The organism is Pyramidobacter porci (genome assembly GCF_009695745.1).
Lineage (GTDB): Bacteria > Synergistota > Synergistia > Synergistales > Dethiosulfovibrionaceae > Pyramidobacter > Pyramidobacter porci.
The window spans coordinates 1-56,890 of sequence record NZ_VUNH01000010.1; the positions used below are offsets into that span (position 1 = coordinate 1).

The 56,890-nt window shown below is 63.1% G+C and carries 52 protein-coding genes (1 of these 52 cut by a window edge); 26 read left to right on the plus strand and 26 right to left on the minus strand.

Annotated features, from left to right (window positions below):
* Positions 1 to 436: 436 nt before the first annotated feature.
* The 6 genes from FYJ74_RS09175 to FYJ74_RS09200 all read left to right on the plus strand — a co-directional run bounded on the left by FYJ74_RS09175 (position 437) and on the right by FYJ74_RS09200 (position 7,018).
* Positions 437 to 1,777 (plus strand): MATE family efflux transporter, encoded by a 1,341-nt coding sequence (locus tag FYJ74_RS09175; protein ID WP_154529282.1) that lies wholly within the window; start codon positions 437 to 439, stop codon positions 1,775 to 1,777.
* Positions 1,778 to 2,050: 273 nt separating this feature from the next.
* Complete coding sequence (locus tag FYJ74_RS09180; RefSeq protein WP_154529283.1) at positions 2,051 to 3,205, plus strand: ABC transporter substrate-binding protein; 1,155 nt, start codon at positions 2,051 to 2,053, stop codon at positions 3,203 to 3,205.
* Positions 3,206 to 3,430: 225 nt separating this feature from the next.
* Positions 3,431 to 4,351, plus strand: a complete 921-nt coding sequence (locus tag FYJ74_RS09185) for a branched-chain amino acid ABC transporter permease (RefSeq protein WP_154529284.1) — start codon at positions 3,431 to 3,433, stop codon at positions 4,349 to 4,351.
* Positions 4,352 to 4,360: 9 nt separating this feature from the next.
* Complete coding sequence (locus FYJ74_RS09190; RefSeq protein WP_154529285.1) at positions 4,361 to 5,470, plus strand: branched-chain amino acid ABC transporter permease; 1,110 nt, start codon at positions 4,361 to 4,363, stop codon at positions 5,468 to 5,470.
* Positions 5,463 to 6,311 carry an ABC transporter ATP-binding protein gene (locus tag FYJ74_RS09195; RefSeq protein ID WP_326830919.1) on the plus strand — a complete coding sequence of 283 codons (849 nt, stop codon included), beginning with the start codon at positions 5,463 to 5,465 and terminating at the stop codon, positions 6,309 to 6,311. The genes FYJ74_RS09190 and FYJ74_RS09195 overlap by 8 nt, the downstream gene beginning before the upstream one ends.
* A complete protein-coding gene (locus FYJ74_RS09200) occupies positions 6,308 to 7,018 on the plus strand; it encodes an ABC transporter ATP-binding protein (RefSeq protein WP_229769444.1) in 711 nt (236 codons plus the stop codon). Before FYJ74_RS09195 ends, FYJ74_RS09200 begins: the two co-directional genes overlap by 4 nt.
* Positions 7,019 to 7,440: 422 nt before the next feature.
* Here the strand turns inward: FYJ74_RS09200 and grdA are convergent, their stop codons facing one another.
* Entirely contained in the window at positions 7,441 to 7,917 is a 477-nt protein-coding gene (gene grdA / locus FYJ74_RS09205) for a glycine/sarcosine/betaine reductase complex selenoprotein A (protein ID WP_083798303.1), read from the minus strand.
* 346 nt (positions 7,918 to 8,263) lie between these two features.
* Here grdA and FYJ74_RS09210 point away from each other — a divergent pair, with 346 nt between their 5' ends.
* Complete coding sequence (locus FYJ74_RS09210) at positions 8,264 to 8,689, plus strand: protein-export chaperone SecB (protein ID WP_154529286.1); 426 nt, start codon at positions 8,264 to 8,266, stop codon at positions 8,687 to 8,689.
* A 293-nt stretch (positions 8,690 to 8,982) separates the two neighbouring features.
* On the opposite strand, the gene FYJ74_RS09215 is transcribed toward FYJ74_RS09210, so the two are convergent.
* The 10 genes from FYJ74_RS09215 to FYJ74_RS09260 form a co-directional block, all read right to left on the minus strand.
* Entirely contained in the window at positions 8,983 to 9,600 is a 618-nt protein-coding gene (locus FYJ74_RS09215; RefSeq protein WP_154529287.1) for a hypothetical protein, read from the minus strand.
* Between the two features lie 62 nt (positions 9,601 to 9,662).
* Entirely contained in the window at positions 9,663 to 11,147 is a 1,485-nt protein-coding gene (locus tag FYJ74_RS09220; protein WP_154529288.1) for an ankyrin repeat domain-containing protein, read from the minus strand.
* 320 nt (positions 11,148 to 11,467) lie between these two features.
* Entirely contained in the window at positions 11,468 to 12,613 is a 1,146-nt protein-coding gene (locus tag FYJ74_RS09225) for a M20 metallopeptidase family protein (RefSeq protein ID WP_154529289.1), read from the minus strand.
* A gap of 273 nt (positions 12,614 to 12,886) precedes the next feature.
* Positions 12,887 to 14,131, minus strand: a complete 1,245-nt coding sequence (locus tag FYJ74_RS09230) for an aspartate kinase (protein WP_154529290.1) — start codon at positions 14,129 to 14,131, stop codon at positions 12,887 to 12,889.
* Between the two features lie 3 nt (positions 14,132 to 14,134).
* Positions 14,135 to 14,833 carry a 2,3,4,5-tetrahydropyridine-2,6-dicarboxylate N-acetyltransferase gene (dapD, locus tag FYJ74_RS09235; RefSeq protein WP_154529291.1) on the minus strand — a complete coding sequence of 233 codons (699 nt, stop codon included), beginning with the start codon at positions 14,831 to 14,833 and terminating at the stop codon, positions 14,135 to 14,137.
* Positions 14,834 to 14,860: 27 nt separating this feature from the next.
* Positions 14,861 to 15,508 carry a 4-hydroxy-tetrahydrodipicolinate reductase gene (locus FYJ74_RS09240; RefSeq protein ID WP_154529292.1) on the minus strand — a complete coding sequence of 216 codons (648 nt, stop codon included), beginning with the start codon at positions 15,506 to 15,508 and terminating at the stop codon, positions 14,861 to 14,863.
* Complete coding sequence (gene dapA, locus FYJ74_RS09245) at positions 15,508 to 16,398, minus strand: 4-hydroxy-tetrahydrodipicolinate synthase (RefSeq protein WP_154529293.1); 891 nt, start codon at positions 16,396 to 16,398, stop codon at positions 15,508 to 15,510. The genes FYJ74_RS09240 and dapA overlap by 1 nt, the downstream gene beginning before the upstream one ends.
* Positions 16,399 to 16,645: 247 nt before the next feature.
* Complete coding sequence (locus tag FYJ74_RS09250) at positions 16,646 to 17,632, minus strand: aspartate-semialdehyde dehydrogenase (RefSeq protein WP_154529294.1); 987 nt, start codon at positions 17,630 to 17,632, stop codon at positions 16,646 to 16,648.
* 529 nt (positions 17,633 to 18,161) lie between these two features.
* Positions 18,162 to 19,535 (minus strand): MATE family efflux transporter, encoded by a 1,374-nt coding sequence (locus tag FYJ74_RS09255; protein WP_154529295.1) that lies wholly within the window; start codon positions 19,533 to 19,535, stop codon positions 18,162 to 18,164.
* A gap of 244 nt (positions 19,536 to 19,779) precedes the next feature.
* Positions 19,780 to 20,979: a dicarboxylate/amino acid:cation symporter gene (locus FYJ74_RS09260; protein ID WP_154529296.1), complete on the minus strand. Its 1,200-nt coding sequence runs from the start codon at positions 20,977 to 20,979 to the stop codon at positions 19,780 to 19,782.
* A gap of 335 nt (positions 20,980 to 21,314) precedes the next feature.
* Here FYJ74_RS09260 and FYJ74_RS09265 point away from each other — a divergent pair, with 335 nt between their 5' ends.
* Both FYJ74_RS09265 and FYJ74_RS09270 read left to right on the plus strand, forming a co-directional pair.
* Complete coding sequence (locus FYJ74_RS09265) at positions 21,315 to 22,763, plus strand: amidohydrolase (protein WP_154529297.1); 1,449 nt, start codon at positions 21,315 to 21,317, stop codon at positions 22,761 to 22,763.
* Between the two features lie 56 nt (positions 22,764 to 22,819).
* A complete protein-coding gene (locus FYJ74_RS09270) occupies positions 22,820 to 23,965 on the plus strand; it encodes a DUF362 domain-containing protein (RefSeq protein ID WP_154529298.1) in 1,146 nt (381 codons plus the stop codon).
* 85 nt (positions 23,966 to 24,050) lie between these two features.
* Here FYJ74_RS09270 and FYJ74_RS09275 read toward each other — a convergent pair whose 3' ends face one another.
* Complete coding sequence (locus FYJ74_RS09275) at positions 24,051 to 24,749, minus strand: aspartate/glutamate racemase family protein (RefSeq protein WP_154529299.1); 699 nt, start codon at positions 24,747 to 24,749, stop codon at positions 24,051 to 24,053.
* Positions 24,750 to 24,934: 185 nt separating this feature from the next.
* Between FYJ74_RS09275 and cobT the strand changes: the two genes are divergently transcribed.
* The 6 genes from cobT (at position 24,935) to cbiB (ending at position 29,323) form a co-directional block, all read left to right on the plus strand.
* A complete protein-coding gene (cobT, locus tag FYJ74_RS09280) occupies positions 24,935 to 25,996 on the plus strand; it encodes a nicotinate-nucleotide--dimethylbenzimidazole phosphoribosyltransferase (RefSeq protein ID WP_326830920.1) in 1,062 nt (353 codons plus the stop codon).
* Between the two features lie 125 nt (positions 25,997 to 26,121).
* Positions 26,122 to 26,442 carry a cysteine-rich small domain-containing protein gene (locus FYJ74_RS09285; protein ID WP_326830921.1) on the plus strand — a complete coding sequence of 107 codons (321 nt, stop codon included), beginning with the start codon at positions 26,122 to 26,124 and terminating at the stop codon, positions 26,440 to 26,442.
* Between the two features lie 52 nt (positions 26,443 to 26,494).
* Positions 26,495 to 27,016, plus strand: coding sequence for a bifunctional adenosylcobinamide kinase/adenosylcobinamide-phosphate guanylyltransferase (locus tag FYJ74_RS09290; RefSeq protein ID WP_154529300.1), 522 nt, complete (start codon positions 26,495 to 26,497; stop codon positions 27,014 to 27,016).
* On the plus strand, positions 27,004 to 27,792 hold the full coding sequence (locus FYJ74_RS09295; RefSeq protein ID WP_195838879.1) for an adenosylcobinamide-GDP ribazoletransferase: 789 nt from the start codon (positions 27,004 to 27,006) through the stop codon (positions 27,790 to 27,792). The genes FYJ74_RS09290 and FYJ74_RS09295 overlap by 13 nt, the downstream gene beginning before the upstream one ends.
* Entirely contained in the window at positions 27,777 to 28,352 is a 576-nt protein-coding gene (locus FYJ74_RS09300; protein WP_154529302.1) for a histidine phosphatase family protein, read from the plus strand. The genes FYJ74_RS09295 and FYJ74_RS09300 overlap by 16 nt, the downstream gene beginning before the upstream one ends.
* Entirely contained in the window at positions 28,349 to 29,323 is a 975-nt protein-coding gene (gene cbiB, locus FYJ74_RS09305; RefSeq protein WP_326830922.1) for an adenosylcobinamide-phosphate synthase CbiB, read from the plus strand. Before FYJ74_RS09300 ends, cbiB begins: the two co-directional genes overlap by 4 nt.
* Before the next feature lie 84 nt (positions 29,324 to 29,407).
* On the opposite strand, the gene FYJ74_RS09310 is transcribed toward cbiB, so the two are convergent.
* The 3 genes from FYJ74_RS09310 to FYJ74_RS09320 are packed head-to-tail and all read right to left on the minus strand — an operon-like array spanning position 29,408 to position 32,115.
* Complete coding sequence (locus FYJ74_RS09310; RefSeq protein ID WP_154529304.1) at positions 29,408 to 30,181, minus strand: ABC transporter permease; 774 nt, start codon at positions 30,179 to 30,181, stop codon at positions 29,408 to 29,410.
* A gap of 21 nt (positions 30,182 to 30,202) precedes the next feature.
* On the minus strand, positions 30,203 to 31,252 hold the full coding sequence (locus tag FYJ74_RS09315; RefSeq protein WP_154529305.1) for an ABC transporter substrate-binding protein: 1,050 nt from the start codon (positions 31,250 to 31,252) through the stop codon (positions 30,203 to 30,205).
* Between the two features lie 50 nt (positions 31,253 to 31,302).
* On the minus strand, positions 31,303 to 32,115 hold the full coding sequence (locus FYJ74_RS09320; RefSeq protein ID WP_326830923.1) for an ABC transporter ATP-binding protein: 813 nt from the start codon (positions 32,113 to 32,115) through the stop codon (positions 31,303 to 31,305).
* A gap of 325 nt (positions 32,116 to 32,440) precedes the next feature.
* Between FYJ74_RS09320 and FYJ74_RS09325 the strand changes: the two genes are divergently transcribed.
* The 5 genes from FYJ74_RS09325 (at position 32,441) to pcp (ending at position 36,544) form a co-directional block, all read left to right on the plus strand.
* Positions 32,441 to 33,178, plus strand: coding sequence for an amino acid ABC transporter ATP-binding protein (locus tag FYJ74_RS09325; RefSeq protein ID WP_154529307.1), 738 nt, complete (start codon positions 32,441 to 32,443; stop codon positions 33,176 to 33,178).
* A gap of 14 nt (positions 33,179 to 33,192) precedes the next feature.
* Positions 33,193 to 33,858: an amino acid ABC transporter permease gene (locus FYJ74_RS09330; RefSeq protein ID WP_154529308.1), complete on the plus strand. Its 666-nt coding sequence runs from the start codon at positions 33,193 to 33,195 to the stop codon at positions 33,856 to 33,858.
* A gap of 50 nt (positions 33,859 to 33,908) precedes the next feature.
* Positions 33,909 to 34,718, plus strand: coding sequence for a transporter substrate-binding domain-containing protein (locus tag FYJ74_RS09335; protein ID WP_154529309.1), 810 nt, complete (start codon positions 33,909 to 33,911; stop codon positions 34,716 to 34,718).
* 137 nt (positions 34,719 to 34,855) lie between these two features.
* Positions 34,856 to 35,896, plus strand: coding sequence for a pyridoxal phosphate-dependent aminotransferase (locus FYJ74_RS09340; RefSeq protein WP_154529310.1), 1,041 nt, complete (start codon positions 34,856 to 34,858; stop codon positions 35,894 to 35,896).
* An 18-nt stretch (positions 35,897 to 35,914) separates the two neighbouring features.
* The gene (pcp, locus tag FYJ74_RS09345) at positions 35,915 to 36,544 is read left to right on the plus strand and encodes a pyroglutamyl-peptidase I (protein WP_154529311.1); all 630 of its coding nucleotides are present in this window, start codon (positions 35,915 to 35,917) and stop codon (positions 36,542 to 36,544) included.
* A 494-nt stretch (positions 36,545 to 37,038) separates the two neighbouring features.
* On the opposite strand, the gene mnmE is transcribed toward pcp, so the two are convergent.
* Positions 37,039 to 38,406 (minus strand): tRNA uridine-5-carboxymethylaminomethyl(34) synthesis GTPase MnmE, encoded by a 1,368-nt coding sequence (mnmE, locus tag FYJ74_RS09350; protein WP_326830924.1) that lies wholly within the window; start codon positions 38,404 to 38,406, stop codon positions 37,039 to 37,041.
* 575 nt (positions 38,407 to 38,981) lie between these two features.
* Here mnmE and FYJ74_RS09355 point away from each other — a divergent pair.
* Entirely contained in the window at positions 38,982 to 40,151 is a 1,170-nt protein-coding gene (locus FYJ74_RS09355) for a hypothetical protein (RefSeq protein WP_154529312.1), read from the plus strand.
* A 24-nt stretch (positions 40,152 to 40,175) separates the two neighbouring features.
* Positions 40,176 to 41,378, plus strand: coding sequence for a M20 metallopeptidase family protein (locus FYJ74_RS09360; RefSeq protein ID WP_154529313.1), 1,203 nt, complete (start codon positions 40,176 to 40,178; stop codon positions 41,376 to 41,378).
* A 197-nt stretch (positions 41,379 to 41,575) separates the two neighbouring features.
* On the opposite strand, the gene FYJ74_RS09365 is transcribed toward FYJ74_RS09360, so the two are convergent.
* Positions 41,576 to 42,340 (minus strand): TVP38/TMEM64 family protein, encoded by a 765-nt coding sequence (locus FYJ74_RS09365; protein ID WP_154529314.1) that lies wholly within the window; start codon positions 42,338 to 42,340, stop codon positions 41,576 to 41,578.
* Between the two features lie 149 nt (positions 42,341 to 42,489).
* Here FYJ74_RS09365 and FYJ74_RS09370 point away from each other — a divergent pair, with 149 nt between their 5' ends.
* A complete protein-coding gene (locus tag FYJ74_RS09370) occupies positions 42,490 to 43,041 on the plus strand; it encodes a J domain-containing protein (RefSeq protein ID WP_229769454.1) in 552 nt (183 codons plus the stop codon).
* Between the two features lie 93 nt (positions 43,042 to 43,134).
* Here FYJ74_RS09370 and FYJ74_RS09375 read toward each other — a convergent pair whose 3' ends face one another.
* The gene (locus FYJ74_RS09375; protein ID WP_229769445.1) at positions 43,135 to 44,319 is read right to left on the minus strand and encodes an amidohydrolase; all 1,185 of its coding nucleotides are present in this window, start codon (positions 44,317 to 44,319) and stop codon (positions 43,135 to 43,137) included.
* A 286-nt stretch (positions 44,320 to 44,605) separates the two neighbouring features.
* Positions 44,606 to 45,196 carry a GNAT family N-acetyltransferase gene (locus FYJ74_RS09380; protein WP_154529317.1) on the minus strand — a complete coding sequence of 197 codons (591 nt, stop codon included), beginning with the start codon at positions 45,194 to 45,196 and terminating at the stop codon, positions 44,606 to 44,608.
* A gap of 172 nt (positions 45,197 to 45,368) precedes the next feature.
* Between FYJ74_RS09380 and FYJ74_RS09385 the strand changes: the two genes are divergently transcribed.
* Both FYJ74_RS09385 and FYJ74_RS09390 read left to right on the plus strand, forming a co-directional pair.
* Positions 45,369 to 46,247 (plus strand): LysR family transcriptional regulator, encoded by an 879-nt coding sequence (locus FYJ74_RS09385; protein ID WP_195838880.1) that lies wholly within the window; start codon positions 45,369 to 45,371, stop codon positions 46,245 to 46,247.
* Positions 46,248 to 46,334: 87 nt separating this feature from the next.
* Positions 46,335 to 47,513: an amidohydrolase family protein gene (locus tag FYJ74_RS09390; protein ID WP_154529319.1), complete on the plus strand. Its 1,179-nt coding sequence runs from the start codon at positions 46,335 to 46,337 to the stop codon at positions 47,511 to 47,513.
* A gap of 242 nt (positions 47,514 to 47,755) precedes the next feature.
* Here FYJ74_RS09390 and FYJ74_RS09395 read toward each other — a convergent pair whose 3' ends face one another.
* From FYJ74_RS09395 to FYJ74_RS09405, 3 genes are all read right to left on the minus strand, one after another.
* The gene (locus FYJ74_RS09395; protein WP_154529320.1) at positions 47,756 to 47,995 is read right to left on the minus strand and encodes a hypothetical protein; all 240 of its coding nucleotides are present in this window, start codon (positions 47,993 to 47,995) and stop codon (positions 47,756 to 47,758) included.
* Complete coding sequence (locus FYJ74_RS09400) at positions 47,956 to 48,279, minus strand: OmpH family outer membrane protein (RefSeq protein WP_154529321.1); 324 nt, start codon at positions 48,277 to 48,279, stop codon at positions 47,956 to 47,958. Before FYJ74_RS09400 ends, FYJ74_RS09395 begins: the two co-directional genes overlap by 40 nt.
* Before the next feature lie 191 nt (positions 48,280 to 48,470).
* Positions 48,471 to 50,942, minus strand: a complete 2,472-nt coding sequence (locus FYJ74_RS09405) for a YadA-like family protein (RefSeq protein ID WP_154529322.1) — start codon at positions 50,940 to 50,942, stop codon at positions 48,471 to 48,473.
* 499 nt (positions 50,943 to 51,441) lie between these two features.
* On the opposite strand from FYJ74_RS09405, the gene FYJ74_RS11895 reads away from it, so the two are divergent.
* Positions 51,442 to 51,576, plus strand: coding sequence for a hypothetical protein (locus FYJ74_RS11895; protein WP_268233995.1), 135 nt, complete (start codon positions 51,442 to 51,444; stop codon positions 51,574 to 51,576).
* Between the two features lie 107 nt (positions 51,577 to 51,683).
* Here the strand turns inward: FYJ74_RS11895 and FYJ74_RS09415 are convergent, their stop codons facing one another.
* From FYJ74_RS09415 to FYJ74_RS09430, 4 genes are all read right to left on the minus strand, one after another.
* Entirely contained in the window at positions 51,684 to 54,002 is a 2,319-nt protein-coding gene (locus FYJ74_RS09415; RefSeq protein WP_154529323.1) for a hydratase, read from the minus strand.
* 236 nt (positions 54,003 to 54,238) lie between these two features.
* On the minus strand, positions 54,239 to 55,597 hold the full coding sequence (locus tag FYJ74_RS09420; protein WP_154529324.1) for an MmgE/PrpD family protein: 1,359 nt from the start codon (positions 55,595 to 55,597) through the stop codon (positions 54,239 to 54,241).
* 24 nt (positions 55,598 to 55,621) lie between these two features.
* Entirely contained in the window at positions 55,622 to 56,128 is a 507-nt protein-coding gene (locus tag FYJ74_RS09425) for a LeuD/DmdB family oxidoreductase small subunit (RefSeq protein ID WP_154529325.1), read from the minus strand.
* Positions 56,129 to 56,152: 24 nt separating this feature from the next.
* Positions 56,153 to 56,890 carry the 3' portion of an aconitase/3-isopropylmalate dehydratase large subunit family protein gene (locus FYJ74_RS09430; RefSeq protein WP_154529326.1) on the minus strand. 522 nt of this gene lie beyond the right edge of the window, so 738 of the gene's 1,260 nt are visible here — the last part of the coding sequence; the start codon falls outside the window, past its right edge; its stop codon occupies positions 56,153 to 56,155.

Below are 56,890 nucleotides of genomic sequence, written 5' to 3' on the forward strand. Positions count from 1 at the left end.
AGGCGATCAGCTCGATCTGGCGGTTCTGACGGCGGTACTCTTCGACGATGATGTCGGCGATCTCGGCGTCTACTTCGCGGATGTACTTGTCGCTGTTCTTGTCCATTGCTATCTACCTGCCCTTTCATTTTAAAACTGTCAGTTTATATAGTAAAAACATCAACAACGCCCTTTTAAACAAAGTAACAATACATCATTTTACTCCGCCTGTCAAAAGGATATACCACCTTTCATGAAAATATAAAACATCCGCCATCCCGCTCTCGGACAGCTTCCGGTCGGCCCGAAAAATGCAAGGCGGCACCTTCGAGCGAGAAAACGCAAAAAGGCAAAATTTTTCTGCCTTTCTGATAAAATGAAAATGGAATTCGTTTTTTTAGAAAGGCGTTTTTCGAATACCTCGCTCCATTTTCGTCCACGAGAGAAGGCTTCGTTTATGAGAGATCAGTCCATGCTGCTCACGCAGGGCCCCATCGCCAAAACGCTGCTCACGTTCGCGCTGCCGCTCTTTCTCGGCAACCTGTTCCAGCAGATGTACAACACGGTCGATTCGCTGGTGGTCGGCAACTTCATCGGCAGCGACGCCCTCGCCGCCGTCGCCTCGTCGGGGCACATGGCCTTTCTGCTGATCGGCTTCCTGCAGGGCGTGTTCGTCGGCGCCGGCGTGATCATCGCCCGCTATTACGGCGCACGCGATGCCGAACGGCTGCGCATTTCCGTGCACACCACGGCGTTCTTCGCGCTCCTGGGCGGCGGTCTGCTGTCGGCGCTCGGCGTCGTCTTCTCGCCCGTCATCCTCAGGCTGATGGGCACGCCGGAGACCGTGTTGCCCAACTCGCTGGCCTACTTTCGCATCTACTTCGGCGGCCTGCTCTCCGTGGTGCTCTACAACTGCGTCAACGGCATCCTCCAGGCGGTCGGCGACAGCCGGCATCCGTTGTATTACCTGATTTTCTCCTCGCTGGTCAACGTGGCGCTGGATCTGGTTTTCGTGGTCGTTTTCCGTTGGGGCGTGGCCGGCGTGGCGGTTGCCACGGTGATCTCGCAGGCGGCCAGCGCCGCGCTGGGGTTTTATCACCTGAGCCGTCACGGCGGCGAGGCGCGCGTGTCGTGGCGCGATCTGCGCCCCGACTGGCCGATGCTGAAACAGATCCTGCGCATGGGCGTCCCCTCGGGGCTGCAAAACTCCATCATCTCTTTTGCCAACATGGTCGTCCAGTCGCACATCAACTCTTTCGGCGCCATGGCCATGGCCGGCAGCGGCACGTTTCTGAAACTGGAGGGTTTCGCCTTCCTGCCCATTTCCAGTTTTGCCCTGTCGATCACGACCTTTGTCGGTCAGAACATGGGAGCGCGCCAGTACGAGCGGGCACGCCGCGGCGCCGTCTTCGCGCTCTGCGCCGGAGCGATCATGGCGCAGCTGCTGGCGCTGCTGATTCTTTTCAACATCCGCCCGCTGATGATGGCTTTCGGCGCCGAGCCGGAGGTCGTCGCCTTCGGCGTCGCACAGTCGCGCATCGCCGCGCCTTTCTACTTTCTGCCGGCGATGTCTCACTGCATGGCGGGCATTCTGCGCGGTTTGGGCAAGGCCGTCGTACCGATGCTGGTCATGCTGGTGTGCTGGTGCGTGATCCGCGTCAGCTATCTGACGGTCGCGCTCCATTTTCGTCATGACATCCGCCTGCTCTACGCCGCCTATCCCATCACCTGGGCGCTGAGCGCCGCAGCGCTGCTGTTCTGTCTCCGACGCATCCGCTGGACGGAGGAGAGGCCATAAAAACGAAAAATCGTCTCCGAAACGTTTTGGGCTGCGAACGTTTCGGGGACGATTTTCTGTTCATCTACTCTTCGCTTTTCATTAATTATGCCGTACGAATCGAAGGAGAACCGAAAGGCTGGCGCAGCGGCCATGCCAAGGTTCATCGGGAAGAATCCTTCGGGACGTTCTTCCCAAAGATCCGTTATTTCTTCACTTGCATTTTTTTATTCCATAACTTATAATCCCCTCAAGGTTTGCTAATAATAATATCGAAAGGAGATTTTTTCAAGGATGAAAAAATTTTGGGCTTTGCTTCTGGCAGTGGGAATGATGGCTTCTGCGGCCCTGGCCGCGGACAAAGTGGTCCGCATCGGCGTGTTCGAGCCCGCCTCGGGCGACAGCGGCGCCGGCGGCAAACAGGAAATTCTCGGCATGCAGTACGCCAACAAGATCACTCCGACCGTCGAGATCGGCGGCGTCACCTACAAAGTGGAACTGGTCTACGCCGACAACGGCTCCTCCACGGACAAGGCTCCCACGGCAGCGCAGCAGTTGGTCAGCTCCGGCGTCTCGCTGGTGCTCGGTTCCTATGGCTCGGCCGTTTCCATCGCCGGTTCGCAGTATTTTGCCGACGCGGGGATTCCCGCCATCGGCGTGACTTGCACCAATCCGCAGGTCACGGCCGGCAACAAGCACTACTTCCGCGTCTGCTTCCTCGATCCGTTCCAGGGCACGGTGCTTGCCAACTACGCTTACAAGGTTCTCGGCGCCCGCACGGCGTACTGCCTCGGCGAACTGGGCAACGACTACGACATCGGTCTGTGCCATTACTTCCAGGTCGCTTTCGAGAAGCTGGGCGGCAAGGTCGTCACCGACACGTTCCCGACGGGCAACTCGGACTTCACTTCCTATCTGACGAACGCCGCGATGTACGGCTCCGACGTGTTCTTCTGCCCCGTTTCCCTTGCCTACTCGACGCAGATCATCGCTCAGGCCGGCGGTCAGGGGGCCACGTTCCCGATTCTCGGCAGCGACACGCTGGACAGCAACAAGACGGCCGAAGCGGCCAAGAACGCCAAGGTCAAGCTGATCGTTTCCACCTTCTACCAAGAAGGCGGCTCGCCCGAGTTCGACAAGGGCTTCAAGGCCTGGCTGAACGAGGACAAGGAAGCTCTGATGAACAACGGCGGCAACGACATGATCTCGGCCGTCTCCGTGATGGGCTACGACGCTTACTACACGGCGCTGATGGCGTTGAAGGCCTCCGCGTCTCCCGATCCGAAGGATGTCAACAAAGCGCTGTGGGATGTAAAGTACAAGGGCGTCAGCGGTATGATCGCTTTCAATGAGACGGGAGACGCCATCCGCGACTCCGCGTTCCTGAAGACGGTCAACTTCGAGACCGGCAACTGGGACTTCGTGGCCGAGCAGAAGGTCGAGGAGTAATTTACGGTCTGAACGACGTTTTTTCACTGTGTGAGAGGGCGCAGCGGGGATATGATTCGTCCTCGCTGCGCTTCTGTTTGATCCTCTCAGCCGACGGGGAAACTCATCGACGATGCAGCGCTTCGAAGCGGCCGTACGCCCTTTAGGGCGGCGCCGGAACGTCGTGGTTTTTTTCAACGAAAAATTTGTCCGAAACTCCTATTTAAGAAAGCGAGTCGTTTCCTCATGTGGAAAACAGTTTTTCCCTATATGCTCTCGGGAATCTCCGTGGGGGGGCAGTACGCGTTGATCGCCATCGGCTATACGATGGTCTACGGCATTCTGAGGCTGATCAACTTCGCCCACGGCGACGTATTCATGGTGGCCGGCATCCTCATGGTTTATATGGCGACCGCGCTGCCGCTGTACGTCACGATCCCGCTGGTATTGCTGCTGACGTCGCTGATCGGGTTTCTCATCGAGCGGACCGCTTACAGGCCGCTGCGCTCGGCGCCGCGCATGAGCGCGATGATCTCGGCGATCGGCGTCAGCTACACGCTGCAAAATCTGGTGCTGTACGCTACCGGCGGACTGAATCAGTTCTATCCGAAAATTCCCTTCATCTCGGATTCCGTCCGCATCAGCGGCGCCACGACGACGATGGTCACGGTGATCACGCCGTTTCTGACGTTGCTTCTGGCTGGGCTTCTCGTCATGCTGATCAACCGCACTAAGCTGGGCATGGCCATGCGCGCGGTGAGCAAAGATTTCGAGACGAGTCTGCTGATGGGCATCAAGATCGACCGGGTCATCTCGGCCACGTTCGTGATCGGCTCGTTTCTGGCGGCCGTCGGCTCGGTGCTGTACTTCACCAACTACTCGACGGTCATTCAGACTTCGGGCGCCATGCCGGGGCTGAAGGCGTTCGTCGCCGCGGTGTTCGGCGGCATCGGCTCCATTCCCGGCGCGGTGATCGGAGCGTTCCTGATCGGCATCTGCGAAAATCTCATCAAAGGGCTGGACGTCATCCTGTTCCGTCTCGGCCTGATCGCCAAGCCGCTGGGGCTGGCGACGTTCTCGGACGCTTTTACGTTCGCTCTGCTGATCGTCATTCTCGTCGTCAAACCGACGGGACTCTTCGGCGAAGAGCATACGGACAAGGTGTAGGTGACCGCCATGAATGAAAAGCGATTTTCCGGCGCCCGTCTGATGAGCGCCCTGATTGTTTTCGCCTTTTACGCCGCAGTGTTCATCGCCGAACAGACGCTGCCGCCGACGTCGATGCTGTTCACGGTGCTGAAAAAAGGCGCCGTCTACGCGCTCGTCGCCGTGTCCATGAACTTGCTGAACGGCTTCACGGGCATTTTCTCGCTCGGCCAGGCCGGCTTCATGCTCGTCGGCGCGTACACGTACGCGATCCTGACGATTCCCGTTGCGGCGCGGGCCAGCGTGTACCAGTACTTTAACGGCGGCATGATCCAGTTCACGGTGCCCTTCGTCGCGGCGCTGCTGCTGGCCGGCTGCGTGGCGGCCGTCTTCGCCTGGCTCATCGGTCTGCCCGTGCTGCGCCTCAAGAGCGATTACCTCGCCATCGCCACGCTCGGCTTCGCCGAAATCACGCGCGCCATTTTCCAGTGGAATCAGCTGGGGCCGCTGACGAACGGCTCGAACATGCTGCGCCTGTTCCCCATCTTCAACGACTTCAACGTCAAAGACGCTTCGGGCGCCGTCACTATCTACCTGTCCACGATGATGCCGATGCTGATCGCCGGCCTGTGCATCGCCCTGCTGGTGCTGCTGATCAACTCCACCTACGGGCGCGCGCTGCGGGCCATCAAGGACAACGAGATCGCCGCCGAGGCCATGGGCATCAACCTGGCCAGCCACAAACAGCTGGCGTTCTGCGTTTCCTCGTTCTTCACGGGCATCGCCGGCGCCATGCTGGCCATGTATCAGACGTCGGTGCAGGCCAAAAGCTTCACTTCGGCCATGACCTACGAGATTCTGCTGATCGTCGTCATCGGCGGCGTCGGCTCGGTGACGGGCTCGTGCCTGAGTTCGTTCCTGTTCGTGGCCTGCTCCGAGTGGTGGCTGCGCTTTCTCGACGAGAAACAGGTCATCAACGGGTTCGAGGTGCCGCTGCTGCGCAACGGCTTCCGCCTCGTCGTATTCTCGATCATCATCATGATCGTGGTGCTGTTCTTCCGCCGCGGCATCATGGGCACCAAAGAGCTGCCCGACCTGTTCAGGCGGCGCAGGGCAAAGGAGGCGACGCCCCGTGACTGATCCGAAAAACGTGCTGCACCTCGACCACCTCACCATGCAGTTCGGCGGCGTCGTCGCCGTCAACGACCTGACGATGGACATCAACGAGGGCGAGATCGTCGCCCTGATCGGCCCCAACGGCGCCGGCAAGACCACGGCCTTCAACGCCGTCACGGGCATCTACGCGCCCACGAACGGCGAGATTTCCTTCCACGGCACGCCGATCGTGCGCAATCATCCCTCCGGCAAGATGAGGAAACTCTACGCCGGCACCAACGCCGATCTTTACAAAACGCATGTGCTTCGCCCCACGCCCGACCAGATCACCAAGCTCGGCATCGCCCGCACGTTCCAGAACATCCGCCTGTTTTCGGGCATGACCGTGTTCGAGAACGTGCTCACGGCGCGTCACCTGCGCCGCACCAGCAGCTTCATCACGGCCGGGCTGCACCTCAACGGCAAAGAAGAAGCGATGATGCGCGAGCGCTCGCTGGAGCTGCTTGACACCGTCGGCCTGGCCGACGTGCGCGACGAGATGGCCGCCAGCCTGCCCTACGGCAAGCAGCGCCTGCTCGAGATCATCCGCGCTCTGGCCACCGATCCGACGCTGCTGCTGCTCGACGAACCGGCGGCCGGCATGAATCCCCAGGAAACGACGGAGCTTGGCCAGTTCATCAGGCAGATCAAGAAAGACTTCAACCTGACCGTCTTCATCATCGAACATCACATGGATCTGGTCATGAACATTTCCGACCGCATTTACGTGATCGAATTCGGCCGCCAGATCGCCGCAGGCACGCCCGCGCAGGTTCAGAACGATCCGGCCGTGATCGCAGCCTATCTTGGAGGTGACGCGGAATGAGCCTGCTCAAAATCATGGACCTGAAAGTCAGCTACGGCGGCATCGAAGCGCTGAAAGGCATCTCCTTCTCCGTCGAAAAGGGCCAGATCGTCACCCTCATCGGCGCCAACGGCGCCGGCAAATCCACCACGCTGCGCGCCATCAGCGGGCTCGTGCCGATCAAGGAAGGCACGATCACTTACGACGGCAGCGTCATCAGCGGTCAGGATCCGCAGACCATCGTCTCGGAAGGCATCTGCATGGTGCCCGAAGGGCGGCGCGTCTTCCCCAATCTGACCGTGCGGGAAAACCTGCAGATCGGCGCCTACCTGCGCAGCGACGATCTGACGGCCGACCTCGAACACGTGTACGAGCTCTTCCCCCGTCTTGAAGAGCGTTCCTGGCAGATGGCCGGCACGCTCTCCGGCGGCGAACAGCAAATGCTGGCCGTCGGCCGCGCCCTGATGATGCGCCCCAAGGTGCTGATGATGGACGAACCCTCGCTGGGCTTGGCGCCGATCGTCATCCGCGACATCTTCAAGATCATCGAGACGCTGCACCGCGAGGGCATCACCATCCTGCTCGTCGAACAGAACGCCAACGTGGCGCTGAAAATCGCCGACTACGCCTTCGTCCTCGAGACCGGCTCGCTCGGCGTTCAGGGCAAGGGCAGCGACCTGCTCAACGACCCCGCCATCAAGGCGGCGTACCTCGGCAAGGCACGGTAGTTTATGCCGTTTCCCGATCGAAACGCCGAACCGCTTCCGGACCCTCCGGGGAAAACGCAAAGCGCGCGACGCCGCAAAAAATGCGTCACGGCGCGAGGCCAATCCTTCAAAACGCGCTTTGATCGCCATAAAAAGTCAGAGGAATATTGGCATTTTCAACGAAAAATCGGCATAATACTATTTCTTGATAAAAAGCATTAACATCGTCTGCCGGGCGCTGCGGGGGAGTTCAGCCGCTCATGACTCCCTCGACCGCTGCGCGGTCTGCGCGGCTCGCCTTGTGAATCTCCCTCGCAGCGCCCTTGCGTTCGGCCTTTTAATTGAGAAGTAGTATAAAACAGCTGAAGCCATCAGCCTCGTCAAAAAAAAACCGGTCCACGAACGAACGATCGTTCATGGACCGGTTTTATCGACAGGCTGGTTTACAGCTTGTACTGGGAATACTGATCGCGGATGCCTTTGACGGCAGCGGCGAGCGCTTCGGGATCGAGCACCATCTCCATCATGGAAATCTGCTCCTCCCACGCCTTGGGATCAGCTTCAGCACGAATCTCTTCATCGAAGATGTCATAAACGGCGAGTCCCAACGGGACGCCGGCCAGGGGGCCTGCAAAGGTGGGATCTCCGTTGGTCACGGTTTCGGCGTAAATCTCGGCGCCTTCGGCGTCGGACGAACCGAAAATGACCACGCAGTTCTCAGCACCGTACTTCTCAGCGCAATCCTTGACGCGCTGCTGGTTCTGCAAGTCCATGGCTCCGGCAGCCGTTCAGACGAAGCACTCCGTTGCTTCGAAGACGACTTCGGCTCCACTGTTCTCAAAGCAAGCCTTCATAGCAGGCGCAGGTACACCGTCGCGCTCGCCGAGAAGGATCAATTTCTTGCCTGCGAGTTTGCCCATAAGTCGCACCTCCTTCTTGTAATGTTCTGGGCTCATTATAACCTTTTTTTTCTTTCGTGCAATAGGTCTATAACATTTTCAGATAAAGTGCTCGAAGTCACATTCTTGATTTGTGCGTTTTATACATCTTCCTGCGAACGTTCCCCGGATTTTTCTAGTCTTAATAAATAAATCGAACGTTTTCAGGTCCTTCTCCGCCTGCCGCGTCCCGGTGCGGGACGGAACGAAGTTTTGCCGCGGCGTCCAAAGCGTCTTTGCGCCGCCGCATTTCTCTGTTATAATGGGCGCCAGCGCATCGCGTGCCATTTTATATTCCAAACTTTCCCCTTTAAAGGAGCCTGTGTTTATGAACGAGATCCGCCTTGCCGATTTTCGCGCCGAGAGCCTGCAGTTCGACATCAACCATCACTTCCAGCCCAAAAAAGACGAAAACCTCGCCCTTTCCATCAAACTGGACCAGCGCGTGCGCATGAGCGCCACGCCCAAGGAGCCGACGTTCCTCAACATCCGCGTCACCGTGTTCGACGACGCCGAGAACAATAACTATCCATTCGAAATCATCGCCGACGTCACCGGCGTGTTCTTCATCGACGCCGAAGGCGCCGACCGCGAGGCAATCCTCAAGGACAACGGCATGACCATGCTGCTGCCGTATGTGCGCGCCATGATCAGCCAGCTCGTGTCGCTGGCCAACCTGCCCACGCCCGTTATCCTGCCGCCCATGGATCCTTCGCAGATGAAGCCTATGGAGCAGCCCGCCGCGAACAACTAGACGCAGACACACGAAAAAAGAGGCACCGCTCCGCTGACCGTAAGAACGGCCGGCGGAGCGGTGCTTTGTTTCATGCGTCGGAACGTTAGCTTCTCCCATCCCAGACATAGCGGAGCGCCGTCGCAGGGAGCTTTGAAGGGATTTCCGCGGCGAGAGCGCTGTCGGGTCCGTGTAGACACTTTTGTCGAGCGTCGCTGTAACGACCGTGCGCGGCGCGGGCGCGTGAGTGCCAAACCTCTTGTTCATCGCCGCCTGCTTCGCGCCGCTTTGGGCGCCGAACTCGTCTGCTCCTGTCATGAACGCGCCGAATCGGCTTCGCGCTTCGCGGCAGATTTGCTGAGGCGCAAACGCCGTTCCACAATGGCGCGGACGGTTTCATAGTTTTCGGGCGTGCAGAACAGGTAGATCTTGTCGGCGCCTTTTCCTTTGACGATGATCAGCCGCTCTTTGGGATTGAATTTGGCCGCGCGCAAGGCGCTCCAGCGCAGGGAACGCCGCAGCGAGCCGCGGGCCAGCAGCGACGATCCGGCGGCCGTGAAGCTGCGCGCGAACAGGGAAAGGATCAGCCCCAGCCGGAAGAGCGCGCTCAGCCGCTTGCGCTGGCGTTCCTGATTGGCCGCGTAAACGCCGCTTTCGTCGAGACGGTACTCCACGTCGTAGCCGCCGCCGAAGACGGCGGTCACGAAGAGCGCGCCGATCGCGAGAAAAAAGCCGACGAAATAAAAAGCGTAGCGCGCTTCCCGCGCGCCGTCGGCAAAGCCGCGCTTGGCCATCCAGAGCAGCAGCAGGCCGAACGGAACGCCGACGACGACCGCGATCTGCCGCGTCACGGGATTGTTGCGGAAAAAAGAAACGCGCGTTTTCCACTCGAGGATCTCCGCACCGGGACTTTCGCCGTGTGCATTCGCCATCGTCTCACGCCTCCCCGCAGGATACGAAAAAGGCGGCAGCCTTCGAAGACCGCCGCACGGCGTTACATTTTCGACTTCAGATATTCGGGAACTCCGGGCACGCCCCAGCTCTCGGCCAGGGACAGCGCCGTCTTTCCGTCCGCGCCGGCGATCTTCGGGTCGGCGCCGGCTTCGACCAGCGTCTGCACGGCCTTCAGCGGCGCGCCCCAGCCGGACGCTACCAGCAGCGGGGTCTCTCCGTTCTTTCCGTACCGCCCGTTGAGCGGCGCGCCCTTGTCGAGGAGCAGGCGGAAGCAGGCCAGCGCGTCGTCCCACGCCCGGTCGGCCCCCTCTTTCGTGCGCTCCTGATCTTTGGCGGCGTCGCACAGCTTCCCGGCGGCGATGTGCATCAGCCCGTATCCGTCCTTGGAGGTGGCCTTCGGGTCGCCGCCGGCGTCGAGCAATGCCGCCAGCAGCTTGGGATCGGCCGAATTCCTGAACGCCAGCATGAGGATGCTGGAACCGTCCTTGTCACGCTCGTTGACGTCGTACAGCCCCAGCGAGATCAGCCAGAGCAGCCGCGCGGCCGCGTTCTTGCTCTTGGCGGCGTAGTACAGCGCGGAATTGCCGTTCTTGTCGGCGCCCTTGGGGTCGGCGCCGTGGTCGAGCAGCCACTGCAGCGTCTCCGGCGTGAAGTTCTCCCGCGCCGCCGCCGTCATGAACGGCGTCACGCCGCCGGGGGCCGCGGTGTCGATCTTCGCGCCCCGCGCCAGCAGCGCCTTGGGGATCTCCAGCTTTTCGTCGCCGGGCTGGTCAAGCCGCAGCGCCCACAGCAGCGGCGCGCCGCCGCCCGCGGCGACGTTGACGTCCGCGCCGCGCTCGACGAGCAGGAGCGCCGCGGGGCGGTTGTAGTTTTTCAGCGCCCAGGTCAGCGGCGAATGCGCTTTCTCGTTGGGGCGCAGGTTGACGTCGGCGCCCTTGTCGAGCAGCAGCTTCGCCACAGCGAGGTTGTCGTCGTCGCCGACGGCGAAGATCAGCGGCGAGCGGCCGTCGGAAGTCAGGGCGTTGACGTCGGCGCCGCGGGCCAGCAGCAGTTCCGCCAGCGCCGCGTTGCCCTTGGAAGCGGCGTAGTGCAGCGCGCGGAATCCCTTAGGGGTGGCGGCGCTGGGATCGGCGCCGTGTCTCAGCAGCAGCTCCGCGACCGGCAGGCCCTTCTCCTCTTGGGCGGCCAGGATCAGCGCCGTATCGCCGCCCTTTTCCGTCGAGCCTCCCGCGGTCCGGGCATTGGCGTCGGCGCCGTGCGCCAGCAGCAGCTCCGTCATCGCCGCGTCGGCATTGCGCGCGGCCTCGTGCAGCGCGTTGCGACCCGCCCTGTCGGTGTCGCAAATGCTCACGTCGGCGCCCAGCTTGAGCTGCTCCTCCGCTCTTTTCAGCTCGCCGTAGCGGGCGGCTTTCATCAGCTCCGTGCGCCCGTACTCGTCGACCGCGTTGACGTCCGCGGCTCCCGCGCTGCCGCACAGAGCCAGGACGGCCGCGGCGCACACCCAAAATTTCACGATCTTTTTCATGCGTTCGCCTCCTTTTGATATGTCGGCCGCCAGCGGCCGACGACGTGCCGAACGAAAATTTCCGCGGCGCGGAGCGCCGCCTCGCCGATCGAAAAATTTTAATCGTCAAAGACATGAATTTTACGTCGCGTTTTTATTTTATATGTTATTTTATCATGAAAACAAGATCAGGCAAGCGCGTCCATAAAACAAAAAGCCGCCGCGAAGATACGAAGACGCGGAGAAAGAGCTGCAAGCGAAATGCCGCGGGGCGGCCGTTCGTTTTTAGTTTTTCTCCGCGCCTTTGCGTCTTCGCGGCGGCTTTTGTCTGCTTTCGTTCTTTACGCCTGACTCTGCGCCCAGGCGGCGATCAGCGCCGCGCCGACGGGCAGGCAGCCCTCGTCGGGGTAAAAGCGCGGGCTGTGCAGCGGCTCTTCGGGACCGCCGGGGCGGCGCGCGCCGAGATCGACGTAGCAGCCGGGCACGCGCTCGGCGATGCAGGCGAAGTCGTCCACGCCCAGCTGCGGACAGGGCGGCGTGATCACGTTCTCCGCGCCCAGCTCGCGCGCGCCGACGCGGCGCACGACTTCGGCGACTTCGGCGTCGTTGATCAGCGCCGGGTAGCCTGCGATGAATTCCACTTCGGCGCTCAGCCGCAGGGCCGCGGCCATGCCCTCGACCAGTTCGCGCACGCGCGCCGTCGTGCGCGCGCGCGTGGCGGGGTTCAGAGTGCGCACGATGCCCTCGAATTCGGCGCTGTCGGGGATGATATTGCGCGCCGTTCCGGCGGCGAACCTGCCCACGGTCAGCACGGCGGGATCGAGCGGGCTGGTCTCGCGGCTGATCAGCAGCTGCAGGGCCGAAATGATCTGCGCGCCGCCGGCGACGACGTCCGCGCCAAGGTGGGGGTACGCGCCGTGGCAGCCGCGCCCGCGCAGCGTGACGTTGAACATGTCGCTGGCGCCGCGCGCCGGGCCGGAGATGACGCCGATCTGCCCGACTTCGAGGGACGGTGCGACATGCAGGCACAGCGCCGACGAAACGCCGTCGAGCGCTCCGGCCTCGATCATTTTCGCCGCGCCGCCATCGGTCTCCTCGGCGGGCTGAAAGAGCACGCGCAGGGTCGCCGCGCGCTTGCCCTCGCCGCGCAGCAGGCGCAGCGCCCCCAGAGCGCAGGTCATGTGGGCGTCGTGTCCGCAGGCGTGCATTTTACCGGCGTGGCGCGACGCCTGCGGCAGTCCGGTAGCTTCCGTGACGGGCAGCGCGTCCATGTCGGCGCGCAGCGCCATGATGGGGCCGCCCGGCTCGCCCGCCAGTTCGGCGACGAGCCCGCCGGCGCAGGCGAAATGCGGCACGCCCATCTCGTCGAGGCGCTCCGCCACGTAGGCGGTCGTCTCGGGCAGGTCGCGCCCCAGCTCGGGAATGCGGTGCAGCGCCTGATGCACTTCCGTCAGCCAAGGCTGGATGGTTCGGGCTTTTTTATACATCGTCACACACCTCGTCGCGTTCGATCTGAATATTCGTCCGTATTCTCTCACGCCGCGGGAACAAAAGCCACCGTGGAGGCACGAAGACACAAAGAAGATCAAAAGAGAAAACTCTTTTCCCTCGGAAAATTTTTACAAAAAAATACGCGGTATGTTGAACGCCCATGCCGAGATTCCGCGCGCAGGGGCGGCGCGTTTTCCTCCGCTTCGCCGCTTCTCCGTGGCGGACTTTGTTTCCAAAAAGCCCCGCGGCGGGCGCGGGGCGAAAGCGGATCACTTTTTGACTTTGCGGTCGAACTCGGTCATCAGAGCGTCGGCGGCGCTCTGCGCCTGGGCGCGCGGCACGAGCACGGCGATCTTGATCTCCGAGGTGGTGGCGCCGAGCACGTCAATGCGGGCGCGCTCAAGCGCGCCGAAAAAGCGCCCGGCCACGCCGGAAGCCGCCTGCATGCCGACGCCGATGGCCGACACCTTGGCGACTTCGCCGTCGACGGTCACCGACCAGCCGTCCAGTCCCTGCAGGGCCGCTTCCAGCGCCGGACGGACCATGCCGACGTCGCCGCGGATCACTGAAAACGTCACGGCCGCCTCGCCGCCCTCGGAAACGATGGTGATCATGTCGAGGTTGATGCAGCGCACGGCCAGCTCGTTGAAGACGCGCGTGTAGAGGTGCACGTCCTCGGGCAGGCCGCGCAGGTTGACCTTGATCTGGTCGGTATCGACGGCGACGCCGGTGACGACGGGGTGCTCAAGCCATTCGGGAAGGTTTTTCACGATTCTCGTGCCTCTTTCGTCGGAAAAAGTGGAGCCGCAGTAAAGTTCCACCCGCTGCTTGTCGGCGATCTCCACGCCGCGCGAGTGCAGCACTCTGGCGCCGCAGGAAGCCATCTCGAGCATTTCCTCGTAGGTGACGTACTCCAGTTTTTTGGCCTCGGGGATAATGCGCGGGTCGCAGGCGTACACGCCGTCCACGTCGCTGTAGATCTCGCAGGGGCAGCGCAGCGCCGCGGCGATGGCGATGGCGGACGTGTCGCTGCCGCCGCGCCCGAGCGTGGTCAAGTCGCCGTTTTCGGCGACGCCCTGAAACCCCGTTACCACGACGACGCCGCGTCCGTCAAGCTCCTTGCGGATCCGTCCGGCGTCGAGGTCGCGGATGCGAGCGCTCGAATACGTATCGGTGGTGAGCATGCCGATCTGATAGGCGTTCATGGACAGGGCGTCGAGGCCGAGGTCGCGCAGGGCCATGGCCAGCAGCGCGGCCGAAACCTGTTCGCCCGTGGCCATCAGCATGTCCATCTCGCGCTTGTAGCCGGCGCTGTTGCCGGACACGTCTGCGGCGAGGTCGATAAGGCGGTTGGTGGTCTTGCCCATGGCGGAGACGACGACGACCAGTCGTTCGCCGTTTTTGCAGCGCGCCGCGACTTTGGCAGCGACGGCGCGGATCTTGTCCGCGTCGGCCACGGACGAACCGCCGTATTTCAGCACCGCGGTGCGGACAATCTGTGCGGGAGCCGCCATTGCCTAAAGCTCCCTCAGGGCTTCGACGATGGCGGTCTTGCCCGCGGTACGGGCGTCCACGTTTTTAATCACGCGGGCGGGCGTTCCGGCCACGACTACGCCGGAAGGGACGTCTTCGGTGACGACCGCGCCCGCGGCGACGACGGATCCCGCGCCGACGAGCACGCCTTCGAGCACGACGGCGTTGGCGCCGACGAGCACGCCGTCTTCGATGACGACGGGCTGGGTGCTGGCGGGTTCGACCACTCCGGCAATCACCGCGCCCGCGCCGATGTGGCAGTTTTTGCCGACGACCGCGCGCCCGCCGAGCACGGCGTTCATGTCGATCATCGTGCCTTCGCCGACCGACGCGCCGATATTGATCACCGCGCCCATCATCACCACGGCGTTTCTGCCGATCTCCACCATGTCGCGGATCACCGCGCCGGGTTCGATGCGGGCCTCGTAACGGGCCAGATCGGCGAGCGGAACGGCGCTGTTGCGCGCGCAGATTTCCACCTCGCAGTCGTCGATGCGGTCGCCGTTGGCTTCAAGCACCTTGAGGATCTCGGGCAGGTCGCCTTTGACGGTGCCGAAGCTGGAACTGCCGACGAAATGCAGCGTGCCCCACTCGACGTCTTTGAGATCGCCGGCCACAAAGACGCGGGCGACGGTGCGCTTTTTCGACTCCTTGATGAGGCGGATCACTTCTTCTGTGTTCATCGCGAAAATTCCTCCGTAACGGCGCGCTCAGCCGCGCACCACGTCTTCGAATGTGAACAGGCCCTTTTCCTTCGTCAGCGCGAAGCGCGCGGCCCTGACCGCGCCGATGGCGAAGACGCTGCGGCTAATGGCGCGATGATGGACGCTGAGCGTCTCGCCCTCGTTGCCGAACAGGGCCTCGTGATCGCCCGGCAGGCCGCCGAGGCGGAAGGAGTGCATGGGCACGTCGCGTCCCAGCGCACGCCCCAGCATCAGCGCCGTGCCGGAAGGCGCGTCTTTCTTGTGGATATGGTGCGCTTCGGCGATCTCGGCGTCCCAGTCGGCCAGCAGCGGCGCGTAATCGCGCAGGATCATGGCCATGACGGCGATGCCGATGGAATAGTTGAAGCTCTGCACGACCGGAACTTCCTCGGCTAGGCCGCGTAGCGCGGCCATATGCCCATCGTTCAGCGCCGTGGTGCCCATGACCAGCGCGCTTTTGTGGCGGCGGCACAGCTCGACGGTGCGCGGCAGGACGGCGGCGGAGGAAAAGTCAAAAATGACGCGCGGCGAGCCCTCGCAGGTCTCGCCCTCGTCCCAGACGCAGAGGCAGGGCGTTCCGCCGGCGGCGGCCGCGATCTCGCGCCCCATGCGCCCGGTGGAGCCGATCACGCCGTAGGGGACGGAGAGTTCCATCAGTCGGCCTCCAGCGCGCCCAGCTCGAGCAGGTCGGCGCGCACCAGTTCGCGCGTTTTTTCGCCGGCGGGCACCAGCGGCAGACGCAGCTCGTCGCGGCACAGCCCCAGCTCGCCGGCGGCAAACTTGACGGGAATCGGGTTGGACTCGTTGAAGAGATCCTTCATCAGCGGCAGCAGCTTTTGATGCCAGCGGCGCGCCGCCGCCACGTCGCCGCCGAGCGCCGCGCCGATCATCGCCGCGGTTTGCGCGGGGAGCACGTTGGACAGCACGGAGATGACGCCGTCGCCGCCGCTGCAGACGAGGTGGAAGGCCTGGTCGTCGTTGCCCGACCAGACACGGAAGTCGGAACGCACGACCTGCAGCGAGCGGAGCAAGCTGTCGCACTGGTACTGGTCGCCGCTGGCTTCTTTGACGCCGACGATGTTCTCGATCTGCGCCAGGCGCAGCGTCGTCTCCGGCAGCAGGTTCACGCCCGTGCGGCCGGGCACGTTGTAGAGGATCACGGGGATGCGCACGGATTCGGCCACGGTGCGGAAGTGCCGGTACAGCCCTTCCTGGTTGGGTTTGTTGTAAAAGGGCGTCACCACCAGTACGCCGTCGGCGCCCAGCTCCTCGGCGCGGCGCGACAGATCGACGGTCGTCGCCGTGTTGTTCGTGCCCGTGCCGATGATGACGGGAATTCGCCCGTCCACGGCGCGCAGCGCGAAGGAAATCACCTCGTCGCGCTCGGCGGGCGTCAGCGTCGCCGCCTCGCCCGTGGTGCCGAGCACGATCAGCGCGTCGACGCCGTTTTCCACCTGAAAGTCCAAGAGCTCGCCCAGCGCGTCGAAGTCGACGGCTCCGTTGCGGAAGGGCGTGATCAGCGCGGTGCCTGTACCTCTGAACATGAAAATGCACTCCTTTGCGTTAAAGTCTTCTTGAAAGAAAGCAACCACGGAGAAACGACAGAGCGGAGAAAAGCAAAAACACCGGGGAAACATGACGGCTCGCCGCCGTCGGATGCGCGAAAAAAGGCAAACTCTTTCTTCGCCGCGAAAATCAAATGACGACAAACGCAGCAACTCCAAAGGGCGAAAAAGCGAAGCTCGAAAAATGTTCCACGTGGAACATTTTCCCATCAACGGCGAAACCGCTTCAGCGCACGCCGTTCAGCGCCGCGTGGCGGAGCAGGATGCGCACGGCGTTGGTGGCCGCCCCCACGCGCACGTTGTCGGCCACGTTCCACTGAAGGAAATGACGGTCGTCGAAGCTGCGCACGCGGCTGACGAACGTCGTGTCCGTTCCCGCGGCGTCGACCGCGGGCGTGACCACGGGAGCGTCGCTGACGGTGACGTGCTCCTGTTCGCGCATCACCTCAAGCAGATCCTCAATCGTGCCGAAGGGTTCGCGCGTCTCCGCGAAGACCGCTTCGCTGTGGCCGTACAGCACCGGCACGCGCACCGTCGTGGGCCAGCACATGATCGAACCGTCGCGCAGGATCTTGCGCGGCTCGTCGACCATCTTCATCTCTTCCTTGGTGAAGCCGTTGTCCAGAAACGCGTCGATCTGCGGCACCACGTTGCGGTGGATCGGCGCCGCGAACTTTTCGCAGACCGAGCCGCCGCGCTCCTGCTCCAGCAGTTCGTCGATGCCGCGCCGCCCGGCGCCGCTGACGGCCTGGTAGGTGCTGACCACTACCGTTTTCAGGCCGAAGCGCTCGTGCACCTTGTACAGCCCCAGCACCATCTGGATCGTCGAACAGTTGGGATTGGCGACGATGCCGCGGTAGCCCGCGAGCAGGTCGCCGTTGATCTCCGGCACGACCAGCAGCTTTTCCGGATCCATGCGCCAGCACGAGCTGTTGTCGATCACCACCGCGCCGCGCGACGCGGCGACGGGGGCGAACCGCTTCGACAGCTCCGAGCCCGCCGACATGATCACGTAATCGAACGTTCCGGCGGGAACCCATTCCCGCGTCAATTCCTCAACCGCCACGCGGCGGCCGGCGAACTCCAGTTCCGTCCCGGCGCTGCGAGGCGAGGCGAAAAAGCGGATCGTCTCGGGGCGGACGCCCCGCTCCTCCAGAACGCGGATCATCGTGCGCCCGACTTCGCCCGTCGCGCCGACAACAGCTATCTTCATTGTACCCGACTCCTCCCTGTGAAAAAAGCGTTTCAATTTTTCTGCGATTGAAATTTCGGCCAGAAAACGGCGCGTCTCCGTGCGCTCGAGATCGAACGCACAGGGACGCGCCGTTTGTCATACAGCACGCGGTACCACCCTGCTTGAGCGCGTCGCCCGCGCACGGCGTACCGTTCGGCTAAAAAAACTCGCCCCCACATCGTTCTGTAGGGACGAGCCATCACAGTCTCGCGGTACCACCCTGCTTGGACGCATTTCATGTCACGCCCCGCTTGGACCCTGGTCACGGAGGGTCAGTTCGGGAAATGTACTCCGGCTCGCGCCTTTCCATTCCGGCTCCCCGGGCCTTGCTCCTTGAAAAAATCGCGCTGAAAGCCCTTCCAGCCTGCGGGGCTTTCTCTCTGGCATGGCGACACGCTCTTCAAGGAGATCCGGTTCGACGCCTTTGTATCGGTCTTCAGTTATGGGTGAAATTATAGCCTCATTTTTCAAACTGTCAAGAGGAAAGATTTTCACGATTTCGAAAATATCACACCGCCGCATGCAGGTGCCCCGCCCGGGCGATGCTGCGCTTCATCCAGCCGCTGAAAAAATAGTAGAGCGCGAACAACGCCGCCGTCTGCGCCCAGCTGATCGGATAGCTCCAGGCCACGACGCGGATATCCCAGTGCGAAGGTACCACCAGCCACATCCAGGCCAGCCGGAACGCGCACACGCCGACGGCCATGATCGCCGTGGGAGCCAGCGAATCGCCCGTGCCGCGAATACCGCCGGAGATCGTCTCCACCGGCACGTAGGAAAAATACCACGGCACCATCAGCCGCATCAGCATGAGCCCCTGGCCGATGACCTGCGCATCGTCGGTAAAGATGCGAAACCAGAACTCCCCGCCCGACAGGAACGCCGTCACGATGATCCCCGTGGCGACGAAAGCCATCAGCGAGCAGACGCGGATGCTGCGGATCACGCGGTCGTACTGCCGCGCCCCGAAGTTCTGTCCCGAGAACGTCGACAGCGCCATGCCGAACGCCGACATCACCATCCAGTAGAGCGCGTCGATCTTGCCCAGCGTCGCCCAGGCCGCCACCACGTCCACGCCGAACTTGTTGGTGACCGCCTGAATGATGATGTTGGAAAACGAGTACATCGTCGCCTGGATCCCCGTCGGCAAACCGATGCGGATGATGTTCTGCAGCAGCAGCCAGTCGCAGCGCAGCTTGCGGAGTTCCAGCCGGAACGGCCCCGACTCGCGCGCCAGCAGCCACCACACGCCCGCGGCGCAAAATCCCTGCGAGAGGATCGTGGCGTAGGCCACGCCGTCCACGCCGCAGTCGTAGCGCACGATCAGCAGCAGATCGGCCGCCAGGTTGACGACCGTGCCGCCCGCCAGCAGATAGAACGGGCGCTTCGAATCGCCTTTGGCGCGCAGGATCCCCGAGCCCATGTTGTACAGCAGCGAGGGTACGATGCCCGCGAAGTAAATGCGCAGATACGACACCGCGTACGGCATCACGTCCGGCGGCGTCTGCATCTTCGCCAGCGTCCATTCCGCCAGCGCCACGCCCAGCGCCGTCATCGCCGCGCCGGCCGCCAGCGCCAGAGCCATCGCCGTGTGCACCGCGCGCGACGTGCGCTCCGGGTCGTCGGCGCCGTAAAACTGCGCGATCACCACCGTGGCGCCCGTCGACAGCCCGGCGAAAAATCCCACCAGCAGCGCAATCACCGTGCTCGTCGGGCCGCCCACGGCCGCCAGCGCCACCTTGCCCACGTAGCGCCCGACCACCACCGCGTCGACCGTGTTGTACAGCTGCTGAAAAAACGTGCCCAGCATGATCGGGAAGAAGAAGACCAGCAGCTGCTTCCAGATCACGCCCTCGACAATCCGATTGTTCCCGCGCTCCATAAAATTCACCCGATTCCATAGACAACGCTCGCATCCATAAAAACATAATTGATTATTCTATCACCGCGACGCCGCCGCACCGAAAGAGTTAAGTCGTCCAATATTTTTTATACGTTGCCAAGAGGAGGAAAACGACGACGACTCCCGCGCCGGACACATCACAAAGAACGCTCTCCCGCGGCACCTTCGGGAGAGCGTTTTCTCGTTCTCAATTCGCTGTCAGCGATTCTTTCCCCGCTCGAACCTACAGTTCGGCGCCTTCGCTCTTGGCGACCACCGTCGCCACGGCCGCGTCGCCGGTAATGTTCAGCGACGTGCGGATCATGTCGAGCACCGCGTCGATGCCGGCGATCATGGCCACGCCCTCGATGGGCAGGCCGGCCTGGGTGGTGACGAGCGTGAGCATGATCAGCCCGGCGCCGGGAACGCCCGCCGTGCCGATCGAACCGAGCGTGGCGGTGACGAGAATGCCGAACTGGGCCGTCAGACTCAGCGGGATGCCGAAGGCCTGGGCGATGAACAGCGCGCAGACGCCCTGATACAGCGCCGTGCCGTCCATGTTGATCGTCGCGCCCAGAGGCAGCACGAAGGACGCCACCTTGTCGGGAACGCCCATGTTATGGCAGCACTCCATCGTGACGGGCAGCGTGCCCGAGCTGGAGCGCGTGACGAAAGCGGTCAGGCTGGCTTCCTTGATGCCCTTGAAGAACCACAGCGGGCTCTTGCGCGCAAAAACGGCGACCATGCCGGAATAGACGAGCACGGCGTGCAGGATGCAGCCGATGTAGACAGCGGCAATGACCTTAGCGAATGGCAGCAGCACCGCGGCGCCGTACTTGGAGACCGTTACGGCGATCAGCGCGAAGACGCCGTAAGGAGCGAACTTCATGACGATCGCGGTCATCTTGTACATCGTCTCCGCCAGAGAGTTGAAGAAGTCGAGCGCGGGCTTGCCCTTTTCCCCGGCCAGCGTCATGGAAACGCCGAGGAACAGCGCGAAGACGATGATCTGCAGCATGTTGGCGTTGACCATGGAAGCGAAGGCGTTCTTCGGGAACATGTTCGTCAGCACCTGTCCCAGCGAGGGAGCGGCCTTGGCTTCCGTCGCCTTGGCAAGGGCGATGTCCATGCCGGCGCCCGGCTGCATGAGGTTGCCCAGCGCCAGACCGATGCCGATCGCGATAGCCGTGGTGATCAGATAGAGGGCGAGCGTCTTCACGCCGATGCGGCCCAGCGACTTGAGGTCGCCCAGCGACGCCACGCCGACGACGAGGCTCGACAGGACCAGCGGCACGATCAGCATGCTGAGCAAGGCCATGAAGATCTTGCCGAGGGGATCCACATACGCCACCGCGTCCGGCGCGGCCATTCTGCCGAACAGAATGCCGGCGACAAAACCAATGGTAATCTGCCAAATCAACGAAACTCCGCGTTTCTCTGCCATGAGAACCCCTCCTCAGATAAATAAAAAACAATAAATAAAAATCGCAGTTAAAAACTGCTTAAGTAAAATTATATAGCACGGAGCGGTTGATTCAATGCTGTCTTTTAATGAAAATTTCGACGGCATCCGCGAAATTTTCGTCGAAAAATATTGAGAATAGACCGTAAATTCAGAAAGCATCGCGGCGGTCTATCCGTGCGGCCGGCCGGAATATGGAAAGCCGAAAGTTTTCTTGCGCAGGAGAAAAAAGAGACGCTATAATAAAAGTCTCAAACATTCCGCGACCGGCACGGGCCCGCGGAAGCGGCGTCATTCTTCGAAGGGGGCGATGTTCCATGGACAAGAAAAAAATCGGCGAGATCGTCGAATCGCGCGGCGTCCGTTACGCCGAAGTCGCCGACGAAATCTGGGGCTACGCGGAGACGGCGTTTCGCGAGCACAAGTCGATGGCGGCGCAGATCCGTCTGCTCGAGGAAGAGGGGTTCAAAGTCGCGACGAACGTCGGCGGCGTGGAGACGGCGTTCTGCGGCGAATGGGGCGAAGGCCGCCCCGTGATCGCTTTCCTCGGCGAGTTCGACGCGCTGGCCGGACTGAGCCAGAAGGCCGGCCTCGACCGCAGGGAAGAGGAAGTACCCGGCGGCAACGGGCACGGCTGCGGGCACAACCTGCTCGGCGTCGCCTCCATCGCCGCTGCCGCGGCGCTGAAAACGATCATGCGGGAACAGGGTTTGAAAGGCATTGTGCGCTACTACGGCTGCCCCGGCGAAGAGGGCGGCAGCGGCAAGGCCTTCATGGCCCGCGAGGGCGTCTTCGCCGACGTGGACGCCGCCGTCACCTGGCATCCGTCCAACTGCACCTTCACCGCCGGTACCTCGTCGCTGGCCAACGCGCAGATCTATTACCGCTTCCGCGGCGTCAGCGCTCACGCGGCCGCCGCGCCCCACCTCGGCCGCAGCGCCCTCGACGCCGTCGAGCTGATGAACGTGGGCGTGCAGTTTTTGCGCGAGCACGTCATTCAGGAGGCGCGCCTGCACTACGCCATCACCGACGCCGGCGGCGTCTCGCCCAACGTCGTACAGCCCTACGCGGAGGTGCTCTATCTGCTGCGCGCCCCCAAGAGCGGCCAGGTGAAGGAAATCGTCGAGCGCGTCGACCGCATCGCCCAGGGCGCGGCGCTGATGACCGACACGACGGTGGAGAAGGATTTTGTCAAGTCCTGCGCCAACATCGTCAACAACGAGACGATGGAGCGCTGCCTGCAAAAGAATCTCGAGTTCTTCGGCGCGCCGGATTTCGACGCCGCCGACGAGGAGTTCGCACGCAAGATCTTCGAGACCACGCCCGAGCCGGGGCGCTTCGAAGATCTGGAAAAGCGCGTCAGGGGCGCCGGCAAAGCGGGGCGCGAGGCCCTCGCAGAAGCCAAAAAGGATCCGCTGCCGCGCCGCATCCTGCCCTACGTGCCCTCGGGCGTTCCCATGGGCGGCTCCACCGACGTGGGCGACGTGTCCTGGCAGACGCCCACGGCCCAGATCTACATGGGCACCTGGGCCAACAGCACGCCCGGTCATTCCTGGCAGGTCGTGACGGTCGGAAAATCGCCGCTGGCGCACAAGGGCATGCTCCAGGCCGGCAAGGTCATGGCCGCGGCCGGCTACGACCTGATGACCGATCCCGAACTGCTCAAGAAAGCCCAGGAGGAACTGAAAGAGCGCCTGCGGGGCGAGACCTACGTGCCTATCCCCAAGGGCGTCGCGCCGCGCGGCCTTTCCGGCGCCAAGAGCTGAACGCGCCCCGCCTTTTCCGTCCCGGCCGGCGGATTTTTCCCAAGGAGAGTCAGCCCGTGACGACCGTCGCGCTTTTTCACTGTGAAGACTACTCGCCCGCACGGCTCGATCCGATCGTGCGGGAATGTCTGTCGCTGCGCGCATTCCCGCGCGGCGGGTACGTGCTGGTCAAGCCCAACATGCTCGCCGCCCGCGTGCCCGACAAATGCGTGACCACCCACCCGGCGCTCGTCGATTCGGTCTGCCGCGCCCTGCTCGACCTGGGCTGCCGGCCGGTGATCGGCGACAGTCCGGGCATCGAACCGTTCGCGCGGGTGGCGAAGGCATCGGGCATCGGCGAGGTGGGAGCGCGCCTCGGCGTGCCGGTGCAGGAGCTGGGGCGCTCCACGCTCTGTCCGCCGGCGGCGGGACGCGTCAACAAACGGCTCGAGCTTTCGGCCGACGCGCTCGAGGCCGACGCCGTCGTCAGCCTGCCGAAAATGAAAACGCACTGCCAGATGCAGCTGTCGCTGGCGGTCAAAAATCTTTTCGGCACCGTCGTCGGCACGCGCAAGGCCCAATGGCACTATGCCGTGGGACTGGACCGCCGCCGTTTCGCCGATCTGCTGCTGGACATTTCGCTGTCGCTGCCGCCCCTGCTCTCGATCGTCGACGGCGTCATCGGCATGGAAGGGCGCGGCCCCGGCAACGGCCGGCCGCGCGCTTTCGGCCTGATCGGCGCGAGCGGCGATGCGCTGGCGCTCGACGCGGCGCTATCGGCCATGATGGGGCTGCCTCCGCAGGATTTCTTTCTGCTACAGGCGGCCCGTGCCCGCGGCTTCGCAGGCTGCGATCTGAGCGGCGTAAAGTGGCGCGGCGATTTCGATCCCTCCGGCCGCTTCCCTGACGTCGACATCCCGGCGCTGGACGCGCTCAGCCTGATGCCGCGCTTTATGGACCGCTTCGGGCGGCGCTTTCTCGCCTCGCGCCCCGAGCAGATCCGCAAGCGCTGCATCGCCTGCGGCCGCTGCGTCGCCGTCTGTCCCGCCGAGGCGCTGAGGCTGGAAAACGAAACGCTGTTTTTCGACTACGCCGCATGCATCCGCTGTTACTGCTGTCACGAGATGTGCCCCCGCGACGCCGTCGCTTTCCGCGAAGGGGCGCTGATGAAGCTGTTCGCTCTGCTGAGGAAAACGCGCCGCGCCGGGCGCGGGAAAATTTGAATCCGGCGCGAAAAACCGCGAGGGCGGGCGATTGGCCAAAATCCAATCGCCCGCCCTCGCGGTTTGTGATCTCCGTTCGTCTTTTCTACTCTTCCGCGTAGAGGGCTTCGAGGCAGGCACGCGAGAGACTGCGCAGACTGGAGATGCCCATTTCCGGCGGCAGCGAGCTGGCGTCGTAGGCGAGCGGCAGTTCCGTGCAGGCGGTAACGATCGGGGCGCGGCGGACGGCCCACAACTTGGCGGCGATCTCTTCCATGACCGCGCCGCCGGCTTTCAGTTCGCCGGCCTTGACGCGGACGATGGCTTGGGTCGCCAGTTCGCGGACTTCTTCGCTGGGGGCGAAGAAGCGGTAGCCGCGGCGCGCCGCTTCCTTCTCGTAGATGCCCGAATCCATCGTCGCGCCGGTGGCGATGATCCAGCAGCCGTCGGGCGCGGCTTTAATCGCGTCGGCGACGGTGGCTTCGACGATGTGGATCAGCGGCGAGCGCAGCTGGGCGCGGAACGGATCAATGAAGATGTGCGCCGTGTTGCAGGGCACGGCCAGCAGATCGGCGCCCCAGCCGCACAGCGTGTCCAGCCCCTGGCGCAGCGCGGCGGCGGGGCTTTCGCCGCGGCCGAAAAACGCCGCCGTGCGGTCGGGCGTCTGCGCGTTGGAGTAAACGTAGACGACGGGATGTTCCTGGTCGCGCTTCGCCGGGGCCATCGCCGCCAGCAGGCGCAGAAATTCGGCCGAGGCCGCCGGGCCCATGCCGCCGTAAACGCCGAGGATCTTTCGAGGGATCATGTCGTTCACCTGCGTTTCGCAAAATTTGCCGCTCACAGAGCGCGCCGATTATCTTATTCCCGTTTGCGGACGCTGTCAAACGGCCGCCGTTTGGGGGAACGGCGCGCGAGTGATAGAATAGGGGCGAAAAAAGCGCGCGGTTCGCCGGGCGCGGCAAATTCCGCACGACAAAGGGGAAAACTCACGTGAACGTCGATCTGAACGAAATCAACTCGCGCCTGACCGGCCCCGACGCGGCGGCGGTCAAGGCTTCGCTGGAACGCTGGAGCCTCGTCGCCAAGCCCTTGAAAAGCCTGGGCGCGCTCGAGGACCTGGTGACGCGGATCGCCGGGATCACGGGCGAGGCGCGCTTCGACATCGGCAAACGAGCGCTGGTGGTGATGTGCGCCGACAACGGCGTGATCGCGCAGGGCGTGACGCAGACGGACGAGTCGATCACGGCGCTGGTGGCCGCCGATCTGGCGAAGGGCTGTTCCTCCGCCAACCTGATGGCGCGCGTGGCGCGCGCGGACGTGATCCCCGTGGACGTGGGCGTGAAATATCCGCCCGACGCGCCGGGGCTGATCAGCCGCCGCATCGCCGCCGGCACGCGCGACTTCACTTCCGGGCCGGCGATGACGCGCGAACAGGCGCTGCGGGCGATCGGCGTCGGCATCGAAACGGCGCGCGAGTGCCGCGAAAAGGGCTACCGCCTGATCGCCACGGGCGAGATGGGCATCGGCAACACCACGACCAGCGCCGCCGTGGCCGCCGTACTGCTGGGCTGCGAGCCGCGCGGGATCACGGGGCGCGGGGCGGGGCTTTCGGACGAAGGGCTGAAGCGCAAGATCGCGGCGATCGAAAAGGGCATCGCCGTCAACCGCCCCGACGCGGACGACGCGCTGGACGTGCTCGCCAAGCTGGGGGGCTTCGACATCGCCGCCATGGCGGGGCTGTTCATCGGCGGCGCGCTGGAGCGCCTGCCCGTGGTGATCGACGGCGTGATCAGCGCCGTCGGCGCGCTCGCAGCGCGCCGGCTGTGTCCCGGCTGCGCCTTCGCCATGATTCCCAGCCACATGTCGGCGGAACCGGCGGCGCGCAGGATCTTCGGCGAGCTGGGGCTGGAGCCGGTGATCCGCGCCGGGATGCGCCTCGGCGAGGGCACGGGCGCGTTGTGCCTGTTCCCGCTGCTGGACATGGCCATGGCGCTCTACGACGGTCTCGTCTTCAGCGACATCGGCATGGAAGCCTACACGCCGCAGTCATAAAGTTTTTGAGAACAAAATCCACCACAAAAAAACGGAGAAAAAACGCCGCCGGCGGCTCGTGAAAACCCAAACCTTTCTCTCCGTTCGCCATCACAGACTTTGTTTCCCACACAGGAGGGGATCGCGTGAGCAGAAAAGACGTCATGAACAAAAAGCCGGAGGAATGCAAATATTCGTTCTTCAGCCACAAGGACTGCGAGTTCTTCCCGTGTCACAGGGGAGTCGCGCCGGAGGACTTCAACTGCCTGTTCTGTTATTGTCCGCTGTACTGCCTCGGGCGCGAGTGCGGCGGCAACTTCCGTTACCTCGAAAACGGCGTCAAGGACTGCTCGAACTGCCTGATCCCGCACCGGCGCGACAGCTACGGCTACATCGCCGCGCGCTTCACGAAGATCGTCAGGGCCATGCAGGAGCGCGAGCGGGCCGCCGCGAAGGACGAAGAATGAGAATGTTCCACGTGGAACATCTTCGCGCCCGAAGTCGCACGAGGCATGACGGATGCTGATTTTACTGACCGGCGCCAGCAACAGCGGGAAAAGCCGTTTTGCCGAAACGATCGCTTCGCGCTTTTCCGGCCCCAGGATTTACGCCGCGACGATGGTCCCCTGCGGGGCCGAGGGCGCGGCCCGCGTCGACAGGCACCGCCGCCAGCGCGCCGGGCAGGGGTTCGTCACCGCGGAGTGCCCGCGCGGGCTCGACGGGATTTCCGCCGGAACGGACGCGCTGGTACTGCTCGAGGACGTGTCCAACCTGCTCGCCAACGAGATGTTCGGCCGCGGCCGCCCCGATGCGGAGGACGAGGCGCTGCGCCAGATCGTTTCTCTCGCCGGGCGCGCCGCCGTGGTGATCGCCGTGACGATCGGCGGGGTGAGCGGCGAGGGCTGCGACGCGGCCACGAAGAATTACGCGGCGGCGCTGGCCCATCTCAACGAACGGCTCGCCGCCGCGGCCGACGCGGTGATCGAAATGCGCGGCGGCGCGCCGCGGCTGCTGAAGGGAGAATGTCCATGGATTGGCTGAAACCGTTTTGGATCGCGCTGTCCACGTATTCGGCGGTTCCCGTGCCGCAGTGCGGATGGGACGAAAAGTCGCTGGCCCGCTCGTTCTGCTTTTTGCCCGCGGTCGGCCTGCTGATCGGCGCGGCGCAGGGCGCGTGGCTGTGGCTGTGCTGGTTTGCCGGCTTCAATCTGCTGCTGCGCAGCGCCGTGGCCGTGGCCGTGCCGCTGCTGATCAGCGGCGGCATCCACATGGACGGCTTCTGCGACACCATGGACGCCCTTGCGTCCCATCAGCCGCCGCAGCGCTGTCTCGAGATCATGAAGGACTCGCGCGCCGGCGCGTTCGCGATCATTTACTGCGGCGTTTACCTCGTGCTCGACCTCGGCCTCGTCAGCGAGGCGGCGGGGCTGCCGGGAGTCTTCTGCCTGATCTTCACGATGTCGCGCGCCGTTTCCGTGCTGTCGGTGCTCAGCCGCAAAAACGCCCGCGGCGGCGGCATGCTGGCGCGTTTTCAGCAGCCGGCGCAGACGCTGCTGGTGCGCCGCTGCGCCTGGGGATGGATCGCCGCCTGCGCGGTCGCCATGGACTTCTGCGACCTGTACGCCGGCACCGGCGCGCTGCTGGGCGCCGTGGCGGCGTGGTTCGCCTATCACGCCATGGCGGAGAGGCGCTTCGGCGGCATCACCGGCGACACGTCGGGATTTTTCGTGCAGACGCTCGAGCTGGCCATGCTGGCCGGCATGGCGCTGGGGCAGGCCGCGGAGATCGCGAGGTTCGCGCTGTGCAGATCCTTCTGATCCGCCACGGCGCGACCGCCAGCAACCGGGCGCGTCTCTATCTGGGGCGCGCCGACGAACCGCTCTGCAAGGCCGGGATCGAACAGGCCCGCGCGCGCTTCGCCGACGGACTGCCGCCGGTGGAAAAGGTTTTCGTCAGCCCGCTGCGCCGCTGCCGCCAGACCGCCGCGATCCTCTTTCCGGACTTCGAACCGGTCGTGATCGAGGCGTTCGTCGAGATCGACTTCGGCCGCTTCGAGGGGCAGTCGCACGACCAGCTCATAAGCGGCGACCCTGCCTATGCCGCCTGGCTCGCCTCGCGCGGCGAAGGACCGATCCCCGGCGGCGAAGACATGGCAGCGCTGCGAAGGCGCTGCCGCCAAGGATTTCTGGACATGACCGCGCAGTCGCGCGGCTGCGGCCGCATCGCCGCGGTCGCTCACGGCGGCACGATCATGGCCGTCCTCAGCAAGTTCTGCGAGCCGCCGCGCGCCTTTTACGACGGCTTCGTGAAAAACTGCGGCGTCGTGCGCTGCGTCTGGGACGGCGCGCGGCTGCGCCTCGAAGGCGGCCTGTCGTGAGCGCCGTCGCGTCGCTGGCGGCGCTCACGATCGGTTTCGCGCTCGATCTGCTGTGCGGCGATCCGCACGGATTTCCTCACATCGTCGTCTTCGCCGGCAAGCTGATCGCCTGGGGCGAGAGAATCCTGCGCCCGCTGCTCCCCTCCACGAAACGGGGCGAGCGCGCCGCGGGGGCGCTGCTGGTCCTCGTCGTCGCCGCCGTCTGCACGGCGCTGCCCGCGCTGCTGCTGCGCGTTCTGTACGCGCGTTCGTTCTGGGGCGGGCTGGCGGCGGAAAGCTTTTTCTGTTACCAGCTTTTGGCGGCGCGTTCCCTCCGCGACGAAAGCCGCAAGGTCGCCGCGGCGCTGAAAAACGGCGACCTGGGGAGCGCGCGTTACTGGCTGTCGATGATCGTCGGGCGCGACACCGAGTTTCTCGACGAGACCGGCGTCGTCAAGGCCGCCGTCGAGACCGTGGCCGAAAACACCGCCGACGGCGTAGTCGCGCCGCTGCTCTGGATCGGTCTTTTCGGCGTGCCCGGCGGCTGCTTCTGCAAGGCCGTCAACACCATGGACTCGATGATCGGCTACGAAAACGATCGTTACCGCTGGTTCGGCACGGCCGCCGCGCGGCTCGACGACCTCGTCAACTTCGTCCCCGCCCGCCTGGCCGGGCTGTTGATGGTCGCCGCCGCCGGACTGTGCCGCTTCGACATGGCCAACGCGTGGCGCATCCTGCGCCGCGACCGCCTCAGGCACGCCAGCCCCAATTCCGCCCACGCCGAAGCCGCCTGCGCGGGCGCGCTGCGCGTCCAGCTGGCCGGCCCCGCCAGCTACGGCGGACAGGTCGAGGCAAAACCGTTCCTCGGCGATCCGCTGCGCCCCGTGGAGACCGCCGACATCGCCCGCGCCCACAAACTTCTTTTCGCGACCGCCGCGCTCTCCTTCTTCCTCGCGCTGGCGCTGCGTTCCCTTCTTGTCGCTGTGCGGTGAACGGGGCTCCATAAAAAATCGGACGCGAGGCAAACGCAGTCGTTTGTCTCGCGTCCGATTTTTTTTTGCGTTTTTTCCACGCACTCATTGGGTGCGGTCGTTCATCGTCCACCTGAGCAGGCGCTTCTTGATCCGCTCGAAAAACTGCATCACCACGACCAGCACCAGCACCATGAACAGGAATCCGGCCCAGGTGTAGTCGTACAGCCCGAACTCCGCGTACTTCTTCACGAAAAAGCCCATGCCGTACTGCGCGCCGTACATCTCCGAATAGACCAGCATCACGAAGGTGCTGCGCAGCGAGTTGACGAAGCCGGCGAGGATCGAAGGGCTGGCCGCCGGCAGGATGACCTTGACGAGGCGCTTGAAGCCTTTCAGTTCCAGCGTCGCCGCCTTGTCGAGATAGCGCTTGTCGATAGTCATGATGCCCGTGACGGCCGCGAACAGCGTCGACCAGATCGTGCCGTAAACGATCAGGAACACCGAGGCGCTCCAGAAATCCGGCGCCAGCAGCAGCGCGAACGGCGACAACAAAATCGACGGCACGACGCTGAACATGTAGATCACCGGGTAGAGCGCGTCGCGCAGCCGCTCGTTCATGCCCAGGACCGTGCCAACGAACAGCGCCACGCCCAGCGAGACGGCGATCGACGGGACCATCAGCTTCATCGACGCCAGCAGGTTCACGAACATCGTGCGCCCTTCGCCGGCGAAGACTTTGCGGATGGCCTCGACGCGCGGGAACAGATAAGGATTGGCGCGCCCCGTCTCGGTCATGTAAACGTACAGCGCGATGAGCGAGGCGCAGATGCAGAAGGTCAGCCAGTACTTGCCGAAAAAGTATCTCAGCCTGCCCATCGCGAAGTCCGTTCCCGCCGCTTAGTTGTTTTCCGCGAAGAAGGCGCGCTGACGTTCGTAGAAGGTGGGATCTTCGCTGCCGTGGGCGGCGGTGGCGTCTTCAAGCGCCTGCCGGTACAGTTCGGTGTCGATGTGGTCCTCGATCTTGATGTTCTTGGCGTTTTCGCTCAGGAAGCCCGTCTTGTCGAGGATGCCCCAGGCGCGGACGACCGACTTGCTGAGCGGGTCGGCGTTGACGACGTAGTGAGCGGTGTCGAGCATGTAGGCGGCCACGTACTCGTCGGAAGCGCCGATCTTCTTGGCCAGCATGGAGACCGCTTCGTCGCGGTGGCTCTCGTAGTAGCTCTGCGCCCGCAGCAGCGCGCGCAAAACGGCCTTGATCGTCTCGGGATTCTTCCTGACGTACTCCGTCTGCGCCTCCATGCGGCAGCAGGAATAGTTGGGCATCACTTCGCTCTGGTAGGTGACGATCTGGACATCCTTCATCTTCTTGACGTTGAAGTTCTGGCCCGTGCCCATCAGCGCGTAATCGACCTCGCCGCGCACGACGGCGGCCAGCGCTTCGTTGTAGCCGGAATAGGTCACCCAGTTGACGGCCTTGAGCGGCTCCTTGTAGCCCAGATCCATGACCGCGCCGGTGAAGGCGAAGTACGAGGGGTTGCAGGCGAACTTTTTGCCGATCAGCGACTGCACGCCCTTCCACTCCGCGCCGGCGCGGGCGACGACGGGCATGCAGCCGGTCACCATGTGGCCGCCGAAGATGGTCAGGTCGATGCCGGCGGCGATCTGCTGCAGCGGCGCGGCCGTGCCGGAGTTGGAAACCACGTCCACCTTGCCGGTGGCCAGCAGCGTCATGGCGTCGGCGTTGGCGTTGGCGAGGACCGGTTCAATCGTCAGCCCTTCGTCCTTGAAGTAGCCCTTGTTCTCGGCGATCGTCACCAGCACGTTGCCGCTCGTGCCGTAGTTCCAGCGCACGACGCTCTGCTCGGGGGCGGCGGAAGCGACGGCCGAAGCGGCCAGCGCCAGACTCATAGAGGCGAACAGACGGACAGCATTTTTCTTCACAGACATATTTAAAGAACGCTCCTTTTATAGGAATGATGTGGTGCTTACAACCTGATTCACTTGGCGCCGCGCGCGAACAGACCGTCGCGCGACAGGCGCTCGGCCACGTCGCGGTTGATGTGGCGGATCAGCGTCTCGCGCAGGCGGACGAATTCCGTGCTTTCAAAGCGGGCGCTGCGCGAAGCGCCCCCCGCCGCGGGGACGCGGCAGTCAAAGATCACGCCGCCGGGCGACTGCCCCAGCACGACGACGCGGCTGCCCAGCAGCAGCGCTTCGTCCACGTCGTGCGTGACGAAAAAGACGGTCTTTTTCGGCTCGTGCTTCGCCCACAGCTCCGAGACCAGATCCTGAAGCATGGCGCGCGTCACCGCGTCGAGCGCGCCGAACGGCTCGTCCATCAGCAGCACCGGCGGATCGACGGCGAACGCCTGCGCGATCGCCACGCGCTGCTGCATGCCGCCGGACAGCTCGCGCGGCAGCTTGCGGAAGACCGCGCCGTCGAAGCCGACCCCGCGCAGTTTTTCCAGCGCGACAGACTTCAGTTCGTCCACGCTGCGCCCGGGGAAACGCTGCTTCAGCGCCAGCATGACGTTTTCACCCGCCGTCATCCACGGGAACAGGCCGTAATCCTGAAAGACCACGCCGCGGTCCAGCCCCGCGCCCTCGATCGGACGGCTGTCGATCGAGATCTCGCCGCGGGTGGGGCGCTCCAGCCCCGCCAGCAGGCGCAGGAACGTGCTTTTGCCGCAGCCCGACTGCCCCAGCAGGCAGACGAACTCCCCCGCCGCGACGGAGAGGTCGATATCTTTCAGTATCAGCTTGTCCTTCACATACGCGAAGGAAAGATCCTTGACGGCGATATTCTGCACGACGGGCGCGTCCTCTCTGAATTTGTCATCATCTGAATTCATTCTCATCTGTTATAATGATAATATCATTGCATCACATCCGTTGCATTGTGTTATTGCGCGGACTTTTGGTCGATTCCGCAGTCTTTTGTGCGTCATTAACGATGATATTTCGAAGACAAAAGTCCGGCGGCGGAAACGATTTCGTCCCCGATGGAAGTCGATCCCGGCGTTTTCAAAGCGGTTCGCCGGTGACAAGACCCTGTGCCGGTGCTATAATCTTCTCCATTATATTCTATATGATTGTCAATCATAATTGACTGTAAAAACAGACGGGAGCTGCCACATGCTTGAGATCAGTCATCTGAAAAAGAGCTACAACGGCCAGCCGGTGCTGCGGGACGTGAACCTGACGCTGGCGCAGGGCGAGGTCATGGCGATCATCGGCCCGTCGGGAACGGGCAAGTCCACGCTGCTGCGCTGCGTCAACTTTTTGGAGCGCCCCGAGAGCGGAACGATCGCTCTCGACGAACTGACGGTCGACGCCGCCCGCGCCACGCAGGCTCAGATCCACGCGCTGCGGCGCAGGACGGCCATGGTCTTTCAAAATTACAATTTGCTGCGCAATCTGACGGCTCTGGAGAACGTCATGGAACCGATGGTCACGGTCCAGCGTCTGCCGCGCCTTCAGGCCCGCAGACGGGCCTTGGAACTTCTGGACAAGGTGGGCCTGGCCGACAAGGCGGATTTTTATCCGCGCAGGATGTCGGGCGGCCAGCAGCAACGCGTGGGAATCGCCCGCGCCATGGGCGGCGACGCCAAGGTGATTTTGCTCGACGAGCCCACGTCGTCGCTGGATCCCGAGCTGATCGGCGAGGTTCTGGCGGTGATCCGGCAGCTGGCGGAAGAGCACACGACCATGGTGATTGTCACGCACGAGATGAAGTTCGCCCGCGAGGTCGCCGACAAGATGATCTTCCTCGAGGATGGCGTCGCCGCCGGCGAAGGCACGCCGGAAGAGATCTTCGAACGCTGCGGGAACGAGCGCATCCGCCGTTTCGTGCGCCGCGTCATGGATCAGTAGGGAGGCGCGGAAAAATGCTTTTCGACTTCAAAAGCTTTAGCGAGCTGTTTCCGTTGGTCTTGTCCTCGCTGGGGCTGACGGCGGAGATCGCCGCCCTCTCGCTGGCCGGCACGCTGCTCCTTTCCACCGCCATCGCCATCGTGCGCTATTACAAAGTCCCCCTGCTGACGCAGTTTTTCGACGCGTTCGTGACCGTGTTCCGCGCCACGCCGCTGGTGGTGGCGCTGTTCATGATTTTCTTCGCGCTGCCCTGCCTGATTCCGGCGCTCAAGGCGATGACGCCGCTCCAAGCCACGGTCATCAGCCTGATCTGCAACACGTCGGCCTTCATGGCGGAAAGTTTCCGCGCCGCGCTGGAGTCGGTGGACACGGGGCAGATCGAAGCCTGCTACTCGATGGGCATGACGCGGGCCCAGGCGATGCGGCGCGCCATCCTGCCCCAGGCCTTCGTCGTCGCCGCGCCTTCGATCGGCAACCATTTCATCGGTATCATCAAGGGCACGGCGCTGGGCTTCACCGTCGGGCTGGCCGACGTAATGGGCACGGCCAAGACGGAAGCGGCGCTGAGCCTGCGCTTTTTCGAGGCTTACCTGTGCGTGACTATCGTCTACGTGGCGATCGTGCTGATCGTCGAGTTTTTCCTGCGCCGGATCGAACGGCGGCTGCAGAACCTCTATTAGCGCCGTTCTTTTCGAAAAATCATACATTCTTTAAGGAAGGTGTTCTTTTCATGAATCTGAAACGTATCTGCGCTCTTTCCCTTGCCGCTGCGGCGCTGACCGCCGGCGCGGCGTGCGCCGCCGGCGCGCTCAAGGAAATTACCGTCGCCTCCGGCAACAGTTCCGTCCCCAACTCCTACGTCTCCAAGGGGCAGCACCTCGGCACCGAGCCCGACATCTGGGCCGCCATCGCCGCCAGGACCGGATTGAAAGTCAACTTCGTCACCGGCGAATTCAACACGCTCTTCGGCTATCTCGATTCGGGACGCGCCGACACGGTGGGCAACACGATCACCGTCAACCAGAAACGCATCGACAAGTACAGATTCTCCGAGCCGTACGCCTACATCCCCGAAAAGCTCGTCGTTCACGAAGAGCGCACGGACCTGAAGCGTCTTAAAGACATCGACGGCCTGAAATGCGGCTACAGCGCCGGATCGAACGGCGGCAACCTGTTCAAGCAGATCGCCGAGAAGGAAGGCATCAAGGTCGAACTGGCCGTTTTCGACAGCAGCGACCTGCTCAACGAAGCTTTCCGCCAGGGCAAAGTGGACGTGATGATCTTCGCCGGCAGCGAGGCGGCTTTCAAGATCAAAAACGGTTTCCTCAAAGCCCGCACGGTCGAGGAGAACATCGCCGTCGGCGAGAAGGCGTTTCCGTTCCGCACCGACGAAAAGTCGCTGGCGCTGCGCGCCGTCGTCACCAAGGCCATTCAGGAGATGAAAGCCGACGGCACGCTGACCGCCATCTATCAGAAATGGTTTAACGACGATTTCAGTCAGCCGCCCGCCGGTTACGTCTCGCCCTGGAAGCTTGACTGATCTCTTTTCGACAGGCTGAGAGCCGCCGTCCGCACGGCGGCTTTTATTTTTATCGGCGCTGTGTTAGTATGACGGCAGTTCGCCCCTGCCCGGCCTGGCGTCTTTCCGAAAGCGGGGGCCAGTAGGGAGGCTTCGCTTTGAATAAATTCGACCATGGCGGAGACGTTTATTCCCGCAACGTTGCTCTCGATTTCTCTGTCAACCTCAATCCGCTGGGCATGCCGCCGGCGGTGCGCGAAGCGCTGCTTGCGGGCGTCGACTCCTGCGCCAGCTATCCCGATCCGCACTGCCGCGCGCTGCGGGCGGCGCTGGCCCGCGCGCTCGGCGTCGAGCCGTGGCAGCTGCTCTGCGGCAACGGCGCCGCCGATCTGATCATCCGCCTCTGCCTGGCCCGAAAGCCCGAAAGAGTGCTGCTCTGCGCGCCGACCTTTTCGGAATACGAGAAAGCCGCGCTGCTCTCCGGCGCTCGGGTGAAGAAGTTCATCCTGCGCGAGGAGGACGACTTCGCGCTCGGCGGCGGGATTCTCGGCGAATTGACGGGTTCCGCCGCGCCGGACCTATTCTTCCTCTGCAATCCCAACAATCCCACGGGGCAGCTGACCTGTCCCGCGCTGATCGGCCAGATCGCCGCCGTCTGCGAGAAGCGGGGCACGCTGTTCGTTCTCGATGAGTGCTTTCTTCCCTTCACCGAAGCGCCGTCGGCGCGCCCGCTGCTGAACGCGCATCCGCACCTGGTCATCGTCGACGCGTTCACCAAGCTCTACGCCATGGCCGGCCTGCGGCTGGGCTTCATGATTTCGTCCGACCGCCGGCTGGTCGAAAGGGTCGCCGACTTCGGCCAGAGTTGGAGTGTCTCCGTCCCGGCGCAGACGGCCGGCCTCGCGGCGCTGTCCGGCGGCGGAGAATGGAGCGCCCGCACCCGCGTCGTCGTCGCGGCAGAACTCGCCTTCGTCCGCGCCGGGCTGCGCGAACTGGGCTTCAAAGTCTACGACGGCAGCGCCAACTACGTGCTCTTCCGCAGCGAAAAGCCCCTCAGCGAGGCAATGCTGGCGCAGGGCATCCTGATCCGTTCCTGCGCCAATTACACGGGGCTTGACGAACGCTATTACCGCGTCGGCGTCAAACGCCGCGCCGAAAACGAACGGCTGCTCGCCGCCCTGCGCCGCGCGCTGGCGTGAGAAACGAAGAAAGAAGGAATGAACGTGAAACTGCTTTTGACCGGCTTCGAGCCCTTCGGCGGCGAGACGATCAACCCCGCGCAGGAGGCGCTGGCGCTGGTGTCCGATCGGATCGGCGCGCTGGAAATCATCAAGCGGATCCTGCCTGTCGCCTTCGGCACGTCCATCGCCGAGGTCCGCGCCGCGCTGCGCGAACATCGGCCCGACGCCGTGCTCTGCGTCGGCCAGGCGGGCGGCCGCATGGAAGTCACGCCGGAGCGCGTGGCGCTGAACCTGAACGACGCGCGCATCCCCGACAACAAGGGCAACCAACCCGTGGACGAGCCGGTCTTCGCCGACGGCCCCGCAGCCTATTTCACCACGCTGCCTCTCAGGGAAATGGTCGCCGCCATCCATGCCGCCGGGCTGCCGGCGCGCGTGTCCAACACAGCAGGTCTGTTCGTCTGCAACCACGTGATGTACGGCGTGCTTTACCATCTCGCCCACGAACTGCCCGGCGCCATCGGCGGTTTCATGCACGTGCCTTACGCGCCCGAACAGGCCGTCCGCCAGTCTGCGCCCCAGCCTTCCATGTCCAAAAACGACATCGCCCGGGCCATCGCCGCCGCCATCAGCGCCATCGAGCGTCATCTCACGGCGCGACGGTAAATCCCGAACAATGGACGGAAGCATCCATTCCGCACCAGCGTTGACCGCACAACGCAAACACCGACACAAAAAGGGCGCCGCTTTCCCGATGCGAAAGCGGCGCCCTTTTTATCGAAGCGGCAATCTTATTATTTCTCAATTAAAAAGCCCAACGGAAGGGCACTGCGAGGGAGATCCCCAAAGCGAGCTGCGCAGCAGTCGGGATAGTTCCGAGCGACGGAATTTCCTCGCAGCGCCCGGCAAACTGTGCTCGCCTTGCCGCGGGGGCGTCCGAAAATCTGCGCACGACGCGGCGTCCTCTGATGCATTCGGGAACTTTCATATATTTCCACTCCTTGCGTTGTGGACGATTTCATCGCCCAACCCCGAGCCGCCGCCGGACGACCGCTGTGAATGTTCCACGTGGAACATTCTTTCTGATCAACGCCAGGTAATCCAGGAGGCACCGTGCGCCGGGCGTCCCTCGGATCTCCCCCCACGAAAGACTCCCAACGCTATTTGCCGATGCAGAAGCGGCCGAAAATCTCGTGCAGCAAATCTTCGTCGCGGTCGCCGCCGAGGATGCGGGAGAGCGAACGGCGGGCGTCGCCGACGCAGCCGGAGACGAGCGCCTGATCGAGACCGTCGCCGAGAGCTTTCAGTCCCGTGCCGACGCTGGCGATGGCGCCGCGCAGCTCCTCCACCTGACGCGAGCTGGCGTTCAGTCCCGTGTCGAGCGCGCCGGTGCCGGAGACGAGGCCGACGAGGGATTCTTTCAGCTCGTCGAGGCGCAGTCCCTCGGCCGCAGAGACGGAGATCACCGTACTGGCGGGGATCAGGGCCGTCAGCGAGGCTTCGCTGATCTGCTGCGGCAGGTCGGCCTTGTTGAGGACGACGAGGTGCGGCGTGTCGGCCAGCTCGTGGACGCGGTCCACGTCCTCCTGATGAAGCGGTTCGCTGCCGTCGATCACCCAGACGCAGACGTCGGCCTCTTTCATGGCGGCGCGGGCGCGCTCGACGCCGATGGCTTCCACTTCGTCGTGATAGTTCTCGGTGATGCCGGCGGTGTCGACGAGGCGCAGCGGGATACCGCGGTAGGTGAGCACGGCTTCGATGACGTCGCGCGTGGTACCGGGGATGGCGGTGACGATGGCGCGTGATTCCTTGAGCAGGGCGTTGAGCAGCGACGATTTGCCGGCGTTGGGGCGGCCGACGATGGCGACGCGGATGCCCTCGCGCAGGATGACGCCGGAAGAGCAGCGCTCGAGCAGATCCGCCAGCGACTGACGCACCACCTCGAGGCGGTCGGCCAGCGACTCGTCGGCGATGTAGGGCACGTCTTCCTCGGGAAAGTCGAGGCCGACTTCGATCTCCGCGCCGAGGGCGGTCAGTTCCTCGTAAATCTCGCCGACGGCGCGCGTCAGCTCGCCGTCCAGCGTGCGGTTGGCGGCGCGCAGGGCCTCGTTGCTGCGGGCCTGGATCAGCGCGCCGACGGCTTCGGCCTGCGAGAGGTCGAGGCGGCCGTTTTCGAAGGCGCGGCGGGTGTACTCGCCGGGCAGGGCCATGCGCGCGCCGCCGGAGATCAGCAGTTCGAGGCAGCGCTGCGCCGCCAGGCTGCCGCCGTGGCAGTGCAGCTCTACCAGATCCTCGCCGGTATAGCTGTGAGGAGCGCGAAACGGCAGCACGAGAATGTGGTCGATCACTTCCCCCGCCTCGTCGAGCAGCACGGCGTTACGCGCGAAACGCGGTTTCAGCGGCGCCCCGGTCTGAAGACGCACCTGACGCTGCGCGATCGCCCAAGCGTCGGGCCCCGAAAGCCGCACAATGGCAATGCCGCTGTTTCCCCAAGCCGTTGAAATTGCCGCGATCGTGTCTCCAAACACAACGGTCACCTCCCCGAAAGAGTCGCCTTGCTTTCCCGTCCGTGATTTCTCGATTTTATTATAGCAGCGCGCAAATTCATTATGACGATTCCTATTTAAAAATTCAAGAGGGAGGCGGATTCTTTCGCCGCGCCACCGGATCGGCGCCCCTTTCGGGGACGCAAGGATTCTCTTGACAACGGCGGCTCTTCGTGCTATAAAATGCGCCAAGCAATTCCCAATCTTTTGCAAAGGCGTGAACTTTCATGATCTCGGCAACCATCCATATCCATAACAGTTTTGACAACGGCATGTGGTGGCGCAGCGTGGGGACTCTCTTCGACGAGGACCGACGCGCTGTCGTGCTGCGGTCTGAATAAATCCGTCCGGATACGAAGAGCCGGTTCCCATTCATGCGGGAACCGGCTCTTTTTCGTTTATCTTCCGTTCGGCGTCTGGAAAGGGGGAATGTCCATGGAGCCCCGGTTGGCGGCTCAAACAAGACGAACATCGCAGCGTGCGGAATTCGGCGGCCGTCGTCGGCCGGACTTCACGGATCCTCGCGGGATCCCGTTCATCTCAGGGAGGTTTTTGTCATGCAGTTCACTCAGCTTCAGTCGATTCTCGTCGTTCTCGGCTTCTTCACCGTCGGCGATCTGATCGCCTCGCGCACCCGGGCGCTCGTTTCCATGCGCTTCGTCTCCTCGGGCATGATTCTCGCCGCTTTCTGGCTGGGGATGCCCGCGGACTTGTTCAAGACCACGGGGCTGATGAGTCTGGCGATGACGTTCATTCCCGTGCTGATGGTGCACATGGGCACGATGATCGACGGCCGGGCCATGCTGGCGCAGTACCGCACCGTGCTGATCGCGCTGGCGACCATGTGCGCCGCTTCGGCCGCCGTGATTCTGATCGGAAGTCCGCTGATCGGCATGAACTTCGCCCTCACCGCCACCGGTCCCATTTCCGGCGGTAACGTGGCCATGCTGATCATGAGCGAAGCCGCCCAGGCCAAAGGGCTGAACGACATCCTTGTGTTCATCACGATGCTCTTGATTCTGCAGGGTTTCATCGGCGTGCCCATCGCCAGTCTCTGCCTGCGCCGCGAAGCGCGCCGCCTCAAGGCCGCCTTCGCCGCCGGCGGGCAGGCTGCGGAAACCGAAGCTGAAAAGAGCGAGCGCAGAAAGCCGATCCCCGCGCTGCCCAAAAAACTGCGCACGCCGTTCGTGCTGCTGTGCAAGAGCTTTCTCGTCGCCGCCCTGGCCGTCGCCGCCGCGCAGGCGACCGGCAACCGCGTCCATCCCTTCGTGATGGCGCTCGTCTTCGGCGTCGCCTCCTACGAGCTGGGCTTTCTCGAAGGGCGCATCCTCGACATCGCCGCCTCCAGCGGCCTCTCCATGTTCATCATGCTTCTGCCCACGTACGTCAACCTCAGCAGGGCCACGCCGCAGATGGTGCTGTCGCTCTTCTACCCGATCGCCGTGTCCTTCGCCGCCGCCGTGATCGGCCTGGTTGCCTCGGCGTACCTGATCAGCCGCTTCGCGAAAAGCTCGTTCGACATGACGCTGGCCATCGGCGCCTGCTGCCTGATCGGCTTCCCCGGCACCTACATCGTCGCCGACGAAGTGTCGCGCAGCTTCGGCGACACGCCCGCGGAAAAGGAGTTCATCGAAAGCCGCATCATGCCGCAGATGCTCGTTTCCGGCTTCACGACCGTTACAATAGCTTCGGTGTTCCTGGCCGGCTTTCTGGTCAACTTCATGTGATCTCGAGAAAGGGAGAATAAAGTCATGGACAAAACGAAGATCCTCGCGCTGGCCGCTCAGGCCGAAGACGAAATGACCGCGCTCCGTCACGAGCTTCATCGTCACCCCGAATTGGGCTGGCAGGAAGTGCGCACCACCGACGCGATCGAACGCGAGCTGAGAAAGATCGGCTGCGCCATCCTCCGCCGCGGCTTCGCCGGCACGCGCTGCGGCATCGTCTGCGACGTCAATCCCGACTCGCCCGGCCCCTGCGTGGCCGTTCGCGCCGATATCGACGCGCTGGCCGTGGCGCGCGAGGACAACGATCTGGAATACGCCTCCGCCGCCCCCGGCGTCATGCACGCCTGCGGACACGACGCCCACGCCGCTTCGCTGCTGGGCGCGGCCAAGATCTTCAAGGCGCTCGAAAAAGAGCTGCCCGGCCGCGTGCGCCTCATGTTCCAGCCCTCGGAAGAGCAGGCCACCGCGCCCGGCGCCAAAGCCCTCATCGAAGAGGGCATGCTCGACGGCGTCGACGCCGTCATCGGCTATCACGTGCGCGCCGGCGCGCCCGAAGGCGAAATCCAGTTCACGCCCGGGGCCGCCACCACTTCCGGCGACATCTGGGAACTCGACGTCGTCGGCAAAGGGGGCCACGGCAGCCGCCCGCAGGACGCCGTCGATCCCACCGTCGCCGCCGCGCAGATCATCTGCGCCCTGCAGACCGTCGTCAGCCGCGAGATCCCGCCCGGCGAGCGCGTCGTCATCAGCATCGGTACGCTCAAAAGCGGCAGCGCCGTCAACGTCATCCCCGAAAAGTGCGAGATCACCGGCAACATCCGCACCACCAACCCCGATATCCGCGCCACGCTGCCCGAACGCATCGAGCGCATCGCCCAGGGCGTCGGCCTGGCCATGCGCTGCCGCACCGACTTCCGTTTCATCCCCGTCTATCCCAGCGTCGTCAACGACGAAGCCATGGGGCTGCTGCTCGAAGAGGCGGCCGGAGAACTGTTCGGCGCCGAAAAAGTGAAGCGCGTCCCCATCTCCTCCGGCTCCGACGATTTCAACTTTTACTCCGCCGAACGCCCGTCCATTTATTTCAACGTCGGCATGGGCGGCCTCGGCACGCCCTACGCCGCCGCCCACCACTCGCCCCAGTTCCGCACCAACGACGCCATCCTCAAAACCTGCGCCGCCGCCGTCGTCGCCACGGCGTGCAAATTTTTGGAAGCGAAAACGAAATAAAAGCGCCGATACGGCCGAGGCCGCCTTTTTCCCGCTCTCAAGCGGGTCAAAAGACGGCCTCGCGCCGTGCGTTCCGTAGTGTTATCTGCCTTTTCGTGAGGAAACGGCCATCTGCAAAGTGCCTTTTCGTGAGAAAATTTTACCAGGAAGGGCATCCCATCTGTTTTTGACTCGCTTCTTGTCTGGAAGGCGCTATTTTATTTCCGGCGCGGCTTTATGACCAGCGCGCGGATCTTTTCCTCGATGATCTCCCAGAAGATCCACAGCGGGATCGAAAGGACCATCAGCGCCGTGAACAGGACCTTCACGCCCACCGTCGGCCCCGAGGTCAGCTCGGCCCCCAGGAGCGACAGCACCGCCATGCCGGGAGCGCGCCCCAGCAGGCAGACCAGCGACAGCGGCAGCAGTCTCAGTTTCGTCATGCCGGCGATGAAGCACACCGCGTCGTCGGGCAGCGCCGGCAACAGGAAGATCATGAAGAACATCGTGTAGCCGCCTTTCGTCAGCAGCGAGTCGAAACGCTTCATCACGCCGTCGGGCACGAGGCGGCGCACGAATCTCTCTCCCAGCAGACGCGCCAGCAGCATGGCGAGCAGACTGCCCAGCGCCAGTCCCAGCGTCGTCAGCGCCCAGCCTTTCCAGAAGCCGAACACGAAACCGCCGGCCAGCGCCACTGCCTGCCCGGGAATCGGCGCGAACAACACCTGCAGCACCTGAACGCCCACAAAGAACCACGGCGCCGACGCGCCCTTGCGCAGCAGCAGGTCGCGAAAGCTCCGCGGGTCGGCGAAAAACTGCCCGACGAACGACTGCCATCGTCCGGCAACATCCTTGGGCAGCAGCCACAACGCCGCCTCATACACGGCGAACATCGCCGCCGCGATCGCGCAAGCGGCCACGACGACCGCCGCCAGCCCCGCCGCCTTGCGCCGCAGCAGGGCGAAAAACTCACTTTTGTTCACCGGGGCATCCTCCGTTCAGATATGCGCCATCCCCTCGCTGCGGGCGGCGGCAAACCGCCCCTGCGCCGGCGAAAGGATTCTTTTTCGCTCCATTTTACGCTACAATAGAGGCTGTTTCCCCAGCCTCCTCCAAAGGAGTGGTTTCCTTGATGCGTCTTGGACTTCTCGGCGGCATCGTCGGCCTGCTCTTCGTTCTCTGGCTGATTCCCACGCTCGTGAACGGATTTTTCGGCCTCGTCTGGTTCCTGATCAAGCTGCCGTTCCGCCTGCTTTATCTGATCGTCGTCGACGGGCTCTTCGGCCTGCTCGGACTCGCCTGGAAGCTCTGCAGCGGCTTTTTCGCCCTTTTCGGCGTCGTCGGCACCGCCGTCATGTGGCTGCTCATCGCCGCCGCCGGCGTTTGGGGCGGCGTCTCCCTGCTCAGCGTGTGCGCCGGCACTTCGCCGTCCCGCAGAAGCGGCCGCGTCTCCTCAGCGCCGCGCACGCCCGCAGAAAAAGTCTCCGCCGGGGCGCCGCGCTTCGCTTCTCGCCGGTGGGCGCTGGGGATTTTCGGCCTCGGCAGCGACGCTTCGCAAAACGACATCAAACGGCGCTATCGCGAGCTCGTCGCCGCGGAGCATGCCGACCGTCCCGCCTCCGACCGAGCCGGCGAACGGCGTCTGGCGCAGATCGACCAAGCTTACGAAATCCTCACCCACTGAATTATAAATCGTCGCGACAGCGCCGGCAAATCATTTTCCGGCGCTGTCGCGACGATGTCGGCCGCTCACAAGATCGCCGCGCTTCTCAAAGATTCAGCACGCCCTGTTCGGCAGGGCGTTCCGCTCGAAATCGGCCTTCATCGCGGCGCGCAGATCCGGCGACTGGAACACGTCGAGGCCGGTCATGGACAGCCCCTTGGCGGCCAGCAGCACCACCTCGTCGGCGCGGCGAGACACGGCGGCTTCGCGCAGCTCGGGCGTGTGGCCGCCGACGCCAGGCGCGTGCAGCGACAAATAGGGATGAATCGACGGCGTGCGCACCGACACGTTGCCGATGTCCGACGAGCCGCTCATGCGGTCGGGCTCGGGCCATGACATGGGCTCGCCCAGCTCTTCCATGTTGGCCTTGAAGGCCTCGTCCAGCGGCCGGTTCGGATAGCGCTCGGAGCAGAAAGGCGTATGGGCGATCTTCAGCTCCGCTCCGGTCATGGCCGCAGCGGCCCGCGCCAGACGCTCGAGATCGGCGTACATCGGCCTGAGCTGATTCAGCTTTTCGGCGCGCATGGAAAACGCGCAGGCGCTGAACTCGGGGATGATATTCGGGGCCGTGCCGCCGGCGGTGACGATGCCGTTGATTTTGCTCTTGTTGGGCCAGAGGTGGAGCTGAGCGTTGACGGCCGCAAACAGGTGCAGCGTCGAAGTCAGCGCGTTGACGCCGAGAGCGGGGCGCGAGGAATGGGCCGACGTGCCGTGAAACTCGACGAACACGTCGGTGACGGCCAAGCTGCCGGCGCCGACGAGATTTTCGCTGGGATTGGGATGGAACATCATGGCGCAGTCGAGCCCGTCGAACGCCCCGGCATCGGCCATGGCGATCTTGCCGCCGCTCGTCTCCTCGGCCGGCGTGCCGAAGAGGACGACCGCGCCCTCCCGGCCTTCCAGCGTTTCGGCCAGCGCGATGGCCGCGCCGCAGGACGCCGCGCAGATCATGTTGTGTCCGCAGGCGTGGCCAAGGCCGTTGAGCGCGTCGTATTCGGACAGAAAGCCGATCTGCGGCCCTTTGCCCAACGTGCCCTTAACGGCGCGGTACGCCGTGTCGAGCCCGCAGCAGGGATTTTCGACGACGAAGCCGTATTTTTCCAGCAGCGTCTTCTGCCAGGCCACGGCCTGGCGCTCCTGCATGCCCAGCTCGGGATGAGCGTGCACCTCGTGGCTCAGCGCGATCAGCTCGGGCGCAAGACGTTCCACCGCAGCGGCAATTTTCTGCTTCGGATCCATCATCCAACCTCCTTGAAATAAACTCTTAAAGATTATCCGATCGTATTTAAATTTTTGTTTCGATCCAGTGTCGTTATTCTACACGCTCCCGCCCAGTTCCGCAATCGAAAAGGCCATGACGACGCCGAGGTCTTCACCGGCGGCAGAGACACGTTCCGCCACGCAAAAAAACCGCGCCCCGAAAAATAAAATTTCGGAGCGCGGTTTTGTCGTTCTCGTCGCGGGCGACACCCGATCCGCCTCGGCAAACTCCCGATGCGGAATGTTATGGTGTGGGCAGCCTTTTTCAGGCGTGCCCCTGCGAACTCTCGGGAGAAGCCCTTCCGGTCCCATTCCCTGCGCCGCCCGCGGGCGCCCATTCGTAATAGGCCCGCTCGTCGGCTCCGACGCCGAAACGCACCACGCTTTTCCTGCCGGCGCAGCGGAAGCCCAGCTTTTCGCACAGCTTCACGGCGGGCACGTTGCCCGACCACACGTCGAATCTCACGGCGCGGCAGCGCATGCGGGAAGCCGTCTCCATGACGAAGTGCATCATCTGCGTGCCCAGCCCTTCGCGAAAGCGCAACGGCGAAACGCACAGCGCCCGCACGACAAGGACCGACCGCGGCGGAGCGCGGAACTTCCAGTTCACGCGGGCGTAGTCCTCGGGCTGCTCCCGGCTGATCGCCAGAGCCGCGTAAATTTTTTTGCCCTTGCCCTTTTCGTCCCACAGCGCGTACATTTCCTGCTTGGCGATGGCGCGGCGGATCGTCGTGCGGTTGGGGTAGACCCCCGACACCCATTTGGAGTACGCCTCGTGACGGCGCTCCCAGGCGAACAGTTCCATGTAGATCTGCTGCACCGCGTCGATGTCGTGTCCCGTCGCTCTTCGTATCATGCGGAGCTCGCCCCCTTTCGCAGACTGCGCCCAGTTTAGCACGAAAGGAGGCGGAAGGGAACCGGACGTGCTTCACCCCATGCCGGCGTCATTCTTCTTTTCCGTTTGGCGTAATAGCGCCGTTTGGAGGAAAGACTGCTACAATGAAGCGGGAAAAAAGGAGGCGAGGTGCATGAACGAAAAGGATTGGACACTGCTGACGGCGCTGGCGGCGGAAAAAAATCTCACGCGCGCGGCGCAGAGGCTGTACGTCACCCAGCCGGCCGTGACGCGGCGCATCCAACAGATCGAGCAGGAGTTGAACTGCGCCATCGTCGTCCGCGGAGCGCGCGGTGTCGAGCTGAGCGCCGAAGGCGAAGCGCTGGCCCGTTACGCCGCCGAAGAACTGCAGCGTTTGCAGGCGCTGCGCGAATACATCGACAACCGCGGCGCCGACGTGCGCGGCACGATTCGCCTGGCCTGCGCCAACGCCTACGCGCGCGCCTGCCTGCCGGGGATTCTCAAAGAATTCTCCGCCCGCTGCCGCGGCGCGGACGTCCACGTCGTCACCGGACACAGCGCCGCTCAGTCGCGCCGCCTGAGCGCGGGTGAAGTCCACGTGGCCATCGTGCGCGGACCGTTCGATTGGGGGGAAGAAAGTTTGCCCCTCGGCGCCGATCCTTACTATTACGTCGTCAGCGCCGCGCCCGTCGAGCTGGAGCGTCTGCCCGAACTGCCGCAGATCCGTATCACCACCGACGCGCCTCTGGAAGCGGAACTGCACCGCTGGTGGATGGAGCGCTACCGCCGGCCGCCGCGCGTTTCCACCGTCGTCGACCGTTCCGACATCTGCGTGGAGATGGTGCGGCGCGGACTGGGCTACAGCCTGCTTTCCGGGCTCGACGTACAGGGCTGCCCGGATCTGTTCCGCGAGCGTCTTCTCTTCGCTTCCGGCAAGCGCGAACTGCGCCGCGACACGCGGGCTTACTGCCGCGCCGTCTCGCTGCAGCTTCGCGCCGTCAGAGCCTTCTGGGATTTTCTGCGCGAACGGAGCCAGCGGAGCGAAGATTGATTCTCCCGTCCAGCCGTAATATTCTGAAATCGCCGCGGTATCTTCGCGCGGAAAAACGTCATATCATTCGAGAGGAGAAATCCGTTCATGTTGCTGCTGAAAAACGCAAAGGTCGTCACCGTCACGGGGAAAACGTACGAAAAAGGCATGGTCCTCATCGACGGGGACAGGATCAAGTCCGTCGGCGCAAGCGTGCGCGTGCCGGCAGGGACGAAGACGCTCGATCTGGCGGGCAAATGGGTCACGCCCGGATTCATCGACGCTCACACGCACATCTCCACGTTCAACGAACCGGCGACCATGCCGTCCGTCCTCGACGGCAACGAAAAGACCGATCCCGTCACCGCGCAGGTGCGCGCCATCGACGCGCTGAATCCGTTCGATACAGGCATCGAAGCCGCCCGCCGCGCCGGCTTCACCGTCTGCTACACCGGCCCCGGTTCGGCCAACGTCTGCGGCGGCATCGGCGTCAGCTTCAAAACGAAAAAAGGCGCCACCGTGTACGACATCGCCATTCCCGGCAGCGAACACATGAAGTTCGCCATGGGCGAAAATCCCAAGCGCGTCTACGGCGTGGAACAGCACCGCGCCCCGATGACCCGCATGGGACTGGCCTCGGTGATGCGCAAAGCGCTGTACGAAGCGCTCGATTACTCCGAAGAGCTGAAACGCGGCGAGAAGGATCCCCGCAGGAAGCCGAAGCGCAACTTCACGCTCGACGAACTGGTGCCGGTCGTCCGGGGCGAGCGCAAGTGCCGCATCCACGCGCACCGCGCCGACGACATCGTCACCGCCGTGCGCATCGCCGAGGAGTTCCATCTCGACTACTCCATCGAGCACTGCACCGAAGGCTACAAGATCCTCGACTTTCTGAAAGAGCACCATGTCGACTGCGTGATCGGCCCGCTGGCGATGGGGCCGTCGAAAATGGAGATCTGGGGCCGCCGCCTCACCACCCCCGCCGTGTTCGAGGCCGCCGGCGTCAACTTCTGCCTGACGCAGGACACATCCTCGGGGACGAAATACCTGCCCGTCTACGTGGGCATGTGCATCGCCCGAGGCTTGAGCGAAAAAACGGCCTTCGAGGCCGTGACCATCCGTCCGGCCCGTCTGCTCGGACTCGCCGACCGCATGGGCAGCGTCGAACCCGGCAAGGACGCCGACCTCGCCGTGTGGAGCGGCAACCCCTTCAGCAATCTGACGCTGTGCGAAAAGACCATCATCGACGGCGAAGTGTACGACAACCTCGAAAACGGTTTGGACTAAAGCCGCTCCGCCGGCGCCCGCGCACGCAGCTTCGAACAAAGACAGCCGCGGCGAAGCGGAGAAAAGCGCAAGCGTCATTAAAGAAAGCACGGCGGCCTGACGGTCGCCGTGCTTTCTTCGTTATAAGTCGTATCGTGTTTTTCCCGCTGCCTCCGCGGCTTTCGCGGCGGACTTTGTTCAAACTTCCGCTCCGTCGCTTCTCCGCGGCGGCTCCCGCTGCGCTTTCGGGCTTGCGTTGTCCGCTACTTCGCTTCGGGCGCGGGCGGCTCCGGTTTGTTCACCTTCACCGTGGGCAGCTCGGCGAACTTAGGCTTGCGCTTGTTCATCTCCTTCATCACGGCGCCGGTCGCGTCGAGCTTCGCGTCCGCGCCGAGCAACAGCTGACGGGCGAGCACCGCGTGGAACTTCGGATTCCTCTTCAGCCACGCCTCCACAGCCGCCGTCAACTCCGACTGCAGCGCCGCCGCTCGCTCCACCTCCATCTGACGTTCCAGCGCCGCTCGCCCTTACGCGATCGAGTTCCGCGCCTCGGGCGTGTTTTCCGTGCGCGGTACAGAGCCAGCAGCTCGTCGAATCCCTTCTGGAGCACCTTCTGCACCTCTTCCAGATGAGCCTGTCCCAGCTTGCCGGGTTCGGACTGACTGAAGAGCTTCTCCGTGTCCACCACGGCGATCTCCGTGGCGAATGCCGTTCCGGCCGCAGCCGCGAGCGTCACGAAGAAAACTATCGATTTCATCACGCGCTTCATTTTCATCACACGTTTCACTGAAAAACCTCCTTGGATCCATAGAAAATTCAAATGAAAAAACGCGAGAGAGGGCGGACTGAAAAAACATCCGCCCTCTCTCTTTTTTTCGCGCCGGCGCGGGACGAACGTCCCGGCGCCATGGCGCCGCTTTGTTCCGCTTATACCGTTCGCGTTGTTTGTGCTGCTCGTACGCGCTCGTACCGCTTGCGCTACTTCCGCTTCGACGCCCGCAGCAGACGCTTCATCTCTTCCATGCCGGCTTTCAGCTCCGCGATCTCCTGCGCCTGCGAAGCCATCTCCTGCGCCTGCGAAGCCACCCGCGCCTGCAGCTCGGCGTTCTCCTTCTGCATCACGTAGACGCTGCTGAGCGGGCCTCTGCGGTAGCGCTCGGGAACGGCGTCTTTGGCCGCCTTGCCGCCGATCTTCCACGTCAGTCCGGCGTTGGCCATCGACTCGCCGTGGTGGGTGACGGACACGCCGGCGTGGACCATGAAGTCTTCCTTCACGTAGTGCGCAAAGCCAAGCGCCAGCGCGTACTCGCCCTTGTAGGCACCGAATCCGGCCATCAGCTGGCTGGGTTCGAGGGGGTCGTACTGCATGGGTTTCAGGGCGCTCAAGGCCGAGCCGAGGGCGCCGGCGCTCTTGAGGTCGCGGCGCAGTTCGCCCATCTGGCTGGAGACGTCGCCGAATTTGCCGTAGATGCTGCCGAACTCGCGGTCAACGGCGTCGAGGGCGTCGCCGACGCTGTGGTAATCGCCGCCGCCGCCGATGGTCTTGAAGGTGTAGGAAGGGGCGGAGACGCTGCCGTCGGCCTGGGCCTGGGAACCGCCGCCGAGGTGCGCCGCGGTGCTGCTGGCGAGGTTCCATATCTGCTCGCCGTTGACGGCGTCGCTGCTGCCGGCGCTGATGCTGCCGGCGGCGACGTTCTCGATTTTGTGGTTCTTGGCGTCGAAGCCGTTGGCGCTGACTTTGCCGGCGAAGTCGGGGGCGTCTTTGACGGAGATCTTGACGGCTCCGCCTTCGTTGGCGAGGACGATGTTGCTGCCGGTTTTGAAGTTGAGGATGCTGTCGGTCTTGCTGACGGTTTTCACTTTCACGCCGTCGATCTGGGCGTCCCAGCCGGTCATGGCGACGCCGCCGAGCGCGGCGACCTTGTCGTCCACGGCTTTGACCTGGTCTTCGGTGGCGGCCTGTCCGGGGGTGATGTTCTCGGGGTCCCATGCGGTGTTGCTCAGGCCGTTGACGGTGCCTTTGCCGTCTTTGTTGATGGTGAGCTGGCCGGTGACGGCGCCGCTGTTGGGGTCTTTGACCTCGAAAGTGAGTTCGTTCCTGAGGCCGACGACGAATTTCGTCTCGCCGGTGGCGCTGTCGGTGACGACTTTGGTCTCGGTGTTGACGCCGTCGCCGGCGATGTTGAGGGTCTGGCCGAGTTTTTTGTTGACGCTGGCGCCGTCGTCGGCTTTGAAGTTCAGGCCGCTGTTCACCGCGGCGGCGGTGGCGTCGAGTCCGTTTTTCACGGCTTTGAGCTGGCCTTCGGTGGCGGCCTGTCCGGCTCTCGCGTTTTCGCCCCAGCCGGAGTCGAGGGCGGTGTTGCTCAGGCCGGTGATGGTGTTGGTTCCGGCGGAGCCGTTGATGTTGATGGCGCCGAAAGTTGCCCAGCCGTCGTAGATATGGGTCTTGGCGCCGACGAACACTTCGGTGAAGTGAGGGGTTGGGCTGAGGGAGATCTTGACGGCTCCGCCATCGTTGGCGAGGACGACGTTGCCGCCGGCTTTGAAGTTGAGGGTGCTGTCGGCCTTGGTGACGGTCTTCACGGCGGTTCCGTTGATCTGGGCCGTCCAGCTCTGCAGGGCGTTGCTGCCCGTGGCCGCGAATTCTTTCAGCTGCGCGACGTTCACCGCGTCGGTGTCTTCGGTGCCGGCGGCGACGCCGGTGATCTGGCGGGTGACGTTCGCGGCCGCGTTGCCCACGGCGACGGCCGCTCTTGTGGCTTTCCATGCCGGCGCGTTTGCTTGCCCGGCGGGGGCCAAATATCCGACCTTCCCGGCCCCGGTATTGGCCACCGCGCCGCTGCCGAGGGCGATGGAATGGGCCTGTGCGGCGACCGCGCCCGCGCCGACGGCGAAGGAATTGGCCGCGCCGACTTCAACGACGCCGCCCGCCGCCGCCAGGGAGTTTTCGCCCTTCGCCTGCGAAGAAAATCCCATCGCGGTGGAATATGTGCCGCTGGCTTGGCTCTGGTATCCCATCGCGGTGGAACGCTCGCCGCTGGCAACGGTCTCCCTCCCTATGGCAACGGCGTTTGTAGCTTGGGCTTTGGTGCGATCCCCCAGCGCCATTGAGTGAAAGCCGCTGGCTTCCGCAAGGAGTCCGATCGCCACGGAAGCGTCGGCGGAGGCTTTGGTATTTCTTCCGATCGCAATGGCGCTGTCACCGAGGGCTTGAGCTCCGAGGCTTATCGCGATGGACTGGGGGCCGTCGGCCTTAGCGTTCATCCCTATCGTGCCGGCGGCGAGGAAGTGTATTGACGAGCCCCCGCCGATTTGCAGCTGATCTCCGGTAACGACGCTGCCGAAAGCGCTCCCTACGTTACATCCCAGCGCCAACGTCAGCGCCAGGAGCAGCGCCGCCGCCTTCCGTCCGGCGGGCGACTCCCGCCGTTGCACAAGCTTCACTTTCATCTTCACGACCTCCTCGAATATGCGGCGCGCACGCGGCGCGCCGTTTCTCTTTTCCGCCCGTTCCGCAGCGGCACGGACGTTTCTGCCGACATACAGCGCGACATCATAAGAATGTTTACAAACATACCATACCCCCCCCCCGTGTAAAGATTACAGTCTGTATGTATCGCCGTCACCCCGCGGCGCCACGCTCCGTCCCGGAGGGGTGCGGCAGCTGGCAGATGCTGCGCCGGGGGGCTGTGCGCGCCGCGGGAAACGGCTTGAATCGCAGATTATTTTCAGAACTAATTTATCGAAAAACATCGTTGAAAATCAAAAACTTCATGAAAAATGTCGGGGTTCCGCGCAAAAAAAGAGTCTGTTTTCCATGCCTCCGGGAGCGGAGAAAGGGGAAACAGACTCTTTTTATTCACGTTTTGCCGGCCGGACCGGCCGGAGCTTCGCGGAAGGGACCCGCAAGCGGCGTCAGCGCTCCGCTCCGGCTGCCGAGGGGCGGCGCATGGGCAGCGTCGAACCCGGCAAGGACGCCGACCTCGCCGTGTGGAGCGGCAACCCCTTCAGCAATCTGACGCTGTGCGAAAAGACCATCGTCGACGGCGAAGTGTACGACAACCTCGAAAACGGTTTGGACTAAAAAAAGCGCCGTCCCCGGCCGGCATCGGGAACGGCGGACAAACAGGCGCGCGCCGCTTCGAACGAAGCGGCGCGCGCCTGTTTGTTTTTGCTCAACGGGGAAGTCGCTCAATTATTTTTCTCGTCGCGGTACGCGTTCATCAGGCAGCCGGCGAGGAGCATGTCCCGTTCGCCGCGCGTGACGCCGGGCAGCGACAGCGTCACGGGGAGGCGCGTGCAGCCGTCGAGCAGTTCGGCTTCGATCTCCGTGCCGTCGCCGTCCACGAACGCCCTCACGCCGGGGATGAAGAGCCAGGCTCCGGTTTTGAACCTGGCGCGGTCTGCGTCGCCGACGATCCACGGGGCCATGCCCCAGTTGACGAGGTTGCTGCGGTAGCGTTTGGTGGCGTACTCGCGGGCCACGTTGGCCTGGCCGCCCAGCATTTTCTGGCTGCTGGCGGCCTGCTCGCGCGCCGAGCCGTCGCCGGGTTTGACGGCGCAGACGAGGCTGCCGAGGCCGACGCGTCCGGCGGCGATCCCGGCGAGCTCGAGCAGTTTTTTCAGCTCCGCGGGCATCCCGCCGCCGTCTTTCACCGCCGCGGCGCGCGCTTCTTCGAGCGCTTTCGCCCGCTTGGCCGCGGGCACGTAATTTGGATCTTTGCGCTGCAGCGTGAACTCGGCCAGCTTGAGCGGGTTGCTGCGCAGCGACGAGGTCTCGCCGGAGGGGATCAGCTCGTCGGTGGTGGTGACGGGGTCGTCGATCACCGAGGCGACCAGCAGCAGCTGATTCTCCGGCAGCGGGGCGATCCCGGGCCAGGGCTTGATGTTGGGGCCGTAGCGGAGCTCCGTTTCCGGATGCGGACGGCCGAAGCCGTTGTAGACGCGCTTGGCGTAAATCTCGGCGTCGAAGACGTACGGCTCGTGCTCCGCGAGGCGGTCGGCGAACTCGAAAGCGCTGGTGAGCGCGCCGCCGTTGGCCGCCGTGGCGGCGATGCTGCGCGCGTCCATGAGCGCCACGGCCGACCATTGGCCGGCGTTGGGCTTGGAGCCTTCGCGGTTGGGGAAGTTGCGCGTCGTATGTCTGACGCTGAAGCCCTGGTTGCAGGGCGTCTCGCCGGCACCGAAGCAGGGGCCGCAGAAGGCCGGATAGTTGACCGCTCCGGCGCTGATCAGTTTCTGCATCCAGCCGCCGTTCATCAGCGCCTCGCCGACGGGCATGCTGGACGGGTAGACGCTGAGGCCGAAAGCGCCGCGGCCGGTGCTGCCGCCGTCGAGGATCTGCGCCGCGGCGACGAGGTTCTCGAAGTTGCCGCCGGCGCAGCCGCAGATCACGCCCTGTTCGACGTGGAACGTTCCGCCGCGCAGCTTGCCGGTCAGGTCGACGTCCAGCTCGGGGTTGTCCATCAGTTCGCGCGCGTCCCGCTCGGCCTGACGCAGGATGTCGCCGGCGTTGGCATTGAAGTCGGCGATGGTAAAGGCGTTGCTGGGATGGAACGGAACGGCGATCATCGGCTCGACGGCGCTCAGGTCGACGACGAGCGCGCCGTCGTAACGGGCCGCCGCGTCGGGCTCGAGCGGGGCGTAGTCCTGAGGGCGGCCGTGGACGCGGAAAAATTCGGCGATTTTTTCGTCGGTGCGCCAAATCGAACTCCAGCAGGCCGTTTCCGTCGTCATCACGTCGATCCCGAGGCGGAACTCGGCACTCAAGCTGGAGACGCCGGGACCGACGAACTCCATGACCTTGTTCTTGACGAAGCCGCTTGCGAACACCGCGCCGATGACGGCCAGCGCCACATCGTGAGGCCCGACGCCGGGACGGGGCGTGCCGGTCAGATAGACGGCGATCACGCCCGGCCAGGCGAAATCGTAGGTACGGCCGAGAAGCTGCTTGACCATTTCCGGGCCGCCTTCGCCGACGGCCAGCGTGCCCAGCGCGCCGTAGCGGGTGTGGCTGTCGGTGCCGAGGATCATGCCGCCGCTTTTGGCCGTCGTTTCGCGCATATACTGATGGATCACGGCCAAATGACGGGGCACGAAAATGCCGCCGAACTTCCGCGCCGCCGTGAGGCCGAACATGTGATCGTCCTCGTTGATCGTGCCGCCGACGGCGCAGAGGCTGTTGTGGCAGTTGGTGAGCACGTAGGGCACGGGGAACTTCTCCAGCCCGCAGGCGACGGCCGTTTGCAGCGCCGCCACATAGGTGATGTCGTGCGAAGTCAGCGCGTCGAACTTCAGGTGCAGCAGCCCGTCGCCACGATAGGAATCGTGCGCGGCGACGATGCGGCGGGCCATGGTGCCCTCGCCCGACTGAACGGGCAAAGATCCCTCATAATGCTCCCCTTCTTCAGCCAATCTCGCTTTCAGTTCGTCGTCTGAGAGCTTTTCAGGCTCAGCAACCAGAACTTTTCCGTTAAAGAGAGTGACGGACTTATCGATCAACGTAATCATAAAAAATTCCCCGCTTTCTTTTTTATGAGAGTTCGTTTCTCTTTATTACTTGATGGCACTATATCAATACCTTACAATAAAATCAAATGAACATTCTATATGAAAGTCCATACGTTTTTTGCATAGCACCTAAAAAATTCAATCATTTTATATTATAAATATATAATGATTTCTTTAGTAAGAACGCTCCTTGTCATAAAAGCCACTATGAATTTTTGTCTCTTCGATCAACGATCTTACGAAAGACTGGGCAATTTCTCTAACGTTTCGATTTTGAGAATTTCAGCCATCAGTTTTTGAGCTTTTCCCAATGAAAAACTCTCAACTGACAAGCCTATAAATTTGCCCTGTTCCTGTTCGGGCGACATCGGAGCCGCCTTGCTTCCCGACATATCGTCAATTTGCTGCGTCAAGACGCGGCCGTCTTTCAATGTAACCGTCACGCGGCTGCCCCAGCGTTTGGGGTACCGTTCTGTAAACAGCTTATCGGGAATGACCTTTGTGTTCTCGGCAATCCGCTTAATTTGCGGATCTTCGAGCAATTCGCTCCGAAACTCGGCCTGCGTAACCCTACCGCGCGCAAAGGCCGCCGCGCAGGTATAAGCAATGCTGAATTTGGCTTCGACATAGCTTGAGGGATAATGGGCAAAGCCGCATTGCAGAACGCCCACGTCATAGGTTTCAACCAAAGCGGACGCAATCTGTTCCGGGGCGATACGATATTTTTCGCGGAGCATCAGCGCGGCGTCAATCGCGTGATGCGTTGAGCGACAGCACGGATAGGGCTTTTTGTCGATGTTCAAAATCTCGTAGCGCATTCCAAGTTCGGCATCGACTTTTGACATATCAAAGCGATCCGTCACGGCCGCGTAAAAACCACCGTCTTCCGCATCAAGAATGTGCTCCGGCCCCGTCATGCCACCCTGCGCCAGCAACGCGGAAGTCAGGCCGTTTACAGCGGCGCGGGCGGGACTCAGCTTTTTACACGTAGCGCCCTCGGCCAAGAACGCCCAAAGGCCGGCCGACTGGCTTCCCCCCATTCCCAAAGCGCTCACCGTTTGATCTTCACTAAGTTTTAACAGGCGGGCAGCAGCTGCAGCAGCGCCAAACGTTCCGATTAGCCCCGTCGTATGCCAGCCGCGTTTGCGGTTGCTGACAACATCCATGCCAAGCCCGATCCGGGCCATCGTTTCATAACCGACGATAACCGCTTCAAGGAATTCTTTTCCGCCGATTCCGAGAGCGTCGGCAAGAGTCCACGCTGTTGTCACAATAACCGCGCCGACGTGGGATTTTGACCCTGTGTGGACATCGTCAAGCTCCAGCGCGTGAGCCATAATCCCGTTCAGCAGCAACGCCGCCGTCGGCGTCATTTTTTCGCCGTGCCCCCACACGGAAGCGGTAACGGGGGCGGAAGTTCCGAACCATTTTTTAAAACGCTCGCACTCGCCGGGAATTTCTCCGTAATGAACCGCGCCGAGAGCCGCACCCATGGAATCAAGAACGCAGTAACGCGCCGCGTTTACCACTGCTTCAGGCACGTTCTCAAGGCGGAAGCTCAGAATAAAGCGCGCCAGATTCCTCAGCTCGTTCATGATTAAGCTCCTGAACGGATCGGATTAGATATCAAGTGAATTATATTTTTCGATATAATTCAGCAGGCCGTCCTCACTGACAATCTTGATTTCCTTGTCTGAAAGAGTAAACGGCATTTTAAAACTCGGATCGTTCGGCTTCAGGATCACGCGGTTGGCGATGTCGACAAAAAGTTCCTCGCCGTCGGAGATTTTATCCGTATCGCACTCGATCAGGATCATGCCGTTATTGATCGCGTTGCGGTAAAAAATGCGGCCGAACGACTTTGCCAGCACGGCGCCGACTCCGGCTTCCTTAATAATCAGCGGGGCGATCTCGCGGCTGGAACCGCAGCCAAAGTTTTTATCGGCCACGATAAAATCGTCTTTTTTCACGTTTTTAATAAACTCGGGGCGCGAATCTTCGAGCAGGTGCTTCGCATACTCGGGCGGATTCGCTCTTAATGAAATCAAACGCCCGGGAGCGATCGAATCCGTGCTGACATTGCTGCCAAACTTCCACGCCTTGCCTTGAATGTGCTCACGAATCATTTTTATATTCTTCCTTTCGATCGGCTAGTCCATAACTTCGCGGGGATCGGTGATATGTCCGGTAAGGGCGGTCGCCGCTGCGGTCGCAGGGCTGGAAAGATAAATCCTCGCCGTGGGATTGCCCATTCTGCCCTTAAAGTTTCTGTTCTGAGTCGCCACGACCACTTCGCCGTCGCTCGGAATTCCCTGATGAACGCCCATGCACGGTCCGCAATTCGGCGCCTCGATCATAGCGCCCGCCTCGGCAAGGGTCAAAAGCGTGCCGTCACGCAGGCATTCATGATAAACATAGCGCGAGTTGGGGATCACAAGAAGGCGCACGCCTTTGGCGACCTTTTTGCCGCGAAGGATATCGGCGGCGATGTGCATATCTTCAATGCGCCCGTTCGTGCAGCTGCCGAGGTAAATCAGATTGACCTTCTCGTCCTCGCAGTTTTTCGCAAGATCGACGTTTTCAACATAATGCGGCTTGGAAACCAGCGGCTCAAGCTTCGTCGCGTCAATGTCGATCACGCGCTCGTAATTCGCGTCATCATCGGCAACGATTTCGCGGTAATCTTCCTCACGGCCCATCTGGCGCAAAAATTCGCGCGTATGGTCATCTGTTTCCATGATCGCGTTTTTCGCGCCAAGGTCAACGCCCATGCTCGTGATCGTAAGGCGCGCTTCCTGCGAAAGAGAGTGGATCGTATCGCCGCGGAACTCCAGCGATTTATAAATCGCCTGATCAGATTTAATGATGCTTGCGAGCTTCAGCATAAT

Bases quoted from the DNA above. Each gene is read 5' to 3' on its own strand.
- FYJ74_RS09175 (WP_154529282.1), top strand. From the start codon at position 437: ATGAGAGATCAGTCCATGCTGCTCACGCAGGGCCCCATCGCCAAAACG.
- FYJ74_RS09180 (WP_154529283.1), top strand. From the start codon at position 2,051: ATGAAAAAATTTTGGGCTTTGCTTCTGGCAGTGGGAATGATGGCTTCT.
- FYJ74_RS09185 (WP_154529284.1), top strand. From the start codon at position 3,431: ATGTGGAAAACAGTTTTTCCCTATATGCTCTCGGGAATCTCCGTGGGG.
- FYJ74_RS09190 (WP_154529285.1), top strand. From the start codon at position 4,361: ATGAATGAAAAGCGATTTTCCGGCGCCCGTCTGATGAGCGCCCTGATT.
- FYJ74_RS09200 (WP_229769444.1), top strand. From the start codon at position 6,308: ATGAGCCTGCTCAAAATCATGGACCTGAAAGTCAGCTACGGCGGCATC.
- FYJ74_RS09210 (WP_154529286.1), top strand. From the start codon at position 8,264: ATGAACGAGATCCGCCTTGCCGATTTTCGCGCCGAGAGCCTGCAGTTC.
- FYJ74_RS09215 (WP_154529287.1), bottom strand. From the start codon at position 9,600: ATGGCGAATGCACACGGCGAAAGTCCCGGTGCGGAGATCCTCGAGTGG.
- FYJ74_RS09220 (WP_154529288.1), bottom strand. From the start codon at position 11,147: ATGAAAAAGATCGTGAAATTTTGGGTGTGCGCCGCGGCCGTCCTGGCT.
- FYJ74_RS09225 (WP_154529289.1), bottom strand. From the start codon at position 12,613: ATGTATAAAAAAGCCCGAACCATCCAGCCTTGGCTGACGGAAGTGCAT.
- FYJ74_RS09230 (WP_154529290.1), bottom strand. From the start codon at position 14,131: ATGGCGGCTCCCGCACAGATTGTCCGCACCGCGGTGCTGAAATACGGC.
- dapD (WP_154529291.1), bottom strand. From the start codon at position 14,833: ATGAACACAGAAGAAGTGATCCGCCTCATCAAGGAGTCGAAAAAGCGC.
- FYJ74_RS09240 (WP_154529292.1), bottom strand. From the start codon at position 15,508: ATGGAACTCTCCGTCCCCTACGGCGTGATCGGCTCCACCGGGCGCATG.
- dapA (WP_154529293.1), bottom strand. From the start codon at position 16,398: ATGTTCAGAGGTACAGGCACCGCGCTGATCACGCCCTTCCGCAACGGA.
- FYJ74_RS09250 (WP_154529294.1), bottom strand. From the start codon at position 17,632: ATGAAGATAGCTGTTGTCGGCGCGACGGGCGAAGTCGGGCGCACGATG.
- FYJ74_RS09255 (WP_154529295.1), bottom strand. From the start codon at position 19,535: ATGGAGCGCGGGAACAATCGGATTGTCGAGGGCGTGATCTGGAAGCAG.
- FYJ74_RS09260 (WP_154529296.1), bottom strand. From the start codon at position 20,979: ATGGCAGAGAAACGCGGAGTTTCGTTGATTTGGCAGATTACCATTGGT.
- FYJ74_RS09265 (WP_154529297.1), top strand. From the start codon at position 21,315: ATGGACAAGAAAAAAATCGGCGAGATCGTCGAATCGCGCGGCGTCCGT.
- FYJ74_RS09275 (WP_154529299.1), bottom strand. From the start codon at position 24,749: ATGATCCCTCGAAAGATCCTCGGCGTTTACGGCGGCATGGGCCCGGCG.
- FYJ74_RS09290 (WP_154529300.1), top strand. From the start codon at position 26,495: ATGCTGATTTTACTGACCGGCGCCAGCAACAGCGGGAAAAGCCGTTTT.
- FYJ74_RS09295 (WP_195838879.1), top strand. From the start codon at position 27,004: ATGGATTGGCTGAAACCGTTTTGGATCGCGCTGTCCACGTATTCGGCG.
- FYJ74_RS09310 (WP_154529304.1), bottom strand. From the start codon at position 30,181: ATGGGCAGGCTGAGATACTTTTTCGGCAAGTACTGGCTGACCTTCTGC.
- FYJ74_RS09315 (WP_154529305.1), bottom strand. From the start codon at position 31,252: ATGTCTGTGAAGAAAAATGCTGTCCGTCTGTTCGCCTCTATGAGTCTG.
- FYJ74_RS09325 (WP_154529307.1), top strand. From the start codon at position 32,441: ATGCTTGAGATCAGTCATCTGAAAAAGAGCTACAACGGCCAGCCGGTG.
- FYJ74_RS09330 (WP_154529308.1), top strand. From the start codon at position 33,193: ATGCTTTTCGACTTCAAAAGCTTTAGCGAGCTGTTTCCGTTGGTCTTG.
- FYJ74_RS09335 (WP_154529309.1), top strand. From the start codon at position 33,909: ATGAATCTGAAACGTATCTGCGCTCTTTCCCTTGCCGCTGCGGCGCTG.
- pcp (WP_154529311.1), top strand. From the start codon at position 35,915: ATGAACGTGAAACTGCTTTTGACCGGCTTCGAGCCCTTCGGCGGCGAG.
- FYJ74_RS09355 (WP_154529312.1), top strand. From the start codon at position 38,982: ATGCAGTTCACTCAGCTTCAGTCGATTCTCGTCGTTCTCGGCTTCTTC.
- FYJ74_RS09360 (WP_154529313.1), top strand. From the start codon at position 40,176: ATGGACAAAACGAAGATCCTCGCGCTGGCCGCTCAGGCCGAAGACGAA.
- FYJ74_RS09370 (WP_229769454.1), top strand. From the start codon at position 42,490: ATGCGTCTTGGACTTCTCGGCGGCATCGTCGGCCTGCTCTTCGTTCTC.
- FYJ74_RS09375 (WP_229769445.1), bottom strand. From the start codon at position 44,319: ATGGATCCGAAGCAGAAAATTGCCGCTGCGGTGGAACGTCTTGCGCCC.
- FYJ74_RS09380 (WP_154529317.1), bottom strand. From the start codon at position 45,196: ATGATACGAAGAGCGACGGGACACGACATCGACGCGGTGCAGCAGATC.
- FYJ74_RS09385 (WP_195838880.1), top strand. From the start codon at position 45,369: ATGAACGAAAAGGATTGGACACTGCTGACGGCGCTGGCGGCGGAAAAA.
- FYJ74_RS09390 (WP_154529319.1), top strand. From the start codon at position 46,335: ATGTTGCTGCTGAAAAACGCAAAGGTCGTCACCGTCACGGGGAAAACG.
- FYJ74_RS09395 (WP_154529320.1), bottom strand. From the start codon at position 47,995: ATGGAGGTGGAGCGAGCGGCGGCGCTGCAGTCGGAGTTGACGGCGGCT.
- FYJ74_RS09405 (WP_154529322.1), bottom strand. From the start codon at position 50,942: ATGAAAGTGAAGCTTGTGCAACGGCGGGAGTCGCCCGCCGGACGGAAG.
- FYJ74_RS11895 (WP_268233995.1), top strand. From the start codon at position 51,442: ATGGGCAGCGTCGAACCCGGCAAGGACGCCGACCTCGCCGTGTGGAGC.
- FYJ74_RS09415 (WP_154529323.1), bottom strand. From the start codon at position 54,002: ATGATTACGTTGATCGATAAGTCCGTCACTCTCTTTAACGGAAAAGTT.
- FYJ74_RS09420 (WP_154529324.1), bottom strand. From the start codon at position 55,597: ATGAACGAGCTGAGGAATCTGGCGCGCTTTATTCTGAGCTTCCGCCTT.
- FYJ74_RS09425 (WP_154529325.1), bottom strand. From the start codon at position 56,128: ATGATTCGTGAGCACATTCAAGGCAAGGCGTGGAAGTTTGGCAGCAAT.